The sequence below is a fragment of the Streptomyces natalensis ATCC 27448 genome (assembly GCF_000935125.1).
Classification (GTDB): Bacteria; Actinomycetota; Actinomycetes; order Streptomycetales; family Streptomycetaceae; genus Streptomyces; species Streptomyces natalensis.
Map to the genome: position 1 here is coordinate 230,686 of NZ_JRKI01000010.1, position 56,777 is coordinate 287,462.

A 56,777-nucleotide genomic window follows, 5' to 3' on the forward strand; every position below is an offset into this window, starting at 1 on the left:
GCCCTCGGCGACAAGGTCGGCATCTACCGCTTCGGCAACTGCACCGTCCCGCTGGACGAATCGCTCGCCCAGGTCACCGTCGACCTCTCCGGCCGGCCGTACCTGGTCCACACCGAGCCGGAGAACATGGCGCCGATGATCGGCACCTACGACACGACGATGACCCGGCACATCCTGGAGTCGTTCGTCGCGCAGGCGCAGATCGCCCTGCACGTCCACGTCCCCTACGGACGCAACGCCCACCACATCGTGGAATGCCAGTTCAAGGCGCTGGCCCGGGCGCTGCGCTACGCCAGCGAGCGCGACCCGCGGGCGGCCGGCATCCTCCCGTCCACCAAGGGAGCGCTGTGAACGGCCTGTCGACCGTCTTCATCCTGCTCGGGCTCTTCCTCCTCGGCGGCGTCTACTCCTTCTGGAAGCAGCAGCTGCCCAAGAGCATCATCACCGTGCTCGCCATCGGCTCCGCGCTGTGCCTGGCCGCCGGCGTGCTCCGGCTGGAGGTGTGGAATTGACCGCCGCACCCCGTAAGCGCGTCGTCGTCTTCGACTACGGCTTCGGCAACATCCGCTCCGCCGAACGCGCCCTCGCGCACGTCGGTGCGGACGTCGAGATCACCCGCGACTATGACACCGCCATGAACGCCGACGGCCTGCTCGTCCCCGGCGTCGGCGCCTTCGCCTCCTGCATGAAGGGCCTGCGCGAGGCCCGCGGCGACTGGATCGTGGGCCGCCGGCTGTCCGGCGGCCGCCCCGTGATGGGCATCTGCGTCGGTATGCAGATCCTCTTCGCCCGCGGCATCGAGCACGGCGTCGAGACCGAGGGCCTGGACGAATGGCCCGGTACGGTCGGCCCGCTCAAGGCCGAGGTCGTCCCGCACATGGGCTGGAACACCGTCGACGCTCCCGAGGGCTCGCGGCTTTTCGCCGGGCTGCCCGCCGACGCCCGCTACTACTTCGTGCATTCCTACGCGGTGCACGACTGGGAGCTGGAGACCGGCAACCCGCACATCGCCGCGCCGAAGGTCACCTGGGCCGCGCACGGCGAGCGGTTCGTGGCGGCCGTCGAGAACGGACCGCTGTGGGCCACCCAGTTCCACCCCGAGAAGTCCGGCGACGCCGGCGCCCAGCTCCTGACCAACTGGATCAACACCCTGTGAGCACCCTGATGCCGAAGCTCGAACTCCTCCCCGCCGTCGACGTCCGCGACGGCCAGGCCGTCCGCCTCGTCCACGGCGAGTCCGGCTCCGAGACCTCCTACGGCGACCCGCTCCAGGCGGCCCTCGCCTGGCAGCGGGCCGGCGCCGAATGGCTGCATCTCGTCGACCTGGACGCCGCCTTCGGCACCGGCGACAACCGCACCCAGATCGCCGAGGTCGCCCGCTCCATGGACATCAAGGTCGAGCTGTCCGGCGGCATCCGCGACGACGACTCGCTGGCCGCCGCCCTGGCCACCGGCTGCACCCGCGTCAACATCGGCACCGCCGCCCTGGAGAACCCCGACTGGGTCGCCAAGATCATCGCCGAGCACGGCGACAAGATCGCGGTCGGCCTGGACGTGCGCGGGACGACGCTGCGCGGACGCGGCTGGACCCGCGACGGCGGCGACCTCTACGAGACGCTGGCCCGCCTGGACGCCGAGGGCTGCGCCCGCTACGTCGTCACCGACATCAACAAGGACGGCACCCTCCAGGGCCCCAACCTCGACCTCCTCAAGAACGTCTGCGCGGCCACCGACCGCCCGGTGGTGGCCTCCGGCGGCGTTTCCTCCCTCGACGACCTGCGGGCGCTTGCGACCCTGGTGTCCGAAGGTGTCGAGGGCGCCATTGTCGGCAAGGCGCTCTACGCCAAGGCCTTCACCCTGGAAGAGGCCCTGGCGGCGGTGTCATAACCGTGACCTAGCGGCAGCGAAAGGCGGCGTGATGACCATCGAACGCGTACGGACCGGCAGTCACTGGGAAGAGACCTTCGGGTCCGTCCGCGCGGTGGCCGCCGGCGACCGGGTCCTGGTCGCCGGCACCATGCCGCTGGCCGACGGCGTCCTCCAGGGCGAGGGCGACCCGTACGAGCAGACCAGGGCCGCCTTCGGCCATGCGCTGGCGGCCCTTAAGCCCTTCGGCCTGGACGCCTCGGCCGTGCTGCGCACCCGTATGTACCTGACCCACCTGCGCGATGTGGACGCCGCCGGCCGGGCCCACAAGGAGCTCTTCGGCGCGGCCCCGCCCGCCACGACCGTGGTCGTGGTCTCCGGCTTCGCCGACTCCCGCGTCCTGGTGGAAGTCGAGCTGGAAGCTTTCCGACAGCCGTCCGAACCCGCGGACCGGACACTCTTCAGAGAGGCCTGAACAGCAATGACCCTGGCGGTCCGAGTCATCCCTTGCCTGGACGTCGATGGCGGCCGGGTCGTCAAGGGCGTCAATTTCCAGAACCTGCGCGATGCGGGCGACCCCGTCGAGATGGCCAAGATCTACGGCGACGAGGGCGCCGACGAGCTGACCTTCCTCGACATCACCGCCTCCTCCGGCAACCGTGAGACCACCTACGACGTGGTCCGCCGCACCGCCGAGCAGGTCTTCATCCCGCTCACCGTCGGCGGCGGCGTCCGCACCCCCGAGGACGTCGACAAACTGCTGCGGGCCGGCGCCGACAAGGTGGGCGTCAACACCGCCGCCATCGCCCGCCCCGAGCTGATCCGTGAGATCGCCGAACGCTTCGGCAGCCAGGTGCTGGTGCTGTCCGTGGACGCCCGCCGCACCGACGCCGGCACCCCGTCCGGCTATGAGGTCACCACCCACGGCGGCCGCCGCGGCACCGGTATCGACGCCGTCGAATGGGCCCACCGCGCCGCCGAGTTGGGCGCCGGCGAGATCCTGTTGAACTCCATGGACGCGGACGGCACCAAGGACGGCTACGACACCGCGATGATCGAGGCCGTCCGCAAGCACGTCACCGTCCCGGTCATCGCCAGCGGCGGCGCCGGCAAACTGGCGGACTTCGCCCCGGCCGTGGCCGCGGGCGCGGACGCCGTCCTGGCCGCCTCCGTCTTCCACTTCGGCGATCTGCGCATCGGCCAGGTCAAGGACGCGCTGCGGGGGGCCGGGCACCCGGTGCGGTGACCGCGGCCGGGCCCCCGCCCGCACCGTGTCCGCCGTTACCCCCGCTTGCGCGCCGCCCGGACGAACTCGCGGTTCATCCTGGTGATGCTGAACAGCGGTATGCCCTTGGGGCAGGCCGTGGCGCACTCGCCGGTCAGGGTGCAGCCGCCGAAGCCCTCGGCGTCCATCCGCTCCACCATGTCCAGCACCCGCGACTCACGCTCGGGCGCGCCCTGCGGCAGGACGCCCAGGTGGTTGACCTTCGCCGAGGTGAACAGCATCGCCGAGCCGTTCGGGCAGGCCGCGACGCAGGCGCCGCAGCCGATGCACTCGGCGTGCTCGAAGGCCGTATCGGCGGCCGGCTTGGGCACCGCCGTGGCATGCGCCTCGGGAGCGGCGCCGGTCGGGGCGGTGATGTAGCCGCCGGACTGGATGATCCGGTCGAAGGCGCCGCGGTCCACCACCAGGTCCTTGACGACCGGGAACGCCGAGGCCCGCCACGGCTCGATGTCGATGGTGTCGCCGTCGGAGAACGCCCGCATGTGCAGCTGACAGGTCGTGGTCCGCTCCGGGCCGTGCGCCTCGCCGTTGATGACGAGGCTGCACGCACCGCAGATGCCCTCGCGGCAGTCGTGGTCGAAGGCGACCGGGTCCTCGCCGGAGAGGATCAGCGACTCGTTGAGCGTGTCGAGCATCTCCAGGAAGGACATGTCCTTCGCGATGCCGTCCACCTCGTAGGTGGACATCGTGCCGTCGGCGTCGGCGTTCTTCTGGCGCCAGACGCGCAGGGTGAGCTTCATGCGTAGCTCCGCTGGGTGGGGTGGACGTACTCGAAGACCAGGTCTTCCTTGTGGAGGGTGGGGGCGGCGCCGGTGGCCGCGAACTCCCAGGCGGCCGCGTACGAGAACGCCTCGTCGCGGCGGGCGGCCTCGCCGTCCGGGGTCTGCGACTCCTCGCGGAAATGGCCGCCGCAGGACTCGGCCCGGTGCAGCGCATCGAGGCACATCAGCTCGGCGAGCTCCAGGTAGTCGACGATGCGGTTGGCCTTCTCCAGCGACTGGTTGAACTCTTCGCCGGTGCCCGGCACCTTGATCCGCCGCCAGAACTCCTCGCGGATCTCCGGGATGCGGGCCAGCGCCTTGCGCAGTCCGGCGTCCGTGCGGGCCATCCCGCAGTACTCCCACATCAGTTCGCCGATCTCGCGGTGGAAGGAGTCGGGCGTACGGTCCCCGTCCACGGCCAGCAGCCGGGCCAGCCGCTCCTCGGTCTCCCGTACGGCCGCCACCGCCGCCGGATGACCGCCGTCGACCTCGTCCTTGTGCGGGTGCCGGGCCAGATAGTCGTTGATGGTCGAGGGCAGCACGAAATAGCCGTCGGCCAGGCCCTGCATCAGCGCGGAGGCGCCCAGGCGGTTGGCGCCGTGGTCGGAGAAGTTGGCCTCCCCGATGGCGAACAGGCCCGGGACGGTGGTCTGGAGGTCGTAGTCGACCCACAGCCCGCCCATCGTGTAGTGCACCGCCGGATAGATCCGCATCGGCACCTCGTACGGATCCTCGTCCGTGATCCGCGCGTACATGTCGAAGAGGTTCCCGTACTTCGCCTCGACGGCGCTGCGGCCCATCCGCGCGATGGCATCGGCGAAGTCCAGGTACACGCCCTCCCGTCGCCCGCCACCACCCTCAACCGAGGAGCCTTCGGCTCCGCCCCTCTGTTCCTGCCCGCCGGGCCCGACCCCGCGCCCCTCGTCGCACACGTTCTTCGCCGCCCGGGAAGCGATGTCACGGGGCACCAGATTGCCGAACGACGGGTAGATACGCTCCAGGTAGTAGTCGCGCTCGTCCTCCGGAATGTCCTTCGGGGAGCGCCGGTCGCCCTTCGCCTTCGGCACCCAGATCCGGCCGTCGTTGCGCAGCGACTCGCTCATCAGCGTCAGCTTGGACTGGTGGTCGCCGGTGCGCGGGATGCACGTCGGATGGATCTGGGTGAAGCAGGGGTTGGCGAAGTACGCGCCGCGCCGGTGCGCCCGCCAGACGGCGGTCGCGTTGGAGTTCATGGCGTTGGTGGAGAGGTAGAAGACGTTGCCGTAGCCGCCGGACGCCAGGACGACCGCGTCCGCGAAGTGGGTGTCGATCCGGCCGGTGAGCAGATCGCGGGCGACGATGCCGCGGGCCCGCCCGTCGACGACGATCAGATCGAGCATCTCGGTGCGCTGGTGCATCTCCACGGCGCCCGCGGCGATCTGCCTGCTGAGGGCCTGGTACGCGCCGAGCAGCAGCTGCTGGCCCGTCTGGCCGCGGGCGTAGAACGTGCGGGAGACCTGGACGCCGCCGAACGAGCGGGTGTCGAGCAGCCCGCCGTACTCCCGGGCGAACGGCACGCCCTGCGCCACACACTGGTCGATGATCTCGACGGAGACCTGCGCCAGCCGGTGGACATTGGACTCGCGCGCCCGGAAGTCGCCGCCCTTGACGGTGTCGTAGAACAGCCGGTGGACCGAGTCGCCGTCGTTGCGGTAGTTCTTCGCGGCGTTGATCCCGCCCTGCGCGGCGATGGAGTGGGCCCGGCGCGGCGAGTCCTGGTAGCAGAACTGCACCACGCGGTAGCCCTGTTCGGCGAGCGTGGCGCCGGCCGCGCCGCCCGCCAGGCCGGTGCCCACGACGATCACGGTGTGCTTGCGCCGGTTGGCCGGGTTGACCAGCTTGGCCTCGAAGCGGCGGGTGTCCCAGCGCTCGGCGATCGGGCCCTTGGGGGCCTTGGTGTCGACGACCGGGTCGCCGGTCGGGTAGTCGGTGTACGCGGTGGAAGCAGTGGATGCGGTCACGTCAGCTCACCAATCCGGTCATGACGGCGACGGGTACCGAGATGAAGCCGGCCGTCAGCAGCAGCGCGAGGGCATGGGCGGTGGTCTTCAGAGCCCGGTCGCGGGCGGCGCTGCCCGCCCCGAGGGTCTGTGCGGCGCTCCAGAAGCCGTGCCGGACGTGCAGGCCCAGCGCGAGCATGGCGACGATGTAGATGACGTCGCCGTACCAGGTGGAGAAGGTGGCCACGACGTTCGCGTACGGGTGGCCGGGCGCGGCGTGCGGATTCACCGTCAGCGTCGTCAGGTCCAGGATGTGCCAGACGATGAACAGGCCGAGGATGATGCCGCCCCAGCGCATGGTGCGGGTGGCGTAACTCGCGCGGCGCCGCCGGGAGAGGGGTGGCGCGAAGCGCCTCCAACGGGGGTGGCGGCCGGGCGACGGGCGGGCGTATTTGACCGGGCGGGCGGCGATGTCCCGGCGGCTGAGCTGGTACGCGGCCACGGCATGGGTGACGACGGCCGCGACCAGCACCACCCGCGCGATCCACAGGAACCACTCGTGGTGCAGGAACGGCTCGCCGATGGTGCGCAGCCAGGCGGCGTAGCCGTCGAAGGTCCCGGCCCCGAAGAAGATCTTGAGGTTGCCCAGCATGTGGACGACCAGATACAGCAGCATCACGATGCCGCTGACGGCCATCGCCGTTTTCTTGCCGACGGTCGAGCCCCACAGGAGGCCGGCGAAGGACGGCCGTCGGTCCGTCCGCGTGTCCAGTGCTGCCATGAGGCCGACGGTAAGGACGCAGCCCTCCATCAGTCCAAGACATGCTCCGGCTCATCTCCATAGCCTGCGCCTATCGATGCCTTACATTCGCCTTATGCAGTTGCAGCAGCTCCGCTACTTCACGGCCGTCGCGGACACCCGTCACTTCACCCGGGCCGCCGAGCGCGAACACGTCGCGCAGCCCTCCCTCTCCCAGCAAATCCGGTCACTGGAGCGGGAGTTGGGCGCCGAGCTCTTCCATCGCGCCCGCGGCCACATCACCCTCACCGACGCCGGCGAGACCCTCCTCCCCCTGGCCCGCCGGATCCTCGCCGACACCGAGACCGCCCGCCGCGAGGTCCAGGAGGTCGCCCAGCTCCGCCGCGGCCGGCTCCGGCTCGGCGCCCCGCCCAGCCTCTGCGCCAGCCTCGTCCCCGACGTCCTGAGCGCCTTCCACGCCACCTATCCCGGCGTCGAACTGCTCGTGACCGAGGACGGCTCCCAGGACCTGGTACGCGCCCTGGCCGACGGCGAACTCGACCTCGCCCTGATCATCACCCCGCTGCCGGTCCAGGCCCCCGCCCTGGCCACCTCCGACCTCCTGCGCGAGGAACTCGTCGTGGTCTCCGCCCCGGACCGGCCCGCGCCCGTCACCGGCCGCCGTACCCGCATCCGCGTCGAGGATCTGCGCGGTCGCCCCCTGGCCATGTTCCGCCGCGGCTACGACCTGCGGGAATTCACCACCGCGGCGTGTCGCGCGGCGGGCTTCGAACCGGCCTTCACCGTCGAGGGCGGCGAGATGGACGCGGTCCTCGGCTTCGTCCGTGCGGGGCTCGGCATCGCCGTCGTTCCGAGCATGGTCGCCGACCGGTCCGGCCTGCGCGTGACCCGCTTCGCGACGGCCGGTATGCATCGGGTCGTCTCCGTCGCGCACCGCACCGACGTCTCGCCGTCGCGGGCGGCGCGGGAGCTGGAACGGATCCTCCGAGGGCGGCTTCTCCCCGCGTAGCGGGGGGTTTCTCCCCACGTTGTCGGCCGTCCCGCCGTCGCGGGTTTCTCCCCACGTTGTCGTCTTTCCCGCCGTGGGGTGTTCTCGCCGTTGCTCCCCCAGCTAACGCTGGGAGGTACCCCCAGCGGTGGGCGTGGGTTGTACGGGTGCGGTGCCACGCCTCCGGACTTCGTCCTGCGGCGCGGCCCCTCCCGTGGGTGGGGGGAAGGGGCCGGTGGGGGCGAGTGCCGTCCGTCCGTTTCCGTATGACTCGACGGACATGCGGCACCCGACCGCCCACGTGTACCCCCACTGTTTTTCTCCCACCCCCAACGGGGAGGGGCCGGGCCGCAGGACGAAGTTCGGAGGCCCGGTCCCGCTGCCGAACAGCCCCGCGCAAGCGGCACCGCCCGCCGCAGGCGCAACGGCGGCAAACCCCTACGGCGGGACGGCCGACAACGTGGGGTCAAATACCGAGCGCGGCCGCGACGAGGCGGTCCACGGCCTCCTTGTCGCCGTCGAACTGGACGTCGGCCGCACCCTGCCGGCCGAACGCAAACATCGTGAGTTCGCCCGGGGGGCCGGTGACCGTGACGACGGGGGTGCCGCGGTGGGCCACCGCGGTCTGGCCGTCCGGTCGGCGCAGGACAACGCCCACCGGCGCCTGGCGGCCCAGGACGCGGGCCATGCGTTCGATGCGGGACCACAGGGCGTCGGCGAAGACGGGGTCCAGTTCCCGTGGGCTCCAGTCCGGCTGGGCGCGGCGTACGTCCTCGGCATGGACGAAGAACTCCACCGTGTTGGACGCCTCGTCGATCTGCTTGAGGGAGAACGGGGACATGCGGGGCGGACCGGTGCGGATCAATCGGATCAGTTCGTCGTAGGGCTTGGCGGCGAATTCCGCCTGTACGCGTTCCAGGCGCGCCGCCAGCGACTTGATCAGGAGTCCGCCGGCCGCGTCCGCGCGCCGCTCGCGGACGACCACATGCGCGGCCAGGTCCCGCGTGGTCCAGTTCGCGCACAGGGTCGGCGCCTCGGGGCCCGCGCTTTCCAACAGATCGGCGAGCAGCAGCCGTTCACGCTTCGCATGGGTCGACATACGGTCACCCTACGACCGTGATCCGCCCGCTGCCACGGCGCCACACTCAGCGCGTCAGCACCACCAGCACGCCGCTCACCACCAGCGCGGCCAGGAACACCGCCGCCAGCACCCGCAGCGCGACCCGCGCCGCCCGGTCCGGATCCGGCGGCGGGGGCGGCAGGGGCGGCGCAGGCATACCGGCAGCATGCCGTACTGGGCGCGCCGCACGGCACAATGGGCCTCATGAACACCCGCGCCACCGCCTCCGCCCTGGACCCCGCCCTCGCCGCCCGCCTCAAGCGCGGCGCCGACGGTCTGTTCCCCGCCATCGCCCAGCAGTACGACACCGGCGAGGTGCTGATGATGGGGTGGATGGACGACGAGGCGCTGCACCGCACGCTGACCACCGGGCGGGCCACCTACTGGTCCCGCAGCCGCCAGGAGTACTGGGTCAAGGGCGACACCTCCGGCCATGTGCAGCATGTGAAGTCGGTGGCCCTGGACTGTGACGCCGACACCGTCCTGGTCAAGGTCGACCAGGTCGGCGCGGCCTGCCACACCGGCGCCCGCACCTGCTTCGACGCGGATGTCCTCCTCCGGCAGGACTGACCGCACGCCCCGGCCGGTCATCAGGCGGACGCGCGCCGCGGGCGGCGCTGATCGCTACTAGGATCCGACGCCATGACCACGGGAACCACCGGCACCGCCACTCCGGACCTCGACACCTTCCGCGCCCTCGCCAAGGACCGCCGGGTCATCCCCGTCACCCGGCGCCTGCTCGCCGACGGCGACACCCCGGTGGGGCTCTACCGCAAGCTCGCCGCGGAACGCCCCGGCACCTTCTTGCTCGAATCCGCCGAGAACGGCCGTACGTGGTCGCGGTACTCGTTCATCGGCGTCCGCAGCGCCGCCACCCTCACCACACGGGACGGCCGCGCCCACTGGCTGGGCACCCCGCCCGTCGGCGTGCCCGTCGACGGCGATCCGCTGGCCGTGCTGCGGGCCACCGTCGAGGCCCTGCACACCCCGCACGACCTGGTCGAGGGCGCGGGCCTGCCGCCGTTCACCGGCGGCATGGTCGGCTACCTCGGCTACGACATCGTGCGCCGCCTGGAGAAGATCGGCGACAGTACGCGCGACGATCTGCGGCTGCCCGAGCTGACCATGCTGCTCACCTCCGATCTCGCGGTCCTCGACCACTGGAACGGCACGGTGCTGCTGATCGCCAATGCGATCAACCACAATGATCTGGAGACGGGGGTCGACGAGGCGTATGCGGATGCCGTGGCGCGTTTGGACGCCATGGCCTACGACCTGGCGCGGCCCGCGCCCGCCAGTGCCGCCGCGCTGCCGCCGTCCGAGGTGCCGCCGTACAGCGCCGAGTGGGGCGGGCCCGCCTTCCAGGACGCCGTCGAGGACATCAAGGAGCGCATCCGGGCCGGTGAGGCGTTCCAGGTGGTGCCCTCGCAGCGGTTCGAAACGCCGGTCACGGCGAGTGCGTTGGATGTCTACCGGGTGCTGCGGGCCACCAATCCCAGCCCGTACATGTACCTCTTCCGGTTCGAGGGCGAGGACGGTGCGGCCTTCGATGTGGTGGGGTCCAGCCCCGAGGCGCTGGTGAAGGTCGAGGACGGCCGGGCGATGGTGCATCCGATCGCCGGCACCCGGCCGCGCGGCGCGACCGTCCAGGAGGACCAGGCCCTCGCCGACGAGCTGATGGCCGATCCCAAGGAGCGCGCGGAGCATCTGATGCTGGTCGACCTGGGACGCAACGACCTGGGCCGGGTCTGCGAGCCGGGCAGCGTCGAGGTCGTCGACTTCATGTCCGTCGAGCGCTACAGCCATGTCATGCACATCGTGTCGACGGTGACGGGCACGGTCGCCAAGGGCCGTACCGCCTTCGACGTGCTGACAGCCTGCTTCCCGGCGGGCACCCTCTCCGGCGCGCCCAAGCCGCGTGCCATGCAGATCATCGAGGAGCTGGAGCCGACCAAACGCGGGCTGTACGGCGGCTGCGTCGGCTATCTCGACTTCGCCGGGGACTCCGACACCGCCATCGCGATCCGTACCGCGCTGCTGCGGGACGGCACCGCCTACGTCCAGGCGGGCGCCGGGATCGTCGCCGACTCCGACCCGCTGGCCGAGGACACGGAGTGCCGCAACAAGGCGGCGGCCGTTCTGCGGGCGGTGCACACGGCCAATCACCTGGGGAAGTAGCCCGCTGCGGGTGGTCCACCGGGCGGGACCACCATCGGCTCCTGCCCCGGTCCACCCCGCCGCGGGTTGCCCGGAGTGCCCAACAAGGCGGCGGCCGTTCTGCGGGCCGTGCACACCGCCAACCACCTGGGCACCTGACGCGGCCCACCCCCGCGCGGCGGGTGCCCGGGGGTGGTGCGCGATAGTGGTACGCGTGGAAGCCGTACCCCAGCCCCGTATCGATGCCGCGCCCGCGGACGAGCCCGCGCCCGAGCCCGTGGCGGCCCCGCCCGCGTCCGGCGGCAGGCGCAGCCTGGCCGTGGCGCTGCTGTCCGGTGCGGCCGGAGCCGGGCTGACGCTGCTCGCCACCGGCCGGACCTGGGCCACCGGCTCCGCGGTCCTGGCCCAGGGATCGCTGCCGCGCAGCGTGACCGGCAGCGATGTCACCGGCGTACCCGGCGCGCTCGCCGTCGTCGGCCTCGCCGCCCTGGTGGCCGTCTTCGCGGTGCGCCGGGCCGGCCGGATCGCGGTCGCCGCCCTGCTGACCCTCAGCGGCCTGGGCACCGCCGTCGCCGCCGTGCTCGGCCTCTCCGACACCGCGGCGCTGCGCGAGAAGGCGTCCACGGCGGTCGGTGTGGCCGGCACCGATGTGCATCACGTCACGTACACCCTGTGGCCCTGGGTGACCGCGGCCGGCGGCGCGCTGCTCCTGATCGCCGGGCTGCTCGCCCTGCTCCGCGGCCGCCACTGGCCCGCGATGTCGGGGAAGTACGAGCGCACACCGGGCGGCGCCCGCGGTCCCCGGCGCGCCCAGCCGCCCGCGGACCCGGACCGTCCGGAGGAGATCTGGAAGTCCCTGGACCGCGGCGAGGACCCCACCCGGTAACGGTGCCCGCCCCGGCATCGGTGACAATGGACGACGGTCAACGCGCCCGGACCCCGGCGCGAGAGAGCAACGAGGAGCACTCATGTCGAGCAGTGGCCACGGACACACCCCCGCCGCCTGGACCGGCGTCATCATCTCGTTCATCGGCTTCTGCGTCGCCGGAGCCTTCATGGTCCTGGAGAACGTGCCCGGCATGGTCGCCGGCTTCGCCCTGATCGGCCTCGGCGCGGTGGCCGGCGGCATCATGCACATGGCCGGCCTGGGCTCGGTGCCCAAGGGCTCCGCCCGCCCCGTCGCCGCCAAGGCCCAGCCGCAGGAGAGCTGACCACCGCTCCCACCCCGGCAGCACCCCGAAGGCGCCGCTTCCCGGCCCGTACGCCCCCTGGGCGCGTACCCGCCGTCCGTGCCCACCCCGTACGGCGGCCGAGAAGCTGCGCCTTCGCGTATGAGGGCTCACCATGGGCACGTGACCGATCCTGTGGCCGCGGCCCCGAGGACACCTGCACTGCCGCGCCGGCTCGTGGCGCCGCTGGGCACCGTCACGGCCTTCGCCGCGGCCTTCGCCCTGGTCGGCGCCGTCGATCCGCACGAGCCCGGCCACTACCCCGTCTGCCCGCTGCGCCACCTCACCGGGCTGTTCTGCCCGGCCTGCGGCGGGCTCCGCAGCGCCTACGCCGTCGCCCACGGCGACCTCGCCGCCGCGCTGCACGCCAACGCCCTGGCGGTGGCCGGCTACGCCGTCCTCGCCGCCCACTGCGCCCGCTGGCTGTGCCGGGCCGCCCGCGGCCGCCCGACGGCCGGACCCCGGCCCAGGCCCGGCCACTGGTGGGCGCTGACCGTCCTGCTGCTGGCCTTCACGGCTGTCCGCAACCTCCCCTTCGGCACCGGGCTCGCACCATGACCGGGCGGGCGGTCCCAGGTCACCGGGCACGCGGCGGATGCCCGCCGGATGTCCAGGTGGTGGGACCGCGGTCAACCGGATGCAGGACCTCCGCCCCATGGCGGATACCATCGGAGTGCCTGATGGGACGGCACCTCGAAGCAGGGGCCACCGTCCGCCCCCACCGCTCTAGAAGGAGGCCGCTCGCGTGAGTGCGCTCGACGAGATCATCGACGGAGTCCGCGCCGACCTCGCAGAGCGGCAGGCACGCGTCAGCCTCGACGAGCTCAAGGAGCGGGCCCAGAAGGCGCGCCCCGCCAAGGACGGCGTGGCCGCCCTCAAGGGCGAAAGCGTCACGGTGATCTGCGAGGTCAAGCGCTCCAGCCCCTCCAAGGGCGCGCTCGCCGCGATCGCCGACCCGGCCGCGCTCGCTGCCGACTACGAAGCGGGTGGCGCCGCGGTCATCTCCGTGCTGACCGAACAGCGCCGCTTCGGCGGCTCGCTGGCCGACCTGGACGCCGTCCGCGCCAAGGTCGACATCCCCGTCCTGCGCAAGGACTTCATCGTCACCGCCTACCAGCTGTGGGAGGCCCGCGCCCACGGCGCCGACCTCGCGCTGCTGATCGTCTCCGCGCTGGAGCAGGAGGCCCTGGTCTCGCTGATCGAGCGGGCCGAGTCGATCGGGCTGACGCCGCTGGTCGAGGTGCACGACGAGGAGGAGGTCGCCCGCGCGGTGGACGCCGGCGCGAAGATCATCGGCGTCAACGCCCGCGATCTGAAGACCCTTGAGGTCGACCGCGGCAACTTCGCCCGGATCGCCCCCGAGATCCCCGACCACATCGTCAAGATCGCCGAGTCCGGTGTCCGCGGCCCGCACGATCTGATCGCCTACGCCAACGACGGCGCCGACGCGGTCCTGGTCGGCGAGTCCCTGGTCACCGGCAAGGACCCGCGGACCGCGGTCGCCGACCTGGTCGCCGCGGGCTCCCACCCGGCGATCCGCCACGGGCGTTCCTGAGGCCGGACGCCCCCCATGACCGACAGCGCCTCCCGCATCCGCCGCCCCGGTCCGAGCCTGTGCTCGGGCCCGTCGGTGGTGCTCGCCGCGGCCGCCGGGGACGGCCGGCATGCGGCGCTGGGGCGCGGCTGCCGGCCGCGCGGCTGCCGGGCACCCGCCAGGCGCGTCCACGGACGACGTGTGCGCTACCACATCGGCTCGGAGCCGGGACAGATCAACGGGCGCCGATGGCGTCCGGCCTGCGCGCACTGACCGGGGGCCCGACGGTCCCCGGCCGCCGCACGGCCGTGCCGTGCCCACCGGTCGCAGCGGGTCGCCCATGGGGCGTACCCGCCGCCACCGGTACCCGCGTGCGCCGCAGTCATCTCCCGTAGCGTGATATCCGAAATCCGATACGACGGGGCGAATTGTCCCGATCGAGGAGCGCGTCAGATGTCCTCCGAGTTCTTCATTCCCGACCCCGAGGGTCACGTCCCCAGCCCCGCGGGCTACTTCGGCGCCTTCGGCGGCAAGTTCATCCCCGAGGCGCTGGTCGCCGCCGTGGACGAGGTCGCCGCCGAGTACGAGAAGGCCAAGGCCGACCCCGCGTTCGCCGCCGAGCTGGACGATCTGCTGGTCAACTACACCGGGCGCCCCAGCGCGCTCACCGAGGTGCCGCGGTTCGCCGAACACGCGGGCGGGGCCCGGGTGTTCCTCAAGCGCGAGGACCTCAACCACACCGGCTCGCACAAGATCAACAACGTGCTGGGGCAGGCACTGCTCACCAAGCGGATGGGCAAGACCCGGGTCATCGCCGAGACCGGCGCCGGCCAGCACGGCGTCGCCACCGCCACCGCCTGCGCCCTCTTCGGTCTCGACTGCACCATCTACATGGGCGAGATCGACACCAAGCGCCAGGCCCTCAACGTCGCCCGGATGCGGATGCTCGGCGCCGAGGTCATCGCCGTGAAGTCCGGCAGCCGCACCCTCAAGGACGCCATCAACGAGGCGTTCCGCGACTGGGTCGCCAACGTCGACCGCACCCACTACCTCTTCGGCACGGTCGCCGGCCCGCACCCCTTCCCCGCCCTGGTCCGCGACTTCCACCGGGTCATCGGCGTCGAGGCCCGCCGCCAGATCCTCCAGCGCGCGGGCCGCCTGCCCGACGTGGCCCTGGCCTGCGTCGGCGGCGGCTCCAACGCCATCGGCCTCTTCCACGCCTTCCTGGCCGACGAGCAGGTGCGCCTGATCGGCTGCGAGCCCGGCGGCCACGGCGTCGAGACCGGTGAGCACGCCGCGACCCTCTCCGAGGGCACCCCCGGCATCCTGCACGGCTCGCGGTCCTACGTCCTCCAGGACGAGGACGGCCAGATCACCGAGCCGTACTCCATCTCGGCCGGTCTGGACTACCCGGGCATCGGCCCCGAGCACGCCTACCTCAAGGACAGCGGCCGCGCCGAGTACCGCGCGGTCACCGACGACGAGGCGATGCGCGCGCTGCGACTGCTGTCGCAGACCGAGGGCATCATCCCGGCCATCGAGAGTGCCCACGCCCTGGCCGGTGCCCTGGAGGTCGGCCGCGAGCTGGGCCCCGACGGCCTGCTGCTGATCAACCTCTCCGGCCGCGGCGACAAGGACATGGACACCGCAGCCCGTTACTTCGGGCTGTACGACGACAAAGGCGAGGCCGACGTGAACGGCGCGATCCGCCCCACCGGCGAGGGGGAGAAGTGATGGCAGGCAACGTTGAGCTCCTGAACTCGGTGCTGGCCCAGGCCCGCACCGAGAACCGCGCCGCCCTCGTGGGCTACCTCCCGGCCGGCTTCCCCACCGTCGACGACGGCATCCGTGCGATGACCGAGATCCTCGACGGCGGCTGCGACATCGTCGAGGTCGGCCTGCCGCACAGCGACCCCGTCCTGGACGGCCCGGTCATCCAGACCGCCGACGACATCGCGCTGCGCGGCGGCGTCAAGATCGTCGACGTGATCCGTACGGTCCGCGAGGTGCACGCCGCCACCGGGGCGCCGGTGCTGTGCATGACGTACTGGAACCCCGTCGACGCCTACGGCATCGAGCGCTTCGCCGCCGACCTGGCCGAGGCGGGCGGCGCGGGCTGCATCCTGCCCGACCTGCCGGTCGAGGAGTCCGAGGTGTGGCGCAAGGCCGCCGCGCAGCACGGCCTGGCCACCGTCTTCGTGGTCGCCCCGAGCAGCCGCGACGAGCGGCTCGCCAAGATCACCGCGGCCGGTTCGGGCTTTGTGTACGCCGCCTCCCTGATGGGCGTCACCGGCACCCGCGAGTCCGTCGGCCGCGAGGCCGAGGACCTGGTGGCGCGCACCCGTGCCACGACGGCGCTGCCGGTGTGCGTCGGGCTCGGCGTCTCCGACGCCGGACAGGCCGCCGAGGTCGCCCGGTTCGCGGACGGGGTGATCGTCGGCTCGGCGTTCGTCAAGCGGCTGCTGGCCGCCGACGGCGACCTCGACGCCGGTCTGGCCGGGGTCCGCGCCCTGGCGGGCGAGCTGGCCGAGGGCGTGCGCAAGCGGGCCTGAGCCCGTGGCCCGGGGACGTTCCCGGGCGTCCCCCGATAGGGCGAACATCGGTGCGGAGGGGTGCGACGGCGCCCCTCCGCTTCGTTGTCCAGGGGTGTGAACCAGAAAAATCATGACGCAAAGCGCAGCGCCCGCGAGCGGCTGCAAGCACAGCGGGCCAAGGAACAGGCGCGCGCCCGGCGCAGCCGGCAGACGATCGTGGCCGGTTCGCTGGTGGCGGCGCTGGCGGCGGCCGCCGGGATCGGCATCTGGGCCGCGACCGTCGGCGGCGGCCAGAGCAGCACCGACAACAAAAGCGCCCGCCCCCACCTGGCCAGCGGCGGCGACAAGCCCTCCGTCCCCGTCGGCGCCCCCAACGCCCCCGTCAAGATGACGGTGTGGGAGGACTTCCGCTGCCCCGCCTGCCGCCAGTTCGAGACCGGCTTCCGCCCCGTCATCCACGAACTGGAGGACTCCGGCCGGCTCAAGACCGAGTACCACCTCGCCACGATCATCGACGGCAACACCGGCGGCCGGGGCTCGCACACCGCCGCCAACGCCGCGCTGTGCGCCCAGGACGCCGGCCGGTTCCGCGCGTACCACGACATGCTCTACAGCCAGCAGCCGCCCGAGGAGCAGGATCGGTTCGCCGACAAGAAGTACCTGCTCCAGCTCGCCGTGAAGGTCAAGGGCCTGTCGTCCCCCGCCTTCACCAAATGCGTCAACGACGGCCGCTACGACGGCTTCGTGGAGAAGTCCAGCACCGCCTTCTCCAGCTCCGGATACCAGGGCACGCCCACCGTCCTGCTGGGCGGCAAGGACCTCTCGAAGGAGAAGGGCGGCAAGTTCAGCCCCGCCGACTTCAAGAAGATGGTGCTGGAGGAGAGCAAGGGGAAGCCGCTGGGGACACCGCAGACACCCCAGGCCCCCGAGCCCGGGCGCTCGCCGAAGCCCGCGCAGCCGCCGAAGGCCGAGCACGAACCGAAGACCTCACACGGCCACCCCGCCTCGCATGCGCCCGGGACCGCACAGGGGCACTCCGCCCAGGCGCCCACAGGCGCCCGGCAGCCGGGATCGGGCACCCGCTCGTAGCGCGCCTGTCCGGCAGGCCGTTACGGCCGGACACCCCGCGTCATGGCCCGATACCCAGGGTCGTTACGCAGCCGTTGCCGGGTGTGGTTGTCGCCGACCCCGCCCGGCGCGGTAGCGTCGGTCCTGCCATGGACCTCGCATTCATTCCCAGCCCGTCGACCGGTGTCGTGCATCTCGGCCCGATCCCGCTGCGCGGCTACGCATTCTGCATCATCATCGGCGTCTTCGTCGGCGTCTGGCTCGGCAACAAGCGCTGGGTGCAGCGCGGCGGCCGCTCCGGGACCGTCGCGGACATCGCGGTCTGGGCCGTGCCCTTCGGGCTGGTCGGCGGGCGCCTCTACCACGTCATCACGACGTACGAGCCGTACTTCGGCGCCAACGGCCACCCGCTGGACGCCTTCAAGGTGTGGCACGGCGGCCTCGGCATCTGGGGCGCGGTCGCACTCGGCGCCGTGGGCGCCTGGATCGGCTGCCGCCGCCGCGGCATCCCGCTGCCCGCCTACGCCGACGCACTGGCGCCGGGCCTGGCCATCGGGCAGGCGATCGGCCGCTGGGGCAACTGGTTCAACCAGGAGCTCTACGGCAAGCCCACCGACGTGCCCTGGGCGCTGAAGATCAGCTCCGACCCGGCCATCGGCCGCATCGGCGGCACCTACCACCCGACCTTCCTGTACGAGTCCCTGTGGTGCCTGGGCGTCGCCGCCCTGGTGATCTGGGCCGACAAGCGCTTCCGGCTCGGCCACGGACGGGCCTTCGCGCTGTACGTCGCCGCGTACTGCGCGGGCCGCTCCTGGATCGAGTACATGCGGGTCGACGAGGCGCACCACATCCTGGGCCTGCGGCTGAACGTCTGGACCGCGCTGATCGTCTTCGTCCTGGCCGTCGTCTACATGGTGGTCTCGGCCAAGAAGGCACCGGGCCGCGAGGCGGTCGTGGAGCCGGGGGCCCAGCTTGCCGAGGGCGAGAGCGCGGACGGCGCGGACGGCGAGGGCACGGACGCCGCCGCCCGCGCGGACACCGACGCCGAGGCCAAGACTGCGGACGGGGCCGAGGCCGACGCGGAGGCCGAGGCCGACGCCAAGGTCTCGGTCGAGAAGAAGCCCGGGGCCGAGGCGGCGGAGTCCGCGAAGGACGAGCCTGCGAAGGACGAGCCTGCGAAGGACGAGCCCGAGAAGGACGGGGCGGCCGACGAGAAGCCGAAGCCCGCCGGGCAGGCCGACGAAGCCGAGGACGCCGACGCCCCCGCCGGCAGCGGCGGCACCAAGAAGCCCTGAGGCATCCGCACACCATCCCGAGCGCCGGGCGGCCCGCCACCTCCACCAGGTGGCGGGCCGCCCGGCGTTTCGCCTTCCGGTGCGCCCACCGGGATGCCACCCCCTGTCGCCGGCGCCCCGCCGATGTCAGCACCCGCAGTACCCGGCGACCGCAACCGTCAACGGCTCCCGCCCCGGTCAGCCACGTCGGCGCTCGCACGTCGGCGCTTGCTTGCCAGCGCCAGTACCCGCCGCGCCCCCGCCACCACCGCCGCATCCACGAAGCGCCCGTCGGGCAGCGCCAGCGCGCCCTCCTCCGTGGCCGCGGCCCCCACGATCTGCTGTGCCGCCTCGACCTCCGCGGCCGACGGGAGATAGGCCGCCTCGATCACCGGAAGCTGCCGCGGATGGATCGCCGCCCGGCCCCAGAAGCCCAGGTCCCGGCCCTGTGCACAGGACCGCGCCAGGCCCTGGGTATCGCGGACGTCCGGATGGACCGACTGCGGCGGCGGCGCCAGACCGGCCGCCCGGGCCGCGACCACCGCCCGGCTGCGCGGCCAGGCCAGCCCCGCGTCGTCCCGTACCCCCAGCTCGGCGCGCAGATCCGCCTCGCCCAGCGCCAGCCCGCGCAGCGCCGGATGGGCGGTGGCGATGGCGTAGGCGTGCTCGATGCCGAGGGCGGATTCGAGCAGGGCGTACAGCGCGGGCCCCGCCGCACCGGCCCCGCCGTCGGCCCAGGCGGCCGCGCGGCGGACCTCGGCCGGGCCCTGCACCTTGGGCAGCCGCAGCCCCGCCAGTCCCGGCAGCCCCGCCAGGGTGCGGATCTCGCGCTCGGCGAGCGGGCCGTCCAGCGCATTGACGCGTACGTGGACCGGGGGCCCCGGCGCCGGGTCGGCCAGCAGCTCGGCGGTGGCGCGCAGCGCATACTCCTTGCGGTCCCCGGCGACCGCGTCCTCCAGGTCGATCACCAGCACATCCGCCCCGCAGTCCCGCGCCTTGGCAACCGTCCCCGGCCGGTCGCCGGGCACGTACAGCCAGGTCAGGGGAGGCAGGTCGGCGCACTGCGCGGGGGTCACAGCGCGCCCGCCTCCCGGAGCGCGGCGATCTCGTCGCCGGTCATCCCGAGCCCGGCCAGCACCTCGTCGGTGTCCGCGCCGTGCGCGCGGCCCGCCCAGCGGATGGCACCCGGCGTCTCGGAGAGCCGGAAGAGGACGTTCTGCATCCGTACGGTGCCCAGCTCGTCGTCCGGGACCTCGGTGATCGATTCCAGCGCCCGGTACTGCGGATCCGCCAGCACCTCGCGGATGTCCTGGACCGGTGCGATCGCCGCCTCCGCCCGCTCGAAGGCGGCGAGGACCTCCTCCTTGCCGTGCCGGGCGATCCAGTCGCCGACCGCCGCATCGAGCGTGTCGGCGTGCCGGGCCCGTCCCTCGCCGGTGGTGAACCAGGGCTCGTCGATCAGCTCCGGGCGGCCGACCAGCCGCATCACCCGTTCGGCGATGGACTGCGCCGAGGCGGAGACCGCTACCCAGGAGCCGTCGGCGGTGCGGTAGGTGTTGCGGGGCGCGTTGTTGGCGGAGCGGTTGCCGGTGCGCGGCTGGACGTAGCCGAGCTGGTCGTACCAGACGGGCTGCGGGCCGAGCACGGTCAGCATCGGCTCGATGATCGCCATGTCCACGACCTGGCCCCGGCCGGACGGGGGTCGCCCCGCGCATGGGGGTCCCCCGGGTCGAACGGAGTCGAGACCGGGGGAGGATCCGAGACCGGGGGAGGAGCCGAGAGTGGGGGAGTCCCGCCCGCGCAGGGCGGGAGCCAGCGGCCCGGCCCAGCCAGGCGGCCTCCAACCGGGCGGTGAGGGATGTCTGATGCTCCGTCACCTCGCCCTGAACGGTGGGCCATTGCGGGCAGGCCGCCCGGATCGCCGTCAGGTCCGTCGGCTCGTCCCCGTCCAATGGGCAGGGAATCAGGGCGAGTTCGTCCAGCAGGCGTTCGGCGAGCGGGCGCAGCGAAGGGTCCGGCGGGCGCGGCGAGGCCCCGGCGCGGTCGGGCGGCGGTGTGCCGCCCGCCGCGCGCCAGCGCCGGCCGAGCGCGCCCGCCTCGCGCCCGTCCTCGGCGGCCTGCCGCAGTTCATGCCCCACCAGGTCCTCGGGCTGCACCCACGTCACCCGCAGCCCGACCGCCGCCGCGGTCATGCGCCGCCGAGCGCCGCGAACGCCCGCTCATGGGCCCGGCGGCGGGCCAGATCGCGGGCGAAGACCTCGCGGGCGACGGCGGCCATCGCCGCCGCCGGGGCGTGCAGATCGAGGCGGCTGGCGCGGGCGACCTCGTCGGCCCACTCGGACGGTACGGCGGCGGCGCCGTGCATCGCGCCCGCGAGCGCACCGCTCATCGTGGCGATGGAGTCGCAGTCGCGCCCGTAGTTGACCGACCCCAGCACCGTGCTGCGGTAGTCGCCGCCGCAGGCGAGCAGCATGCCCAGGGCGACGGGGAGTTCCTCGATGGCGTGCAGCCGGGAGGGGCGGCGGGCGCCCAGCGACGGGTCGCGGTAATCGGGTCCGACGGTGTCGAAGGGGGCGACGGCCGAACGCAGCGGCGCCAGCGCGGCCTCGTAGCCGGTGTGGAGCGCGGCGGCCTCGCACACCGCCTCGATCGCCGCGCGGGTGCCGTCCTTGGCCAGCCGCAGCGCATGCCCGATCACGGAGGCCACGGTGGCGTCCGGGGCGAAGGCGGCGGCCACGGCGGCGGCGAAGACCCCGGCCGCCTCCCGCCCGTAGGAGGACTGGTGGGCGCCGGCGATGTCCAGCGCCTCGGCGTAGGCGCGGTCGGGATGACCGGCGTTGACGATGCCGACCGGCGCCATGTACATCGCCGCCCCGCAGTTGACGATATTGCCGACGCCGGCCTCGCGCGGGTCGATGTGCCCGTAGTGCAGCCGTGCCACGATCCACTTCTCGGCCAGGAAGATCCGCTGGAGCGGCAGCGCCTCGTCCTCCAGCTCGGGGATCCAACGCGGGGTGCCGATCAGATCCGGGACGAGATGGTCGGCGATGTCGAAGGCGTCGAGATGGTCGCGGACCTTCTCGTAGACCCGTACCAGCGCATGGGTCATCAGGGTGTCGTCGGTGACATGGCCGTTGCCCTTGTGGTACGGCGCGAGCGGGCGGGCGGTGCGCCAGTTCTCGTGGAACGGTCCGACGATGCCGGTGACCCGGCCGCCGTGCCGGGCGGTGATCTGCTCCGGTGTCCAGCCCTCGACCGGTCCGCCGAGCGCATCGCCGACGGCGGCCCCGACCAGGCAGCCGGCCGCCCGGTCCGCCAGCGGGGAGGGCCCGGTCAGGGGGCCCTTCGGGGAGGTCTGCATCGTGTCGGTCATGTGCGGGTCGGTCCTTCCACGGTGAGGGAGTGGGGCGGGCCGCCCGTGGGGCCCGTATCGCCGGGGGCAACGCCGCGGTGCCCGTCGGGGTGACGGCCTGTCGGTTCGCTGTCGGCCAGCCGCCCCGCCAGCTCGACCAGATCCGTTCCGGCCAGCCGTGGCAGCGCACAGCCCGACAGCACCCGGCAGGCGGCACGCCAGCTCGGCGGCAGTGCGGCGGCGCCGCCGAGCGCGCCGGTCAGAGCGCCGGCGAGGGCGGGTGCGGAGTCGGCGACGCGGGAGAGGCAGGCGGCGGCAGGGATCGCCTCGGCGACCCGGCCGCCGCCCGCGAGGGCCAGGGCCAGGGCGACGGGGACGGTCTCGGCGGCGGCGATGCCGTAGCTGTACACGTGGTCGACGATCTCGTGCTCCAGGACAGGGACCAGCGCGAAGGCGCCGCCGGGTGCACCGCGGGCGAGGGCGACCGCGTGCCAGGCGTTGCGGCGGATCTCGGTGCCCTCGGGGAGCTGGCCGAGGGCCGCGTCCACACAGGCGTCCACCGGCGCCCGGCCGAGGGCCGCCGCCACCGCCGCGGCCATGGCGCGGGCGCCGTGCACCCCGTCGCCGTCCTGGGTGTAGCGGGCGTCGTACTCGGCCAGGTCGGCGGCCGCGGCCGGGTCACCCGGACGGACCACCGCGAGGACGGCGGCCCGTACGCAGGCCGCGTCGTCGAAGTAGTGCGGGTTGTCGTGGCCGGTGGCGGGCGGGCGCAGCCCGGCGGCGAGGTTGCCCAGCCCGGCCCGTACCGAGATCCGGGCGCGCAGCGGCAGGACCGCGGATTCCACCTCGGGCGCCCGGTCGGCGGCCGCGGCGATCTCCCCGGCCAGCCCGGTCCAGGCCAGGTCCAGGGCGGCTCGCATCCGGTGGTCGCGGCCCGGGTCGCCGAGCCGTGTGCCGGCGGCCGTGAGCACCGATTCGGCGGTGAAGGCGGCCCACTCGGCGTCGTCGGAGGGGCCCAGCCGCAGCGGTTCGGGCGGCTGGTTCAGGGCGATGGGGACCGGCAGCGTGGTGGTGGCGTTCTGCTCGGCGAAGGTGTCCAGCTCGCGGGTCAGCCGCCGGGTCCACTCGGGCATCCGCGCCGCCCGGTGCCGGGCGGCGGGCCAGCCGGCGGCGTCCCCGGCGGCCAGCCCGAGCAGCAGGCCCTCGATCCGGCCGCGGAGCGGGGTCATACCGCGGCGCCGGCGCCGGCGGGCGTGAGCAGCTCCGCGATGTCCAGGACGTGGTGGCCCGCGATCGAGGGCAGACAGCTGCCGCGGGCCGGGCCGATGGCGGCGGCCCAGGCAGGGGGGATGGCCGCGGCGCCGCCCAGCGCCCCGGCCAGGGCGCCCGCGACCGCGGCCGTGGTGTCGGCGTCGCGGCCCATGTTGACGGCCGTCAGGACCGATCGTGCGAAGTCCCCGCGGGCGGCGGCGAACGCCCCGAAGGCCAGTCCGACGGCCTCGGGGGCCAGATCCGTCCAGGGGTAGCCGCCGACGACGACGGCCGAGCGCACCGCCCGCTCGGTGTCCAGCGGTGTGCTGCCGGGGTCGTGCCGGCAGCGCCGGGCGGCGCCGACCGCGCGGCCCAGCGAGCGGGCGGTCCAGGAGTCCTCGGGGATGACCAAGAGCGCGGCGGCGATCACCGCGTCCACCGCGACGGCGGGGGGATCCCCGGCGACCATGGCGGCGGCGACCCCGGCGGCCACCGCCCGGCCGCCGTGGATCCCCTCGCCGTCGTGGCTGACCGTGCCGTCGACGGCCACCAGCCGGGCGGCCTCGGCGGGCCGCCCCGCCGCGAACACCCCGAAGGGCGCGGCGCGCATCGCCAGCCCGTCGCTCCAGGCGTGCCGGTGCTGGGCCGAGATCGGGGCGGCGAGTCCCCGGCGCAGGTTCTCCAGGGTGCCGCGTTCGCTGAAGCCCGCACCGCGGAACGGGCCCTCGTCACGGTCCGCGATCCACTGGTGCCAGGCCGCCTCCACATCGGCGACGGTCAGCGCCGCACCGTGGGCGGCCAGCAGCAGTCCGGAGAAGATCGCGTACTCGGTGTCGTCCGTACCGGCCGGAACGTCCTCGACGAAGCCCTCGATACGGCCCCAGCGCCGGCGGATCTCCGAGGGCTTCATGTTCTCCGCGGGCGCGCCGAGCGCATCGCCGACCGCCAGCCCGAGCATCGCCCCGCGCCCCCGGTCACGCAGCGCATCCGGCGCAGGCGCCGGCGCGGACGGGGGAGCGGATGCGCTCATGGCGGGCCCTTTCCTCGTACGGGTCGGGGTCTATCCGTCCCCCGTAAGGGGCCGCCTCTGGCGCCCCGGGCGGCGAGGTCACCCGGTCGACGGCGCCATCTGATGATGCATCAGCAACGGGTTTTCGGTAAAGCCGCAGGTCAGAGCGGTAAGTTCGGCCTTCCTTGCTAGCGGCGCAGGGGTCTTGCCGCATAACTTCGAGGTGTTGCAGGGGGAAGCGCCGCCATCGGCCCACACCTCGCGGAAGGGAGAGGGTCCCTAGATGTCAGTCCTGGAGATCATGGACAGCGCGGCGCCGACGCATGTGGCGCACCGTGACAACCACACGCACCGTGACGTCAACGGCGGCTGGCTGCGCCCCGCCGTCTTCGGTGCGATGGACGGGCTGGTCTCGAACCTCGCCCTGATGACCGGTGTCGCCGGCGGCGCCGTGGCGCCGGGGACCATCGTGCTGACCGGACTGGCCGGTCTGGCCGCCGGTGCCTTCTCGATGGCCGCGGGGGAGTACACCTCGGTCGCCTCGCAGCGTGAGCTGGTGCAGGCCGAGCTGGACATCGAGCGGGCCGAGCTGCGCAAGCACCCCAAGGACGAGCTGGAGGAGCTGGCGGCGCTGTACGCCTCGCGGGGCGTCGAGCCGGAGCTGGCCCGGCAGGTGGCCGAGCAGCTCTCCCGCGACCCCGAGCAGGCGCTGGAAATTCACGCTCGCGAAGAATTGGGAATAGACCCGTCCGACCTTCCTTCGCCCGCCGTAGCCGCCATTTCTTCCTTCGGTTCATTTGCTCTGGGCGCGATTTTGCCTGTGCTTCCCTACCTTTTGGGGGCCACGGCATTGTGGCCGGCGGTGCTGCTGGCGCTGGTCGGACTGTTTGCTTGCGGGGCGGTCGTGGCGCGTGTGACGGCGCGCTCGTGGTGGTTCAGCGGGCTGCGCCAACTGGCCCTGGGTGGCGCGGCCGCGGGTGTGACGTACATCCTGGGAACGTTGTTCGGAACCGCCGTAGGGTGACGCGGCGTGCGGGGCCTCGCATAATGAATGTGTTACTCGGCGGTTTCGATTTGTTGACGGCGGGGCATAAGGCCCAGGCGCGTCGCGGGCAGAGTCGCTCGACGATCGCCGCATTACAGGATGGCGGAATGTCCGCTGTGTCCCTGATCCACCGCCCCGCGCGGTGTCCGTATGTTGGAAGGCGCTATCCGCTTCTTGAGAAGTGGGCCATCCTGTAACCTGCACGAAAATTTTCGCGGAGGGCCAACGTCGTCCCTCGGCAATACCTATGCCACGACGACGTTGGGAGAGCCGATGCGTTCCGCGTCCACGCACTCCGCGACCACCGGCAGCGCCAGCGCCGCCTGGTCGCCCATGGACGGGCGCCCCGCCCAGCAGGGGATGTACGACCCTCGCAATGAGCACGACGCCTGTGGCGTCGGCTTTGTGGCCACCCTCACCGGCGAGGCCAGCCACACGCTGGTCGAGCAGGCGCTCACCGTCCTGACGAACCTGGAGCACCGCGGTGCCACCGGCTCGGAGCCCGACTCCGGGGACGGCGCCGGCATTCTGCTCCAGGTTCCGGACGCTTTCCTGCGGGACGAGGTCACCTTCGCGCTCCCCGAGGCCGGCGGCTACGCCGTAGGCATCGCCTTCCTGCCGTCCGCAGCCCAGGATGCGGCCGACGCCGTCTCGCGCATCGAGACGATCGCTGCCGAAGAGGGCTTGGACGTCATCGGCTGGCGGGTCGTCCCCGTCGCCCCCGAACTGCTGGGCAACGGCGCCCGCGCCACCATGCCGGCCTTCTCCCAGCTGTTCGTCGGCGACGGCGAGAACACCGGCCTGGCGCTGGACCGCAAGGCGTTCGCGCTGCGCAAGCGCGCCGAGCGCGAGGCCGGGGTCTACTTCCCCTCGCTCTCCTCGCGCACGATCGTCTACAAGGGCATGCTGACCACCGGCCAGCTGGAGCCCTTCTTCCCGGACCTCTCGGACCGCCGCTTCGCCACCGCCATCGCGCTGGTCCACTCGCGGTTCTCCACCAACACCTTCCCGAGCTGGCCGCTGGCCCACCCGTACCGCTTCGTCGCGCACAACGGCGAGATCAACACGGTCAAGGGCAACCGCAACTGGATGCGCGCCCGCGAGTCCCAGCTCGCCTCCGAGCTGTTCGGCAGCGAGAAGCTGGAGCGGATCTTCCCGGTCTGCACGCCGGACGCCTCCGACTCCGCCTCCTTCGACGAGGTCCTGGAGCTGCTCCACCTCGGCGGCCGCTCGCTGCCGCACTCGGTGCTGATGATGGTCCCCGAGGCGTGGGAGAACGCCCCCGCCATGGACCCGGCCCGGCGCGCCTTCTACCAGTACCACTCCACGATGATGGAGCCCTGGGACGGCCCGGCCTGCGTCACCTTCACCGACGGCACCCAGGTCGGCGCGGTCCTCGACCGCAACGGTCTGCGCCCCGGCCGCTACTGGGTCACCGACGACGGCCTGGTCGTGCTCTCCTCCGAGGTCGGCGTCCTGGACATCGACCCGGCCAGGGTCGTCCGCAAGGGCCGCCTCCAGCCCGGCAAGATGTTCCTCGTCGACACCGCCGAGCGCCGCATCATCGAGGACGACGAGATCAAGGCGCAGCTCGCCGCCGAGCAGCCCTACCAGGAGTGGCTGGAGGCCGGCCTGCTCGACCTGGCCGACCTGCCCGAGCGCGAGCACATCGTGCACACCCACGCCTCGGTCACCCGCCGCCAGCAGACCTTCGGCTACACCGAGGAAGAGCTGCGCGTCATCCTCGCCCCGATGGCCAAGGCCGGCGCCGAGCCGATCGGCTCGATGGGCACCGACTCGCCGATCGCCGCGCTCTCCGAGCGCCCCCGGCTGCTGTTCGACTACTTCACCCAGCTCTTCGCGCAGGTCACCAACCCGCCGCTGGACGCCATCCGCGAGGAACTGGTCACCTCGCTGATCTCCTCGCTCGGCCCCCAGGGCAACCTTCTGGAGCCCACCGCGGCCTCCTGCCGCAGCGTCACGCTGCCGTTCCCGGTCATCGACAACGACGAGCTGGCCAAGCTCGTCCACATCAACGCCGACGGCGACATGCCCGGTATGAAGGCCGTGACCCTCTCCGGCCTCTACCGGGTCTCCGGCGGCGGCGAGGCGCTGGCCGCCCGGATCCAGGAGATCTGCGCCGAGGCCGACGCGGCCATCGACGACGGCGCCCGGCTGATCGTCCTGTCCGACCGGCACTCCGACGCCGAGCACGCCCCGATCCCGTCGCTGCTGCTGACCTCCGCGGTCCACCACCACCTCATCGCCACCAAGGAGCGCACCCAGGTCGGCCTGCTGGTCGAGGCCGGTGACGTCCGCGAGGTCCACCACGTCGCGCTGCTCATCGGCTACGGCGCCGCCGCGGTCAACCCGTACCTGGCGATGGAGTCCGTCGAGGACCTGGTCCGGGCCGGAACGTTCCTGCCCGGCGTCGAGACCGAAACCGCCATCAAGAACCTGATCAAGGCGCTCGGCAAGGGCGTCCTGAAGGTCATGTCCAAGATGGGCATCTCCACCGTCGCCTCCTACCGCGGCGCGCAGGTCTTCGAAGCCGTCGGCCTGGACGAGGAGTTCGTCGCCCAGTACTTCCACGGCACCGCCACCAAGATCGGCGGCGCGGGCCTGGACGTCATCGCCAAGGAGGTCGCCGCCCGCCACGCCAAGGCGTACCCGGCCTCCGGCATCGCCGCCACGCACCGCGCGCTGGAGATCGGCGGCGAGTACCAGTGGCGCCGCGAGGGCGAACCGCACCTCTTCGACCCGGACACCGTCTTCCGGCTCCAGCACTCCACCCGCGAGCGCCGCTACGACATCTTCAAGCAGTACACCGAGCGGGTGAACGAGCAGTCCGAGCGGCTGATGACGCTGCGCGGCCTGTTCGGCTTCAAGTCCGACCGCCCCTCGATCCCGATCGACGAGGTCGAGTCGGCGTCCGAGATCGTCAAGCGCTTCTCCACCGGCGCCATGTCGTACGGCTCCATCTCCCGCGAGGCGCACGAGACGCTCGCCATCGCCATGAACCAGCTGGGCGGCAAGTCCAACACCGGTGAGGGCGGCGAGGACCCGGAGCGCCTGTACGACCCGGCGCGCCGGTCCAGCATCAAGCAGGTCGCCTCCGGCCGCTTCGGCGTCACGTCCGAATACCTCGTCAACTCCGACGACATCCAGATCAAGATGGCCCAGGGCGCCAAGCCCGGCGAGGGCGGCCAGCTGCCCGGCCACAAGGTCTACCCGTGGGTCGCCAAGACCCGGCACTCGACGCCGGGCGTGGGCCTGATCTCCCCGCCGCCGCACCACGACATCTACTCCATCGAGGACCTGGCGCAGCTGATCCACGACCTCAAGAACGCCAACCCGGCGGCCCGCATCCACGTGAAGCTGGTCTCCGAGGTCGGCGTCGGCACGGTCGCCGCCGGTGTCTCCAAGGCGCATGCGGACGTCGTCCTGATCTCCGGCCACGACGGCGGTACGGGCGCCTCCCCGCTGACCTCCCTCAAGCACGCGGGCGGCCCCTGGGAGCTGGGACTCGCCGAGACCCAGCAGACGCTGCTGCTCAACGGCCTGCGCGACCGCATCGTCGTGCAGACCGACGGTCAGCTCAAGACCGGCCGCGACGTCGTCATCGCCGCGCTGCTGGGCGCCGAGGAGTTCGGTTTCGCGACCGCGCCGCTCGTCGTCTCCGGCTGCGTCATGATGCGCGTCTGCCACCTGGACACCTGCCCGGTCGGCATCGCCACCCAGAACCCGACGCTGCGCGAACGGTTCAGCGGCAAGGCCGAATACGTCGTCAACTTCTTCCGGTTCATCGCCGAAGAGGTCCGCGAGCTCCTGGCCGAGCTGGGCTTCCGGAGCCTGGACGAGGCCGTCGGCCACGCCGAACTGCTCGACACCGCCAAGGCCATAGACCACTGGAAGGCGCAGGGCCTGGACCTGGCCCCGCTGCTGTACGTCCCCGAGCTGGCCGAGGGCGCCGTCCGCCACCAGGTCACCGTCCAGGACCACGGCCTGGAGAAGGCGCTGGACAACGAGCTGATCGAGCTCGCCGCCGACGCCCTGGCCGCGGAGAGCGCCGAGGCCGCGCAGCCCGTCCGGGCCCAGATCGCGATCCGCAACATCAACCGGACCGTCGGCACCATGCTCGGCCACCAGGTCACCAAGAAGTTCGGCGGTGCGGGCCTGCCCGACGACACCATCGACATCACCTTCACCGGCTCGGCCGGCCAGTCCTTCGGCGCGTTCCTGCCGCGCGGCGTCACGCTGCGCCTGGAGGGCGACGCCAACGACTACGTCGGCAAGGGCCTCTCCGGCGGCCGCGTCGTCGTCCGCCCGGACCGCGGCGCCGACCACCTCGCCGAGTACTCCACCATCGCCGGCAACACCCTCGCCTACGGCGCCACCGGCGGCGAGCTGTTCCTGCGCGGCCGGGTCGGCGAGCGCTTCTGCGTCCGTAACTCCGGTGCGCTGGTGGTCTCCGAGGGCGTCGGCGACCACGGCTGCGAGTACATGACCGGCGGCCACGCCGTCATCCTGGGCGAGACCGGCCGCAACTTCGCGGCGGGCATGTCCGGCGGCATCGCCTACGTCATCGACCTCGACCCGGACATGGTCAACCGCGAACTGGCCGACACCGTGACGGAGTTGGCCGACGCCGACAAGCAGTGGCTGCACGATGTGGTGCGCCGCCACCAGGAGGAGACCGGCTCCACCGTCGCCGCCAAGCTCCTCGCCGACTGGGACGCGGCCGCCGCGCGCTTCCGCAAGGTCGTCCCGGCCACCTACCAGGCAGTGCTCGCCGCCAAGGACGCCGCCGAGCGAGCCGGACTGTCCGAGTCCGAGACCCACGAGAAGATGATGGAGGCGGCGACCAATGGCTGACCCCAAGGGCTTCCTGAACCACCAGCGCGAGATCGCCACGACCCGCCCCGTCGAGGAGCGCGTCAAGGACTGGAACGAGGTCTACCGGCCCGGCTCCCTGCTGCCGATCATCACCAAGCAGGCGTCGCGCTGCATGGACTGCGGCATCCCCTTCTGCCACAACGGCTGCCCCCTCGGAAACCTCATCCCCGAGTGGAACGACTACGCCTACCGCGAGGACTGGACCGAGGCCAGCGAGCGGCTGCACGCGACCAACAACTTCCCGGAGTTCACCGGCCGCCTGTGCCCCGCCCCCTGTGAGGCCGCCTGTGTGCTGGGCATCAACCAGCAGCCGGTGACCATCAAGAACGTCGAGGTCTCCATCATCGACAAGGCGTGGGACAACGGGGACGTCACCCCGCAGCCGCCCGAGCGCCTCTCCGGCAAGACCGTCGCCGTCATCGGCTCCGGCCCCGCCGGTCTGGCCGCCGCCCAGCAGCTGACCCGGGCCGGCCACACCGTCGCCGTCTACGAGCGCGCGGACCGTATCGGCGGACTCCTGCGCTACGGCATCCCCGAGTTCAAGATGGAAAAGCGCCACATCAACCGCCGTATCGAGCAGATGCGCGCGGAGGGCACCAAGTTCCGTACGGAGGTGGAGATCGGCCGCGACATCGACGCGAAGAAGCTGCGCAAGCGCTACGACGCCGTCGTCATCGCCGCCGGTGCCACCACCTCCCGCGACCTGCCGGTGCCCGGCCGTGAGCTGAACGGTATCCACTTCGCGATGGAGTACCTGCCGCTCGCCAACAAGGTGCAGGAGGGCGACCTGACGGTCACCCCGATCACCGCCGAGGGCAAGCACGTCGTGGTCATCGGCGGCGGCGACACCGGCGCGGACTGCGTCGGCACCGCCCACCGCCAGGGCGCGGCCTCCGTCACCCAGCTGGAGATCATGCCCAAGCCGGGCGAGGAGCGCAGCGCCGGCCAGCCCTGGCCGACCTTCCCCATGCTCTACAAGGTCACCTCCGCGCACGAGGAGGGCGGCGAGCGGGTCTACTCCGTCTCCACCACCCACTTCGAGGGCGACGAGGACGGCAACGTCCAGTTCCTGCACCTGATCGAGGTGGAGTTCAAGGACGGCAAGCTGGAGCAGAAGCCGGGCACCGAGCGCAAGATCCCCGCCCAGCTGGTCACCCTCGCCATGGGCTTCACCGGCACCGACCAGGACAACGGCCTGGTCGAGCAGTTCGGCCTGGAGCTGGACGCCCGCGGCAACATCGCCCGCGACGCGGACTTCGCCACCAACGTCCCCGGCGTGTACGTCGCCGGTGACGCCGGCCGCGGCCAGTCGCTGATCGTCTGGGCCATCGCCGAGGGCCGCTCCGCCGCCCGCGGCGTGGACCGCTTCCTGACCGGCGTCAGCGCCCTGCCCGCCCCCATCAAGCCGACGGATCGCGCACTGACCGTGTAACGGCCCTGCCCGACCGTCCCCCGATGTCCCCGTACAACGTCGTGCGGCGGCACTGCGCGGCGCCTGTCCCCTCCCCCCGACCGGAGGGCAGGCGCCGCGCGTCGTTCGCGGACCCCGTCAGGCCCCGGGGAAGCGCCGCCCCAGCTCCTGCGCCATCTCCCGCGCGGGCGCCGGTACCGCCCGCTGCGGCGGCCCGGCCGAGGGACGGAAGTCGTGCACCGGCGGGCACCACGCCGACAGATCGATACGGCCGTCGCCCAGCGGCAGCACCCACCGGGGATCGGCGTGCACCCGCAGCACCTGCGCCTCCAGCTGCACCGAGGCCCCGTCGCACTCCCGCAGCTCACCGACCCGGCGCGCCTCCAGCTGCACCGGGCAGTTCAGCAGCCGCGGCGGCCGTACCAGCTCCGACGGCTCCGTCCAGGGCGCATCCGGCGCCGCGCTCTCCCCGGCCGCGCCCGGCGCCTGCGGCAGGTTGACGACGACATCCGGACGTACCGCGAGATTGCGCGCGGTCCGCCCGCGCGCCGGCAGCACGGCACACACCACCGGTCCCAGCTCCCACCGGATCCGCAGCGACACCAGCGCAAACGTCCCGTCGTCGTTCTCCGTGGACAGCAGCGCCGGCGCGGCTGAACTGCTCTTCTCCAGCACGCCTTTCATGCCCCCGAGGATAGAAGCAGGACGATTCGGCCCTCACCGAAGTGTGATGAGAGCTTACTCTCTGCACATGAACCACCCGTACAAGAAACATCTGCACACGAATCATCAGCACATCACCCGACCGGGCGGCGAACGGGCCGGCCAACAGGACGGGGAACGGGGCGCGGAACGGGGCGGCGCGGCCGGGAGCGCCGCGGAAACCCCCGATGTGGCCGCCCTCGCGCAGCTGCTCGCGGACCGCACCCGCGCCGCCATCTGCATGGCCCTCCTGGACGGCGGCACCTGGACCGCAGGCGAGCTGGCCGACTACGCGGCGGTGGCCCCCTCCACCACCACCGAACACCTCAACCTGCTGGTCTCCGGAGGGCTGTTGACCGAACAGCGCCGCGGGCGGCGGCGCTATGTCCGCCTGGCCGGACCCGACACCGCCGAAGCGCTGGAGAATCTCGCCGGTCTGGCCCCCTACCGCCAGGTCCCCGTCCGTTCCCTGGCCGAGGCCAACCACCGCCGGGCGCTGCACCACGCCCGTACCTGCTACGACCACATCGCGGGCGCCCTGGGCGTGGCGATCGCCGACGCCATGACCGCACGCGGCCTGCTGGCCCGGGACTACGGCCTGGTCCTGACCAAAGACGGCGCCCGCTGGCTGACCGCCCTCGGCATCCCCGACACCGCCCCCTCCGTCGCCCACCGCGCCCATGTGCGCACCTGCCTGGACTGGACGATGCGCCGCCAGCACCTCTCCGGCGCGGTCGGCGCCGCCCTGTGCCGGCACGCCATGGACCAGGCGTGGATCGTCAAGGCCCCCGGCACCCGCATCCTCACCGTCACCGACGCCGGCCGCACCGCCTTCCGCGAGCGCCTCGCCCTGCCCGACGAGGCGCTCGCCCCCTCCCTGACGCTCCCCGTATCGCGCCCTTGACCGGTGGCGGTCACGCCGGGGTGGATCCGGGGGGAGCGGACGCCGCCCGGCTCACCCGAGCTTCAGCCGCTTGCCGGTGGCCGCATCGACCACCGTGCGGCCGCCCAGCGGCTTGTCCAGCTTCACCTTCACCTTGTCGGTGGCGAGCAGCTCGGTGCACATGCCCTTCGCGCTCTTCTTCTTGCCCCAGCCGGAGACCACCACCAGGCTGCCGGTCTCGTAACCGCGCGCACCGTAGTGGACGTCGCAGGCGCTGTGATGGACGGTCACCGTGATCTCCCGTACCGTCTTCGACTTCGGGCGGTCCGCACCGGCCAGCGGCAGCACCGCCTCGTGGCGCCCGGACTGGGGGGTGGCCTTCGGCCACTGCCGCGCCACCTCGTGGGCCCGCTGCTGGAACGCATCGAGCTTGACCGGCGGGCTCGCGGGCTCCACCGCCTGGGTCTTCGTTCCGCAGCCGGTCAGTGCGACGGCGGCGGCCGCCGTCAGCGCGAGCGCAGCGGCGCGCATACGGCGGGGGGTGAGCATTTCTCGCATGTCATGCCTCCTTTGATCACGCATGGGACGTGCCGGACCGGAATCGGGTTCCGCCCACCGTCCGCCGTGGGCGCAATCTGCTCCCGGCATATATCCGGGCCGCACACCCGGCCGCCGCCTTAGCGTCGACGACATGACCACCACTCCCGTCGCAATCGCCCCCGGTGTCTGGCAACTCCCCTTCCCCGTCGGGCATGTGTACCTCGTCGCGCTGCCCGGTGACGGCTATGCCGCCGTCGACACCGGCATCCCCGGATCCGCCCCCGCGGTCCTCGGCGCCCTGGCCGGGCTCGGCGGCCGCCCCCATGACCTGCGGCAGATCGTGCTCACCCACTCCCACATCGACCACATCGGCTCCGCCGCCGACCTGGTCGCCGCCACCGGCGCCCGCGTCCTGGCCGGCGCGCTGGACGCCCCGGTCATCCGCGGCACCGCCCCCGAACCGCCGCCCGTGTGCACCGCGGCCGAACGCACCCTGTTCGACGGCATCATGGCCGACTTCGCCGCCGCCGAGATCCCGCCGCCGCGCCCCGTCGAGGTCGATACCGAACTCCACGACGGCGACACGCTGCCCGGCTGGCCGGAGCCGGTCCATGTCCTCCATGTCCCCGGCCACACGCCCGGCTCCGTGGCCCTCCACCTTCCCGAAAGCCGCCTGCTGTTCCCCGGCGACATCATCGGCGCCGACCCCGACGGCCGGCGCGCGGTCCTCGGACCGGGCAACACCGACCGGGCTGCGGCCGTCGCCTCCTTCCGCCGGCTGGCCGCCCTGGAGGACGTGGACACGGTGTGCGTCCCGCACGGCGGGCCGATCCGGGGCGACGCGCGGGCGGTGCTGGCGGCGGCGACACCGGAGGAGGACTGGATGTAGGCCCGTCCGACGGGGCCTCGACGAAGGGCCGCCCGACGAGCCCGTGCCCCAAGGGCCGCCCGTTCACCCCGAGTCGCGGGCCACCACGGCGAACGTGCCCAGCCGGTGCGCGGCGGGCGCGGTGTCCGGGGTGCGGATCAGCCGGTCGACCAGTGCGGCGATCCGCTCCGGCGGGATGATCTCGGCTCGTACGGTCGTCAGCCGGGGCCGCAGCAGCCGCCCCAGCAGCAGATCGTCGGCGCCGACCACCCCGATCCCGTCCGGGGCGGTGCCGAGGGCGTGCCCTGCGTCCTGGAGGGCGCGCATCAGCAGCATCGCGTACTCGTCGTTGTAGGCGAATACGGCATCCAGCCCCAAGTCCGGCCAGGCCGCGGCCAGTTGGGCCGCAGAGTGCTCGGTGAGGGCGAGGTCGAGGGGGCGTACGACGGCGTCGGGATGGGCCGCGGCGGCGGAGCGTACTCCGGCCAGGCGGGGGTCGGCGAAGCGGGCCAGGCCCGGTTCGGCGGGCCGGATCACGCCGATGCGGCGGCGGCCGCGGGCGAGCAGATGGGCGCCCGCGGCCCGGCCCGCCTCGTGCTGGTCCAGGAGGAGGGTGTGGGCGCCGGGGGCGGCGGGCGGGCCGTGGGTGAGCACCGCGGCCGTGCCGGAGCGGCGGAGCAGGGCGACGGCGGCGGCGTCCGGCGGCGGGGCGTCGAGGGTCAGGACGGCTGCGGGGCGCAGTTCGGCCCAGGCGCGGGCGGCGGCCAGGGGAGCGGCGGCGGGCGCGCCGTGCAGGACGACGGTGTACCCCAGGCCGTGCAGCGCGGTCTGGAAGCCGGCCAGGAAGGACGTGAAGAGCGAACCGAAGGCGGGGGCCGTATCGGCGGGAGCGGCCAGCAGAACGATGCTGCCGCGGCCCGCCCGCAGACTCCGCGCCGCGGCATGCGGGACGTATCCCAGCTCCTCGGCGGCGGCCCGCACCTTCGCCTGTGTGCGCTCCCCGACCCGCCCGGCGGCCTGCCCGTTCAGGACGTAGGACACGGTCGCACGGGACACCCCGGCGCGGCGGGCAACGGCCGCACTGGTCGGGGGTGTTGGGGTGGCCCGGGGGCCGGCGGGGTCAGTCATGCTGCTGGGCATCCTCGCACAGGGGTTTGTGCCCGCGGTGTGGCCGCCCGGGACGTACAAAAACTTCCCTTACACGTGTAACCTCCGGCCGTATGAAGCTGCACACCCATGAATGGGGCACCGGCGAACGGACCGCCGTGCTGATCCACGGGATGATGTCGGACCACCGCACCTGGCACCGGGTGGCACCGGCCCTCGCGGAGCGCGGCTATCGCGTCATCGGCGTCGATCTGCGCGGCCACGGCCGCAGCCCCCGCGGCGACTACGGGCCCGAACTGTTCGCCGACGACCTGGTGGAGACCCTCCCGGCCGGCGCGGACCTGGCCCTGGGGCACTCGCTGGGCGGACTGGCCCTGTCGCTCGCGGCCGGCCGGCTGCGGCCGCGGCGCGCGGTCTACTGCGATCCGGCCTGGTCACTGGGCGGCACCGGCCAAGTGGTGGACCCGGCCGTCTTCCTGACGTTCAAGGACGCCACCCGCGAGACGGTCCGCACCTTCAACCCCCGCTGGGACGACGCCGACATCGACCTGGAACTGGCCACCCTCGCCGCCTGGGACACCGGCACCACCCTCGCCCTCTCCGGCGACCACCGCACCGACCGCACCCCCCGGCGCCCGGTCGTCCCCTCCCTCGTCCAGATCGCCGGCGAGGGCTTCCTCTTCACCGACGAGGCCGCAAAGGAACTGCGCACCCGCGGCTTCGAGGTCCGCACCGTCACGGGCGCCGGGCACACCATCCACCGCGATGACTTCGAGGGGTTCATGACGGGGCTGGACGGCTGGCTCTGAGCCACCGGACCACTTCCTGGTCCCCGGGTCCGCCTCCACTCCCCGGTCCGCAACGGCCCCGGCCGCGCCTCACGTCTCGCACTCCAGCACCGTCCCGCACAGCCCGCACCGCGCCCGCAGCCGTCCCCGTACCGGCACCCGGATGCGCTGGTGGCAGACCGGGCAGGGGAAGGACACCCGCAGCGGGGCCGTGCCCTCGAAGGCGTAGCCGTCGGCGGACCGCGGGCCGGGGCGGCCGGAGCGGGCCAGGTGGCGGTCCTTGGCGTAGCGCAGGCGGGCGAGGCGGCCGGCCGCGGCCAGGGGCGGGCGGCGGGCGTCCTGGCGGGCCCGCGCCGCACCCGCGGTGTAGGCGTCGTACGCCTGGGGGCTGGTGAACCACGGCGCCGGGTCCTCGCCGAAGAACTCCGCCCGTTTGGCCAGGACATAGCCGAACTCCTCCGGCGTCAGATAGCCGAGCTTCTGGGAGAACGGGCCGTGCTCGCGGTAGGCGTCCAGCAGCAGCCAGCCCGCGCCGAGGTAGGTGGTGGCGGTGTCGGTGAGGATCTCGTTGTCGCGGGTGCCGGGGAACGACAGGTCCAGGCGGTGCAGACACAGATGCATGACCTCGTGGGCCAGCGCCGCGCCGATGTCCTTGCGGTGGGCGCGGAAGCGCTCGTTGAACTCGATGAAGTACTCGGGTCCCGCGGTCAGTTCGACCGTGGCGGCGTGCTCCATCTCCCGGAAGGAGATGACGATCCGGGCGTCGGGCAGATGGAGCTGACGCACCATCGCACGGGCCACCCGCTGGGCGCCGAGGTGGATGTCCTCGGTGTCGTCGAAGGCGACCTCGACCGGCAGCACGCTGGTGTCGAAGGTGCTGACGGTGTCGTACGACAGGCGCCGGAACAGTGCCGTGACGGCCGCCCGCACCGTCTCCAGATGCGGAAATCCGTGCGCGATCTCGCCGCCGCCCGTTGCCATCCGGCCACTGTACGGGCGGCCGGAAGCCGTCCGGTACAGGCCGTATGAGGCATACGGGGCGTACGAGGTGCACGGGGCGGCCGCAGCGGGGGAGTTGGCCCGGAAACTGGCCGGAAGCGCGCCCTTGTCGGCCGTTCGTACTGTCCACATAATCGCAGGACGCTGTGACGGACTCATCCCCCACTGGGTCCGGACGCCTCACGGTGTGCTGCCTTCCACGCGCTTTCCGTGGCGGCCACGTCCGGGCTCCGGTATTGGCATGGGCCTGTCATCGACGTGCAACCCCCCACGAAAGGAAGCCCGTTGCGCAGCTACCGGAAGCTCCTCACCAGATCCACCGCCGTCGGCGCCGTCGCCCTCGCCGCCGTCAGCCTCCAGCCCGGCTCCGCCTTCGCCGGCGGCGCCCCCACCCCCCGGCCCGGCGGCGTCCACACCAAGGTCGTCGGCGGCACCAAGGCCGACCAGGGCGAATTCCCCTTCATGGTCCGCCTGTCCATGGGCTGCGGCGGTGCCCTCTACACCAAGGACATCGTGCTCACCGCCGCCCACTGCGTCGACGGCAGCGGCCCCAACACCTCCATCACCGCCACCGCCGGCGTGGCCGACCTCCAGGACTCCAAGGCGATCAACGTCAAGTCCAAGGAAGTCCTCCAGGCCCCCGGCTACAACGGCAAGGGCAAGGACTGGGCGCTGATCAAGCTCGACAAGGCGATAGACAACCTGCCCACCCTGAAGATCGCCCAGGACGACAAGCTCAACAACGGCGACTTCACCATCGCCGGCTGGGGCGCCGACAAGGAAGGCGGCGACCAGCAGCGCTACCTCCTCAAGGCCACCGTCCCGTTCGTCGACGACGCCACCTGCCAGAAGGCATACGGCGACCAGCTCACCCCCGGCGACGAGATCTGCGCCGGCAAGCTGGACACCGGCGGCGTCGACACCTGCCAGGGCGACTCCGGCGGCCCGATGTTCCGCAAGGACGACTCGGGGGCCTTTCTCCAGGTCGGCATCGTCTCCTGGGGCGAGGGCTGCGCACGGCCCGGCAAGCCCGGTGTCTACAGCGAGGTGAGCACCTTCGCCAAGGACATCAAGGCGGCCGCCGACAAGCTCGGCGGCTGAGGCACCCCGCGGCGAGGCCGGCCGGGACAGGAGCCGTTGCCGGTACCGCTCAGACGTAGGGCCCGGAGCGCATGCCCCGGGCCCTACGCCATGGAGGGAGCCCCCGCGCCCGTTAGTCCAACAGCTGCCCCACCTTTGTCCATGGGCGCCCGGCCCGTCCGCACCGCACGCTGTCCCGCGACAGCCGGTGCCGGTGCCGGTGCGAAGGAGGAAGCGCGCGTGACGCAGCAGCCAGGGCCCAGCCGCAGAAAGGTCGTCGCCGCCTCGGTCGCCACGGCCGCGCTCGCCGGCGTCCCGCTCGGCGGACACCCCGCCCTCGCCGCGCCCCACGCCACCGAGGCGGTCCTGCGCTCCGACGCGCTGGAGGTCCGCGTCGACACCGCCTTCCCCCGCATCGTCTCCTACACCGACCGCTCCACCGGCCACGTCCTGTACGGCCAGGACACCCCCGTCACCGACGTCCTCATCGACGGCACCGCCCGCACCCCCCAGGTCACCCACCGGACCCGCGACGGCCGCGCCGTCTACACCCTCGCCTTCGACGGCAACGCCCGTATCACCGTCGAGATAGCCGTCGACGGATGGCGGACCACCTGGCGGGTCACCTCCCTCACCGACACCCCCGCCCTGCGCATCGGCACCCTCCAGATCCCCGGCCTCGCCCTGCTCAGCGTCCGCAGCGACCAGCCCGGCGCCACCCTGCTCGCCGCCCGGATCGACCTCGACAAGGCCAAGAGCGGCGACACCCTCGTCCAAGTCACCGCCGACACCCCCGTCGAAACCGCACCCACCGGATGCGCCTACGCCGTCGTCGCAACCGACCAACTCGCCGCCGCCGTCGACGCCAACACCGTCCACGACACCCCCTCCGGTGCCACCACCTGGGAGAACGGCCGGCTGTGGCACCAGACCGTGCGCGGCGACGGCTTCGTGGCGGCCCACCTGACGCCCGGTCAGTGGACCCACCGGGCCGCCGGCCAGCCTCTCGACGCCACCGACCCGCTGCCGTACGCCACCGTCATCGTCACCCGCGACCGCAACGGCGACGGCCGCACCGACTGGCAGGACGCCGCCATCGCGCTGCGCGACATCCTGCCCGTGACCCTGGGCGCCGACGACCAGCATCTGCGGGTCGTACCGCACATCCCGTTCAACTTCGCCAGCCAGGCCACCAACCCGTTCCTCGCCACCCTCGACCACGTCAAACGGATCTGCCTGGCGACCGACGGGCTGCGGCAGTTCACCCTGCTCAAGGGCTACCAGTCCGAGGGCCACGACTCCGCCCACCCCGACTACGGCGGCAACTACAACCGGCGCGCCGGCGGCCTGGCCGACCTCAACACCCTGCTCCGCGCCGGCACGACGTGGCACAGCGACTTCGCCGTCCACGTCAACGCCACCGAGTCCTACCCCGTCGCGCACGCCTTCTCCGAAACCCTCGTCGACAAGAACGACAAGCAGTGGGACTGGCTCGACCAGTCCTACCGCATCGACGCCCGCCGCGATCTGGTCTCCGGCGACATCGCCCGCCGCTTCGCCCGGCTGCGCGCCGAGACCGACCCGGCGCTCACCACCGTCTACCTCGACGTCTTCCGCGAATCCGGCTGGAACTCCGACCGCCTCCAGCGCCATCTGCGCGACCAGGGCTGGCGGATCGCCAGCGAATGGGGCCACGGCCTGGAGCGCTCCTCGCTGTGGTCGCACTGGGCGAACGAGACCGACTACGGCCCCGACACCTCCCGCGGTATCAACTCCCGGCTCATCCGCTTCCTCCACCACCACCACAAGGACGTCTTCGCCGACAAATGGCCCACCCTCCTGGGCGCGCCCCGGATGGGCAACTTCGAGGGCTGGACCGGCAAAACCGACTGGGCCGCCTTCTACGCCGTCATCTGGCGCGACGCCCTGCCCGCCAAATACCTCCAGGCGTACCCGATCCGGACCTGGACCGCCCACGAGATCACCTTCGAGGGCCCCACCCACACCTCCGTCAGCGACGCCGCAGGCACCCGCACCATCACCACCGACGGCCGCCGCGTCTACGACAACGGCACCTACCTGCTGCCCTGGGAGCCCCGCCACGCCACCGACCCCGACCGGCTCTACCACTACAACCCCCAAGGCGGCACGACCAGTTGGGAACTGCCCCGCGGCTGGACCGCCACCGAGGTGTATGCGTACCGGCTCACCGACCAGGGCCGCACCCAGGAGACCCGGATCCCGGTCAGCGGCGGCCGGATCACCCTCACCGCCGAACCCCGCACCCCCTACGTCATCCACCGCACCAAGGCCCCGCGGCAGCCCGACCCCGACTGGGGTGAGGGCACCGCGCTGAAGGACCCCGGCTTCCACTCCGGCACCCTCGACGCCTGGCAGGTCACCGGCCCCGCCGCCGTCCACCGCTCCGCACCCGGCAACCACGAACTGGTCATCGGCGCGGGCCCGGCCGCCACCGTCGCCCAGAAACTCCGCCGCCTCGCCCCCGGCAGCTATGCCGCCTCCGTCCAGGTCGAGGTCGGCGCCACGGCGGGGGAGCGGCGCCGGGCCGCCCTCAAGGTCCGTACCGCCGACGGCCGCACCGCCGCCAACTGGACCGACACCTCCACCGCCGTCAACTACGTCGCCGCCGACCGCAAATCCGGCACCCGCTTCCAGCGCCTGTTCACCCGCTTCACCGTCCCCGAGGGCGGCGGCCCCCTCACCCTCGCCCTGACCGCCGCGGCGGGCCGGGCACGCATCCGCTTCGACAACGTCCGCATCGTCCCCGCCGCACCCACCGCCCCGCACGGCGCCCTGGTCCACGAGGACTTCGAGGACGTCCCCCAGGGCTGGGGCCCCTTCGTCAAGGGCGACGCGGGCGGCAGCACCGACCCGCGCACCCATATCGCCCAGCGGCACGCCCCGTTCACCCAGCGCGGCTGGAACGGCAAGGCCATCGACGACGTCATCGACGGCACCCAGTCCCTCAAATCCCGCGGCGAGAACACCGGCCTGGTCTACCGCACCGTCCCGCACACCGTCCGCTTCACCCCCGGCCGCCGCTACCGGGTCACCTTCCGCTACGAGAACGAAAAGGCCGGCCAGTACGCCTGGATCACCGCCGTCGACACCCCCGGCCCCCGCGAACTGACCCGCACCCCCCTCCCCGTCGCCACCCAACCGGCCACCCACACCTACGAGTTCACCGCCCCCGCCACCGGCGAGGTCTGGGTGGGCCTGCGCAAGACCGGCGACGACGGCACCGCGGAATACGTCCTGGACTCCTTCGAGGTACACGCACTCTGATCACCCGCGAGCCCACCCCGACCGGCGCCCCGCTCCTGCCCCCACCAGGAGCGGGGCGCCCTCTGGCTCCCGCGCACCCGACGGCACCCGTTCCGGCCCCGCCCTCTGGCGACACACCGCCCCATGGACAAGGATTCGAGGACGGGGACGGAGCGACGCCCGCACGCCCACGGGGCACGGCACGACGGGAGCCACGCCATGTACCACACCTGGATGCGGTACTTCACGCCCAGCCCGGTCCACCACCGGCTCGGCCTCGTCTGCCTGGGCGTCGGCCTCCAGCACGGCACCCTGCCCGCCGTCGGGCCGCGCACCCTCGACCACCACGTCGCCGTCATCGTCGGCGCCGGCCGCGGCTGGTTCGCCGCCCCCGACGGACGGCGCCGCCCGGTAACCGCCCCCGCCCTCCTCTGGCTGACCCCGGGCGTACCGCACCACTACGGCGCCGACCCCGCCACCGGCTGGGACGAAAGCTTCGTCGACTTCACCGGCCCGGCCACCGCCACCTACACCGAACTGGGCTACATCGAACCCGACCGCCCCCTCGTCCCGCTCGCCGACACCGCCCGCCCCCGCGCCGCCGTCGGCACCATCGCCCGCGCCGCCCGCCGCGGCAACCCCCTGCTGGAGGTCGAGACCTCCGCCGCCGTCCACGAACTCCTCGTCGCCCTGCGCCGCGCCCGCGCCGACGACGGCACCGGCCAGGACCCCGTCCTCGCGGCCCTGGCCCGCGACGCCTTCCTCCCCCTCTCCGTCGCCGCACACGCCGCCCGCCACGGCATGACGCCCGCCGAACTGCGCGCCGCCGTACGCCGCGGCGCCGGATGCAGCCCCAAGGACTACCTCCTGGGCATCCGCCTCGGCCGCGCCAAGGAACTCCTGGCCGCCACCGACCTCCCCGTCGCCGCCGTCGCCCGCCGCGTCGGCTACGACGACCCCGCCTACTTCTCCCGCCTCTTCACCCGCCGCGTCGGCACCGCCCCCGTACGCTTCCGCGACCGCCAGACCCACACCGTCCCCGGCGGCTGGTCCACCCAGATCCCGGCCCCGGACAACCCGCCACTGGTGAGCGGCCCGGGCCCCTGAGTGCCGGGAACGGCCGCCCGGCCGCCGCCCCAAACACCCGTGCGCCCCCAGGACCCGGGTGGCAGCATGAGGCCCATGCCCGCACTCCACCGCACCGAGGCGCAGGCCCGGGCCCGCCTCCTCGACGTCCACCGCTACGACATCCACCTCGACCTCACCCAGGGCGAGGGCACCTTCGGATCCCGTACGGTCATCCACTTCCGCTCGCACGAGGCCGGCGACACCTTCGTCGAGATCACACCCGCCACGCTGCACACCGTCACCCTCGACGGCCGCCCCCTCGACCCGGCCGCCCTCGACGGCAACCGCCTCCCCCTCGCCCTGACCGCCGGCGACCACGAACTGTGCCTCGACGCCACCATGCGCTACTCCCGCACCGGCGAAGGCATGCACCGCTTCACCGACCCCGAAGACGGCCGCGTGTACGTCTACACACAGTGCGGCCCCTCCGACGCCCCCCGCGTCTTCGCCGCCTTCGACCAGCCCGACCTCAAAGCCGTCTTCGACCTGTCCGTCACCGCCCCCGAAGACTGGACCGTCCTCGCCAACGGCATCACCGAACACCTCGGAAACGGCCACTGGAAGGCGGCCCCCACCCCGCCCCTCCCCACCTACCTCGTCGCCCTCGCCGCCGGCCCCTGGCACTCCGTACGCACCGAACACGCCGGACTGCCCTTCGGCATCCACTGCCGCCGCTCCCTCGCCCCCCACCTCGACCCCGACGCCGACGAAATCCTCGACCTCACCCGCCGCTGCTACGACCGCTACCACCAGATCTTCGACGAGCCCTACCCCTTCGACTCCTACGACCAGGCATTTGTCCCCGAGTTCAACTGGGGCGCCATGGAGAACCCCGGCCTCGTCACCTTCCGCGACGAATTCATCTACCGCTCCGCCGTCACCGCCACCGAACGCCAGACCCGCGGCATGGTCATCGCCCACGAAATGGCCCATATGTGGTTCGGCGACCTGGTCACCTTCCGCTGGTGGGACGACATCTGGCTCAACGAGTCCTTCGCCGAGTACATGGGCTACCAAGTCCTCGCCGAAGCCACCTCCTTCGACGGCACCTGGACCGACTTCGCCCTCACCCGCAAAGGCTGGGGCTACGACGCCGACCAGCGCCCCTCCACCCACCCCGTCGCCCCCGCCCCCGACGACGTCCCCGACACCGCCGCCGCGATGCTCAACTTCGACGGCATCTCCTACGCCAAGGGCGCCTCCGCACTGCGCCAACTCGTCCACTGGATGGGCGAAAAGGACTTCCTCGCCGGCATCAACGACCACTTCGCCCGGCACCGCTTCGCCAACGCCACCCTCGCCGACTTCATCGACTCCCTCGCCCGCGCCACCGACCGCGACGTCCACACCTGGGCCGAACGCTGGCTGCGCACCACCGGCGTCGACACCCTCACCCCCGTCATCGGCGACACCGAGGACGGCGGCTGGACCCTGCACATCGACCACACCGGAAGCCCGGACGGCACCCGCCCCCACCGCCTGACCGTCGGCCTCTACGACCAGCACCCTGCCGACCCCGGCCGCCTCGTCCCCCGCAAGCCGCTGACCTGGGACCTCCCGTCCCCCAAGCTCTCGACTCCTCCGCCACTCTCCACTGCCGTCGAGCGGGGGGACCCCCATGCGCAGGGAGGCGCCCCCACCGGCCACCCCGCCACCCCCGGCCGCCGCCCCGCCCTGCTCCTCCTCAACGACCAGGACCTCACCTACGCCAAGGTCCGCCTCGACGCCGCCTCCTGGGACACCGCGCTCGCCGCCCTGTCCGGCCTGCCCGACGCCCTGACCCGCGCCGTCGTCTGGAACGCCGCCCGCGACATGGTCCGCGACGGGGAACTCGCCCCCACCGCCTACCTGGACGCCGCCCGCGCCCACCTCCCGCACGAAACCGACCTCGCCCTCGTCCAGGGCGTCCTCACCTTCGCCCGCACCCAGATCGCCGACCGCTACCTCCCCCCGTCCGAGCGCGGCACCGCCCTGGCCACCCTCACCGCCCTCACCCGCGACATACTGCGCCGCACCGAAGGCCCCGCCCACGGCACCTCCACCGGCCTGCGCCTGACCGCCGTACGCGCCTTCATCGACAGCGCCACCACCCCCGAGGCCCTGCGCGACTGGCTCGACGGCGGCAGCGTCCCCGGCGGCCCCGACCTCGACCCCGAACTGCGCTGGCGCATCCTGGCCCGGCTCGCCACCCTCGGCGCCCTCACCCCCGACACCATCGACGCCGAACTCGCCCGCGACCCCAGCGCCACCGGAGAACAAGGCGCCGCCCGCTGCCGCGCCGCCCTCCCCGACCCCGCCGCCAAACAGGCCGCCTGGCACGCCCTGTTCACCACCGACAACGACGCCGCCCTGTCCAACCACCTCTTCACCGCCACCGCCCAGGGCTTCTGGCAGCCCGAACAGGACGACCTCCTACGCGACTACGTCCCCCGCTACTTCGCCGAAGCCCCCGCCCTCGCCACCCACCGCGGCCCCGCCCTCGCCGACGCCGCCGGCCGCTACGCCTTCCCCACCACCCACATCACGACCACAACCCTCCGCCTCGGCGAAACCTGCCTGGCCGACGGCAACCCGCCCCCCGCCCTGCGCCGCAAACTCATCGACCAACTCGACGACCTGCGAAGGGCGTTGACGGTCCGGGGCGCCTGACACCACCGGGGCCGCCGGACCGGCACCCGGCGGCCCCGAACACCTGCTTGCCGGCCCGTAACACAAAAGGGTGGTACCACCGCCCGTACGAGTGGTGGTGCGGCAACCCGTGCCTGCGCACCGTGCGGGGAAAGTAGCTTAGGGCGGCCTTGGTCCCCAGCGGACCGCCGCCCGAACTCCCCCCGAAGAAGACCGCATTGATGCCCGAGCCCCCTGCCGGGACCGCCCTCGCAGGCGGCGCCGACGGCCCCCGCGCCCTCCGCCCCCTGCTCGACATCGTCCTCGACGCCCTCGCCACCGGCGCCGAGCACCGCGCCGGCCCCCTCCCGCCCGGCGGCCCCGACGCCGTCGCGCACACCGTCCGCACCGCCTGCGCACCCCTGATCCCCGAACACGGCACCGGCCCCCACGACGCGCTGCGCACCCTCGTCCACACCCTCGCCGCCGGCGCCGCCGACCCCGCCGACCCGCGCTGCGCCGCCCATCTGCACTGCCCCCCGCTGGCCCTGGCCACCGCGGCCGACCTCGCCGCCGGCGCCCTCAACCCCTCCATGGACTCCTGGGACCAGGCCCCCGCCGCCTCCGAACTAGAGGCCCTCACCTGCCGCGAACTGGCCGCCCTCGTCCACCCCGCGGCCGCCCGCCCCGACGCCCTGGTCACCACCGGCGGTACGGAATCCAACCTGCTCGCCGCCCTCCTGGCCCGCGAGAGCGCCCCCCGGGACGCCGGCCCCCTCCAGATCGTCTGCGGCGCCAACGCCCACCACTCCATCCCCCGCGCCGCCTGGCTCCTCGGCCTCCCCGAACCCCTCACCCTCCCCACCCCCGACGGCATCCTCACCCCCGACACCGTCCACACCTGCCTCGCCAACCTCGCCGGCCACACCGGCCCCGTACTCCTGACCGCCACCGCCGGCACCACCGACTCCGGCGCCATCGACCCCCTCCCCGCCCTCGCCGACCTCGCCGCACACCACCGGGCCCGCCTCCACATCGACGCCTCCTACGCCGGCCCCCTCCTGTTCAGCGACACCCACCGCCCCGCCCTGACCGGCCTCGACCGCGCCCACACCGTCACCCTCGACCTGCACAAACTCGGCTGGCAACCGGTCGCCGCCGGCCTCCTGGCCGTCCCCGACCCCGCCACCCTCGCCCCCCTCGCCCACCAGGCCGACTACCTCAACGCCAACGACGACACCGAAGCCGGCCTGCCCGACCTCCTGGGCCGCTCACTGCGCACCACCCGCCGCCCCGACATCCTCAAAATCGCCGTCACCCTCAAAGCCCTCGGCCGCACCGGCCTCGGCGACCTCGTCGACCGCACCCTCGCCGCCGCCCAGACCCTCGCCGACCTCATCGACGCCCACCCCCGCTACGAACTCCACTCCCGCCCCACCCTCTCCACCGTCCTCTTCCGCCCCACCGGCGCCGACCCCGCCACCCTCGCCACCATCCGCCGCACCCTCCTCACCGACGGACACGCCGTCCTCGGCCGCGCCACCACCCCCACCGGCCTCTGGCTCAAGGCCACCCTCCTCAACCCCCACACCCAGCCCGGAGACCTCACCACCCTCCTCACCCTCGTGGAAGGCCACACCCCTCGATGACCCCTCCCGACACCGACGGCACCGACACCCCCGGCCCAGACGCCACCGGCCCAGACGTCACTGGTCCCGACGTCACCGGTCCCGACGTCACCGGTCCCGACACCACCGGTCCCGACACCCCCCTCGACCTCGCCGGCATCGGCATCGGCCCCTTCAACCTCTCCCTCGCCGCCCTCGCCCACCCCCTCACCCACCTGCGCACCGCCTTCTACGACCAACGCCCCGCCTTCCACTGGCACCCCGGCCTCCTCATCGACGGCGCCACCCTCCAAGTCCCTTTCCTCGCCGACCTCGTCACCCTCGCCGACCCCACCAGCCCCTGGACCTTCCTCAACTACCTCCGCAGCCGCGAACGCCTCTACCCCTTCTACTTCGCCGAAAAATTCCACATCCACCGCGCCGAATACGACGCCTACTGCCGCTGGGTCAGCGAAAACCTCACCGGACTCCACTTCGGCCACCAGATCGACGCCCTGCGCTGGAACCCCGAACGCGCCCTCTTCGAAATCGACTTCACCCAGCTCGACACCGACGGCGAAGCCCAGGCCCTCGGCCGCACCTACGCCCGCAACATCGCCCTCGGCATCGGCACCGCCCCCCACATCCCCGAACCCCTGCGCCCCCTCGCCGACGCCCCCGCCGTCCCCGTCCTCCACTCCGCGGACTACCTCGCCCACCGCGAACGCCTGCTCGCCGCCGACCACATCACCGTCATCGGCGCCGGCCAGTCAGGCGCCGAAATCTTCCTCGACCTGCTCCGCGCCCGCCCCACCGGCCACGAAGGTCTCCACTGGCTCGCCCGCACCCCGGCCTTCGCCCCCATGGAATACAGCAAACTCGGCCTCGAACACTTCACCCCCGACTACACCCGCTACTTCCACGGCCTGACCGAACCCGTACGCGACGCCCTCATCCCCGGCCAATGGCAGCTCCACAAGGGCATCGACCACGACACCCTCGCCGCCATCCACGACGAGCTCTACCGCCGCACCCTCCACGGCGGCTGGCCCGACGCCACCCTCACCCCCGGCGTCGCCGTACGCACCGCAGGCCGCGTCGGCACCACCATGATCGAACTCCACCTCGACCACACCCAGCAAGGCACCCGCTCCCGCCTCACCACCAACGCCGTCGTCCTCGCCACCGGCTACCGCGAACGCCGCCTCGACACCCTCCTCGCCGCCCTCGACCCCTTCGTACGACGCGACCGCGCCGGCCGCCCCCGCATCGACGAACACCACCGCCTCGCCCTCGACCCCTCCCTCACCGGCGCGATCTACGTCCAGAACGCCGAAACCCACACCCACGGCGTCGGCGCCCCCGACCTCGGCCTCGCCGCCTGGCGCAGCGCCACCATCCTCAACTCCCTCACCGACACCCCCGCCTACCCCCTCCCCACCCGCACCGCCTTCACCACCTTCGGCCTCCAGCAGCCCGCCCCCACCCGCACCGGCACCGTCCCCCGCCAGGGCTCCCCCCTCGCCCCCCGCCACTGACACACCGCGGGGCGGCGCCCCCACCCACGCCGCCGCCCCGCCCTCTCGTGCTGCGCCCTCCCTTTTACGGCCCCGCCGCCGGCCCTCCGACAGCGCCCCGCGAGCGCCGCCCCCGGACCGCCACCCCTCAACCCGCTCCCGGTATGCGACCCTTCACCCCCACACCCACCACACCCCCGGGAGCAGACCCACCCATGACCGACCACCCCAGCCCCGCACACACCCCCGAAGACGCCCCCCAAGACATACCCGCCAACCCCCACACCCCCCTCCCCTACGGCACCCCCGACACCCCCCGCGTCGCCGTCCGCGGCGAAGCCCGGCTCGAAGTCGAGCCCGAAATCGCCCGGATCTTCGTCACCGTCACCGCCCGCGGCACCGACCGCACCACCACCCTCACCGACCTCACCCACCGCAACGACCAGGCCCTCACCCTCATCAAGAGCTACGGCGACGCCGTCGAAAAACTCGAAACCGGCGCCTTCAGCATCACCCCCCAGCTCACCGACAAAGGCCGCAGCGAACGCATCCGCGCCTACCACGGCAGCGTCACCCTCACCGCCACCCTGAGCGACTTCACCGCCCTCGGCGAACTCACCACCCGCCTCGGCGACCTCGACCTCACCCGCCTCGCCGGCCCCTGGTGGTCCCTGCGCCCCGACTCACCCGCCCACCGCACCGCCCGCACCCAAGCCGTCCGCGAAGCCGTCCAGCGCGCCCGCGAATACGCCGAAGCCCTCGGCGCCCGCCTCGACGCCCTCGTCGAACTCGCCGACCTCGGCGCCGACGCCCCCACCACCCCCACCGCACCCGGCGCCCCGCGCGGCTACGGCGCCCCGCCACCCCCCGCAGCGCTCGGCGGCGCACCCGCCACCCCCGCCCTCGACCTCCAGCCCCAGCGCCAGACCGTCCACGCCCACGTCAACGCGCGCTTCACCATGACCCGTCCCGCACTCTGAGACCACACCCCGCACCCCCGGAAATCCGCTCATCAGAGCGCCCCCACGCCCATTCCAATACTTGTCAACACCCTTTCATCCGGCGGACGTTGGGCTGTCACTTCTTTCCCGTTCCCTACCGTCGGGTAGGTCATAGGGTCGAAACATGCGCCGAGCAAAAATCGTCTGCACACTTGGACCCGCCACCGACTCGTACGAGCAGATCAAAGCCCTCGTCGACGCCGGAATGGACATCGCCCGCTTCAACCTCAGCCACGGCACCTACGCCGACCACGAAGCCCGCTACGAACGCGTACGCAAGGCGTCCGACGAAACCAGCCGCAGCGTCGGCATCCTCGCCGACCTTCAAGGTCCGAAGATCCGCCTCGGCCGATTCCGCGAAGGGCCCGTACTTCTCGAACGCGACGACGAGTTCACCATCACCGTCGAACCGTCCGTCGAAGGCGACCGCCACCTCTGCGGCACCACCTACGCCGGCCTCGCCGACGACGTCACCCCCGGCGAACACATCCTCGTCGACGACGGCAAGGTCACCCTCGAAGTCACCGGCGTCGACGGACCCCGCGTCCGCACCAAGGTCATCGAAGGCGGCATGGTCTCCGACCACAAGGGCCTCAACCTCCCCGGCGTCGCCGTCTCCGTCCCCGCCCTCTCCGACAAGGACGAACGCGACCTCCGCTGGGCCCTGCGCACCGGCGCCGACATCATCGCCCTCTCCTTCGTCCGCAGCGGCCGCGACATCGAGGACGTCCACCGGATCATGCGCGAGGAAGACCGCTTCCTCCCCGTCATCGCCAAGGTGGAAAAGCCCCAGGCCGTCGACAACATCGACGACATCGTCGCCGCCTTCGACGGCATCATGGTCGCCCGCGGCGACCTCGGCGTCGAAATGCCGCTGGAAACCGTCCCGATCGTCCAAAAGCGCGCCATCAAACTCGCCAAGCGCAACGCCAAACCGGTCATCGTCGCGACCCAGATGCTCGACTCGATGATCGACAACTCCCGGCCCACCCGCGCCGAAGCCTCCGACGTCGCCAACGCCGTCATCGACGGCACCGACGCCGTCATGCTCTCCGGCGAGACCAGCGTCGGCAAATACCCCACCGAAACGGTCAAGACGATGAGCCGCATCGTCGAAGCCGCCGAGGAGGACATCCTCGCCAAGGGCCTGCCGCCCCTGACCGTCACCAGCAAACCCCGCACCCAGGGCGGCGCCGTCGCCCGCGCGGCCGCCGACATGGGCGACTTCCTCGGCGCCAAGTTCCTCGTCGCCTTCACCCAGTCCGGCGACACCGTCCGCCGCCTCTCCCGCTACCGCTCCCCGATCCCCCTGCTCGCCTTCACCCCCGACACCGCCACCCGCTCCCAGCTCAACCTCACCTGGGGCGTGGAAACCTTCCTCGGCCCGACCGTCGACTCCACCGACGAGATGGTCGCCCAGGTCGACGAGCAGCTCCTGAAGATCGGCCGCTGCCAGAAGGGCGACGTCGTCATCATCACCGCCGGCTCCCCGCCCGGCGTCCCCGGCTCCACCAACCTCGTCCGCGTCCACCACATCGGCGAGGACGACTCCCCGAAGTAACCCCACCTGCACCGCTCTTGAACCCGCTGGGCCGAGGAACTGACTGCCGTCCCTGTCAGTACTTCGGCCCGATGTGTTGGTCCATGAGAGCCACGGAGGCTCTGCGGGCGACGGAGATGTTCTCCGCTTTACGGGACTGCCGCGCGGGCTTCCACTCGACGCCGACCTGGTCGAGGGTGTTGGTGAAGAGCCGAATGATGTCAGTGGACGTGTTGGTGAAGAAGTACCGCGGGTATTCGTAGCGCTTGCGCTCCCCGCCGATCATGCGTGTGGTCCAGTTGGTGATCCGGCAGCCGTCGGAGTGGATGAGCCCGCGGAGGAATTCCCAGGGGTGGGCGTCCACGATGGCCTGCTGCCAGGGCTCCAGGGCGATCAGCCGGTCGTGCTTCTTGCCTGGGCCGTGCTGCGGGAAGAGGCATTTCCAGTGCTGGCTGAAGGACTTCACCTCGACGCAGCCGCTCCTATGGCGTCTTCTCACGCTCGGCAGCGTCATCACCTTGCGCATCGCGCTTTCGGCAGCTTCGATCAGGCCGGGCCGGGCTTCGTCGCAGAAGACGGACAGGTGGTGCTGCTTCGGCTTGGAGATGATGTGGCCGTCGCCGAGGTACAGGCCGAGTAAGTAGGCGTAGGCCCCGTGGTCGAACGGGTGCTCCGCACACCGAGGGCAGTCGTGGGGGCGCTCGAACTTCTCGCCTCGACGTTTTCGATCTTCGTGGCGCCACCAGCCGACCGTGCCGCGCGGAACATTCAGCTGTTCTGCCACCACACGATTGGTGACACCTTGCCGAAGCAGCACGAGAGCTCGCTCGCGGATTTCGTAGTCGTACATACTCGCGAGCTTGGCGCGACCTTTACGGCAAGAGCATGAATCGAAGAGATGTTCACCGAGTCGAGTGAAGATCGCAAACCCCGCGTGAAACCTTCGATTTGAAGGTCAAGTGCCCCGGGTGGGATTCGAACCCACGCTATATGGTGTTTGAGACCATCGCCTCTGCCGCTGGGCTACCGGGGCTTCCTTCGAAGTGAAGGTCAACGGAGACCCGCCGTGCATCAAACATACAGGAGATAGGTAGGCTCATGGGGCACCACCTGCCAGCAAGAGGAGACCCGTGAGCGCCGCCGAGCCCGAGCCGCCCGTCGCCGAAGACGATCAGTCGCATGTCCCGCCGCTGACCACGCGCGTCGTGATCGCCGAGGACGAGGCCCTCATCCGTCTCGACCTCAAAGAGATGCTGGAAGAAGAGGGCTACAGCGTCGTGGGCGAGGCCGGGGACGGCCAGACCGCCGTCGAGCTGGCCCGGGAGCACCGGCCCGACCTGGTGATCCTGGACGTGAAGATGCCGGTCCTGGACGGCATCTCGGCGGCGGAGAAGATCGCCGAGGAGAGCATCGCCCCCGTGCTGATGCTCACCGCCTTCTCGCAGCGCGAGCTCGTGGAGCGGGCCCGGGACGCCGGTGCGATGGCGTATCTCGTCAAGCCGTTCTCCAAGAGCGATGTCGTCCCGGCGATCGAGATGGCCGTGAGCCGGTTCACGGAGCTGAAGACGCTGGAGAAGGAGGTCGCCGACCTCACCCAGCGGCTGGAGACGCGCAAGCTGGTGGACCGGGCGAAGAGCATTCTCCAGACGCAGTACGGCCTGACGGAGCCGGCCGCCTTCCGGTGGATCCAGAAGACGTCGATGGACCGGCGGCTGTCGATGCAGCAGGTCGCCGAGGCGGTCATCGAGGACGCGGAAGAGAAGAAGCAGCAGCAGAAGAAGGACTGATGGGCCCGCGCGCGCAGCGCGGGTGGGCGGCCCCGTACCGGTGGTGACCGGTGCGGGGCCGCTTCGTGTGGGGCGGGGCGGGTGGCCGGGGTTCAGTCCTCGCCGAGGTACGCCTTGCGGACGGATTCGTCGTGCAGCAATCGGTAGCCGCTGCCCGAGAGGACGATGCGGCCGATTTCCATGACGTGGCCCTGGTCGGCGAGGGAGAGCGCGGCTTGGGCGTTCTGTTCCACGAGGAGGATGGTGGTGCCTTGGGAGCGGAGTTCGCGGATGGTCTCCATGATCTTTTGCATCATGATGGGGGAGAGGCCCATGGAGGGTTCGTCGAGCATCAGGAGTTTGGGGCGGGACATCAAGGCCCGTCCCATGGCGAGCATTTGCTGTTCGCCGCCGGAGAGGGTGCCGGAGGCTTGTTTGCGGCGTTCGCCGAGGATGGGGAACAGGTCGTAGACGCGGTGGATGTCGGCGTCGATTCCGGCGGTGTCCTTGCGGAGGAAGGCTCCCAGCTGGAGGTTTTCGGCGATGGTGAGGCGGGGGAAGAGGCGGCGGCCTTCGGGGGAGTGGGCCAGGCCGCGTTCGACGATTTTGTGGGCGGGGACGCCGCCCAGGGGTTCTCCGTCGAAGGTGATTTTTCCGGCGAGGGGTTTGAGCAGGCCGGAGAGGGTGCGCAGGGTGGTGGTTTTGCCGGCGCCGTTGGTGCCGATGAGGGTGACGGCCTGGCCTGCTTCGACGGTGAAGGAGATGCCCTTGACGGCTTCGATCTTTCCGTAGGCGACGCGGAGGTCCTCGACTTCGAGCAGTGCGGTCATGGGGTGTCTCCGGTCTGTGCGGTGTCCGGGGTCTCCTCGGTGGTCTCTCCGGTCCCGGCGGTCTCGGTGTCGGCGGTCTCCGATTCGGCGGTCCTATCCGCGGCGTCCGTGGCGTCCTCGGTGTCCGCAGCGTCCGCGGTGTCTGCGGGGCCCTCGGCATCCGCGGTGGCCCCGGCCGTCCCGGCGTCTCCCGTCTTCGCCTCGGCGGCCCGGTCCCCGGAACCGGCTTCCTCCCCGACCGGTGTGCCCAGATAGGCCGCCACCACCCGCTCGTCGGCCTGGACGACCTCCGCCGTGCCTTCGGTGAGTTTTTGGCCCTGGACGAGGACGGCGACGCGGTCGCAGAGGTTGAAGATGAAGCGCATGTCGTGCTCGATGACGAGGACGGCGGTGCCCTGGTCGCGGATGGCGAGGACGAGGTCCTGGGTGGCGCGGGTTTCCTGGGGGTTCATGCCGGCGGTGGGTTCGTCCAGGAGGAGGAGGCCGGGGTCGCTGGCGAGGGCGCGGGCGATTTCGAGCTTGCGTTGTTCGCCGTAGGGGAGGTTGCGGGCGAGGTGGTCGCGTTTGTGGGCGAGGCCGGTGAACTCCAGGAGTTCCATGGCGCGTTGCTCTGAGGTGCGTTCGGCTTTTTTGAATCCGGGGCCGCGGAGGAGGGCGGACCAGAGTCCTTCTTTGGTGCGGGTGTGGCGTCCTACGAGGACGTTTTCGAGGACGGTCATGTTGGCGAAGAGGCGGATGTTCTGGAAGGTGCGGGCGACGCCGGCCTGGGTGACGAGGTGGGGTTTGCGGGACAGGCGGGTGCCTTGGTAGCTGACGCTGCCTTCGGTGGGGACGTAGAGGCCGGTGAGGCAGTTGAAGAAGGTGGTCTTGCCGGCGCCGTTGGGGCCGATGAGGCCGACGATTTCGCCGGGGCCGACGGTGAGGTCGACGTCGCGTACGGCGGTCAGTCCGCCGAAGCGCATGGTGACGCCGCGGGCTTCGAGGACGGCGGCGCCGGCGGTGGGCATGGTGGGTGTGGTCATGGTGGTCACGCCTTTGCCTGGGTGGCGCCGAGGGTGGCGTCGGTGTCGGGGAGGCGTTGGTCGGGGACGTCGAGCTGGCCCGTTTCGTGGAATTCGAGCTGTTTGCGGCGGTCGGGGATGAGGCCCTCGGGGCGGAAGCGCATCAGCAGGACGAGGGCGATGCCGAACAGGAGCAGTTGGTAGTCCTGGAGGAAGTCGAGTTTGGCGGGGATGAGGAAGAGCAGGGCCGCGCCGACGAGGGGTCCGCTGAGGGTGCCCATGCCGCCGAGGATGACGGCGGCGAGGAGGAAGGCGGAGTTGGGGGGTTGGGGTCCGGCGAACTGGAATTGTTCGGGGGTGGCGGTCGTTACTACGTGTGCATGGACGGTTCCGGCGAGTCCGGCCAGGGAGGCGCCGAGGGCGAAGGCGAGGAGGCGGAGGCGGAAGGAGTTGATGCCCATGGCGACGGCGGCGGTTTCGTCCTCGCGGATGGCGATCCAGGCGCGGCCGATGCGGGAGGCGGCGGCGCGGCGGAAGACCAGGACGACGAAGGCGGTGACCAGGATCATCAGCAGGTAGTAGTTGCCGTAGGTGGCGACGGGGATGCCGAGGATGTGGTGGGGTTCGCCGAAGTTGAAGCCGAAGATTTCGAGGTTGGGGATGTTGGGGATGCCCATGGCGCCGTTGGTGATGTCGGGGCCGGTGGTGCCGTTGAGGTTGAGCATGGCGATGCGGAAGATCTCGCCGAAGCCGAGGGTGACGATGGCCAGGTAGTCGCCGCGTAGCCGGAGGGTGGGGGCGCCGATGAGGACGCCGAAGACGAGGGAGGCGGCGGCGCCGGTGAGCAGGGCGGCCCAGAAGGGGAAGTGGAGGCCGAGGGCGGATTCGGGGGAGCCGGAGACCAGGGCGGCGGCGTAGGCGCCGACGCCGAGGAAGGCGACGTATCCGAGGTCGAGGAGGCCGGCGAGGCCGACGACGACGTTCAGTCCCAGGGCGACGGTCGCGAAGATCAGGATGTTGGCGCCGATGATCGTGTACTGGTCGGTGTCCTGGGTGAACGGGAAGAGCGCGGCGGCGAGGAAGGCCGCGGTGAGGGCGATGCCGCGGTGGGTGTGGGTGAGCTGGGTCAGGCGGGCGATCAGGCCGGCGCGGTGCAGGGCGGGGACGGCGAGGACCATGAAGAGGAGGTAGCCGACGAAGGGGGCGCCGTCGTCGGTGTCGATGCCGTAGGTGAAGACGATCAGTCCGGCGGCGAAGGCGGCGGCGATGATCAGGATCTCGGCCCAGGAGGGGAGTTCGCGGGTGCGGCGGCGTACGGGGGTGGCGGCCAGGGTGGCGGTGAAGCGCTGCCAGGGGCCGGCGGGGGGTGGGCCGTCGGTGCGGTCGGGGGGCAGGCCGAGGGCGCCGAGGAGGGTGAGCAGGGCGGCGAGGCCCGCGACGGCGCCGCCGGGTTCGAGGTTGACCAGGCCGCCGAGCTGGACGGCGATGGCGCCGAGGGTGAACCAGGTGGCGGCGAAGGTGGCGAGCGCGGCGAGGAGGACGGCGGCGTTGCGGCCGCCGGGGGTGAGCCATCGCAGTCCGCGCAGGCCGAGTCCGGAGGCGGCGAGGAGGAGGGCGAGCAGGCCGCCGGCGAGGGTGACGAGCTGGAGGCCGGCGGGGGAGAAGTAGTAGGTGAGGTCGCCGGGGAAGTCGCTGCTCCAGGTCCAGGCGAGGGCGGTGCTGAGTGTGGTGGCGAGGGCGCCGGCGGCGGTGGTGAGGCGGGCGGCGCGTTCGGGCAGGGGGAGCGGTGCGCGGGGGGTGGCTGTGGTGGTGTGGGTGGTCATCGCTATCACGCCCGATCCGCGACGCGTTCGCCCAGCAGGCCCTGGGGCCGCAGGAGGAGTACGAGGATGAGGAGGACGAAGGCCCAGACGTCCTTCCAGGCTCCGCCGCCGAACTGCTGCATTCCGGGGATGTTTTCGACGTAGGCGGTGGCGAGGGCTTCGGCGACGCCGAGGACGAGGCCGCCG

Annotated in this window: 51 protein-coding genes, 1 tRNA gene and 1 pseudogene (2 of these 53 only partly in view); 33 read left to right on the plus strand and 20 right to left on the minus strand. The window is 72.3% G+C overall.

Annotated elements, in window-relative coordinates; all coding sequences use genetic code 11:
• The 6 genes in view from hisB to hisF are tightly spaced (at most 31 nt apart) and all read left to right on the plus strand, a layout consistent with a single transcriptional unit that may run on beyond the window.
• Window positions 1-351, plus strand: partial view of an imidazoleglycerol-phosphate dehydratase HisB gene (gene hisB / locus SNA_RS09400; protein WP_030068236.1) — the 3' portion only. The gene continues 243 nt to the left of window position 1, outside the view; only the last 351 of its 594 coding nucleotides appear in the window; its start codon lies off the left edge, out of view; the stop codon is at window positions 349-351.
• Entirely contained in the window at window positions 348-512 is a 165-nt protein-coding gene (locus tag SNA_RS43130) for a hypothetical protein (RefSeq protein ID WP_030068237.1), read from the plus strand. The genes hisB and SNA_RS43130 overlap by 4 nt, the downstream gene beginning before the upstream one ends.
• Complete coding sequence (gene hisH / locus SNA_RS09410) at window positions 509-1,156, plus strand: imidazole glycerol phosphate synthase subunit HisH (RefSeq protein ID WP_030068238.1); 648 nt, start codon at window positions 509-511, stop codon at window positions 1,154-1,156. The genes SNA_RS43130 and hisH overlap by 4 nt, the downstream gene beginning before the upstream one ends.
• A gap of 8 nt (window positions 1,157-1,164) precedes the next feature.
• The gene (gene priA / locus SNA_RS09415) at window positions 1,165-1,887 is read left to right on the plus strand and encodes a bifunctional 1-(5-phosphoribosyl)-5-((5-phosphoribosylamino)methylideneamino)imidazole-4-carboxamide isomerase/phosphoribosylanthranilate isomerase PriA (protein WP_030068239.1); all 723 of its coding nucleotides are present in this window, start codon (window positions 1,165-1,167) and stop codon (window positions 1,885-1,887) included.
• A gap of 31 nt (window positions 1,888-1,918) precedes the next feature.
• Window positions 1,919-2,341: a Rid family hydrolase gene (locus SNA_RS09420; protein ID WP_030068240.1), complete on the plus strand. Its 423-nt coding sequence runs from the start codon at window positions 1,919-1,921 to the stop codon at window positions 2,339-2,341.
• A 6-nt stretch (window positions 2,342-2,347) separates the two neighbouring features.
• Window positions 2,348-3,112 (plus strand): imidazole glycerol phosphate synthase subunit HisF, encoded by a 765-nt coding sequence (gene hisF / locus SNA_RS09425; RefSeq protein ID WP_030068241.1) that lies wholly within the window; start codon window positions 2,348-2,350, stop codon window positions 3,110-3,112.
• 35 nt (window positions 3,113-3,147) lie between these two features.
• On the opposite strand, the gene SNA_RS09430 is transcribed toward hisF, so the two are convergent.
• The 3 genes from SNA_RS09430 to SNA_RS09440 are packed head-to-tail and all read right to left on the minus strand — an operon-like array spanning window position 3,148 to window position 6,672.
• Window positions 3,148-3,891, minus strand: coding sequence for a succinate dehydrogenase/fumarate reductase iron-sulfur subunit (locus SNA_RS09430; RefSeq protein ID WP_030068242.1), 744 nt, complete (start codon window positions 3,889-3,891; stop codon window positions 3,148-3,150).
• Window positions 3,888-5,912, minus strand: coding sequence for a fumarate reductase/succinate dehydrogenase flavoprotein subunit (locus tag SNA_RS09435; protein WP_030068243.1), 2,025 nt, complete (start codon window positions 5,910-5,912; stop codon window positions 3,888-3,890). Before SNA_RS09435 ends, SNA_RS09430 begins: the two co-directional genes overlap by 4 nt.
• A gap of 1 nt (window position 5,913) precedes the next feature.
• Entirely contained in the window at window positions 5,914-6,672 is a 759-nt protein-coding gene (locus SNA_RS09440) for a succinate dehydrogenase cytochrome b subunit (protein WP_030068244.1), read from the minus strand.
• A 94-nt stretch (window positions 6,673-6,766) separates the two neighbouring features.
• Here SNA_RS09440 and SNA_RS09445 point away from each other — a divergent pair, with 94 nt between their 5' ends.
• Complete coding sequence (locus SNA_RS09445; protein WP_030068245.1) at window positions 6,767-7,660, plus strand: LysR family transcriptional regulator; 894 nt, start codon at window positions 6,767-6,769, stop codon at window positions 7,658-7,660.
• 445 nt (window positions 7,661-8,105) lie between these two features.
• On the opposite strand, the gene SNA_RS09450 is transcribed toward SNA_RS09445, so the two are convergent.
• Together SNA_RS09450 and SNA_RS44665 are read right to left on the minus strand one after the other, a co-directional pair.
• The gene (locus SNA_RS09450; RefSeq protein WP_030064537.1) at window positions 8,106-8,738 is read right to left on the minus strand and encodes a TIGR03085 family metal-binding protein; all 633 of its coding nucleotides are present in this window, start codon (window positions 8,736-8,738) and stop codon (window positions 8,106-8,108) included.
• 46 nt (window positions 8,739-8,784) lie between these two features.
• Window positions 8,785-8,916 carry a hypothetical protein gene (locus tag SNA_RS44665; RefSeq protein ID WP_275041991.1) on the minus strand — a complete coding sequence of 44 codons (132 nt, stop codon included), beginning with the start codon at window positions 8,914-8,916 and terminating at the stop codon, window positions 8,785-8,787.
• Between the two features lie 38 nt (window positions 8,917-8,954).
• Here SNA_RS44665 and hisI point away from each other — a divergent pair, with 38 nt between their 5' ends.
• The 11 genes from hisI (at window position 8,955) to lgt (ending at window position 18,576) form a co-directional block, all read left to right on the plus strand.
• A complete protein-coding gene (gene hisI, locus SNA_RS09455) occupies window positions 8,955-9,329 on the plus strand; it encodes a phosphoribosyl-AMP cyclohydrolase (RefSeq protein ID WP_198535008.1) in 375 nt (124 codons plus the stop codon).
• Window positions 9,330-9,401: 72 nt separating this feature from the next.
• A complete protein-coding gene (locus tag SNA_RS09460) occupies window positions 9,402-10,937 on the plus strand; it encodes an anthranilate synthase component I (protein ID WP_030064539.1) in 1,536 nt (511 codons plus the stop codon).
• Between the two features lie 193 nt (window positions 10,938-11,130).
• Window positions 11,131-11,802, plus strand: coding sequence for a TIGR02234 family membrane protein (locus SNA_RS09465; protein WP_030064540.1), 672 nt, complete (start codon window positions 11,131-11,133; stop codon window positions 11,800-11,802).
• An 82-nt stretch (window positions 11,803-11,884) separates the two neighbouring features.
• The gene (locus SNA_RS09470) at window positions 11,885-12,127 is read left to right on the plus strand and encodes an HGxxPAAW family protein (RefSeq protein WP_030064541.1); all 243 of its coding nucleotides are present in this window, start codon (window positions 11,885-11,887) and stop codon (window positions 12,125-12,127) included.
• A 120-nt stretch (window positions 12,128-12,247) separates the two neighbouring features.
• Window positions 12,248-12,703, plus strand: a complete 456-nt coding sequence (locus SNA_RS09475; RefSeq protein ID WP_044364278.1) for a DUF2752 domain-containing protein — start codon at window positions 12,248-12,250, stop codon at window positions 12,701-12,703.
• Window positions 12,704-12,890: 187 nt separating this feature from the next.
• Window positions 12,891-13,700, plus strand: a complete 810-nt coding sequence (gene trpC / locus SNA_RS09480) for an indole-3-glycerol phosphate synthase TrpC (protein ID WP_030064543.1) — start codon at window positions 12,891-12,893, stop codon at window positions 13,698-13,700.
• 15 nt (window positions 13,701-13,715) lie between these two features.
• On the plus strand, window positions 13,716-13,952 hold the full coding sequence (gene trpM / locus SNA_RS09485; protein WP_198535013.1) for a tryptophan biosynthesis modulator TrpM: 237 nt from the start codon (window positions 13,716-13,718) through the stop codon (window positions 13,950-13,952).
• Between the two features lie 180 nt (window positions 13,953-14,132).
• Window positions 14,133-15,413: a tryptophan synthase subunit beta gene (gene trpB, locus SNA_RS09490; protein WP_037788930.1), complete on the plus strand. Its 1,281-nt coding sequence runs from the start codon at window positions 14,133-14,135 to the stop codon at window positions 15,411-15,413.
• A complete protein-coding gene (gene trpA, locus SNA_RS09495; RefSeq protein WP_030064545.1) occupies window positions 15,413-16,231 on the plus strand; it encodes a tryptophan synthase subunit alpha in 819 nt (272 codons plus the stop codon). The genes trpB and trpA overlap by 1 nt, the downstream gene beginning before the upstream one ends.
• 96 nt (window positions 16,232-16,327) lie before the next feature.
• Window positions 16,328-17,302, plus strand: coding sequence for a DsbA family protein (locus SNA_RS09500; protein ID WP_078969786.1), 975 nt, complete (start codon window positions 16,328-16,330; stop codon window positions 17,300-17,302).
• A 128-nt stretch (window positions 17,303-17,430) separates the two neighbouring features.
• Window positions 17,431-18,576, plus strand: a complete 1,146-nt coding sequence (lgt, locus tag SNA_RS09505) for a prolipoprotein diacylglyceryl transferase (RefSeq protein WP_044364280.1) — start codon at window positions 17,431-17,433, stop codon at window positions 18,574-18,576.
• A 158-nt stretch (window positions 18,577-18,734) separates the two neighbouring features.
• Here the strand turns inward: lgt and SNA_RS09510 are convergent, their stop codons facing one another.
• The 5 genes and pseudogenes from SNA_RS09510 to SNA_RS09530 all read right to left on the minus strand — a co-directional run bounded on the left by SNA_RS09510 (window position 18,735) and on the right by SNA_RS09530 (window position 24,188).
• Window positions 18,735-19,631: an HpcH/HpaI aldolase/citrate lyase family protein gene (locus SNA_RS09510; protein ID WP_030064549.1), complete on the minus strand. Its 897-nt coding sequence runs from the start codon at window positions 19,629-19,631 to the stop codon at window positions 18,735-18,737.
• Window positions 19,628-20,263 (minus strand): annotated as a pseudogene (locus tag SNA_RS09515) (CoA transferase); the annotation flags it as partial. The pseudogene SNA_RS09515 and the gene SNA_RS09510, both read right to left, overlap by 4 nt.
• 480 nt (window positions 20,264-20,743) lie before the next feature.
• Window positions 20,744-21,928 (minus strand): ADP-ribosylglycohydrolase family protein, encoded by a 1,185-nt coding sequence (locus SNA_RS09520; protein WP_030064551.1) that lies wholly within the window; start codon window positions 21,926-21,928, stop codon window positions 20,744-20,746.
• Complete coding sequence (locus tag SNA_RS09525; protein WP_078969787.1) at window positions 21,925-23,136, minus strand: ADP-ribosylglycohydrolase family protein; 1,212 nt, start codon at window positions 23,134-23,136, stop codon at window positions 21,925-21,927. Before SNA_RS09525 ends, SNA_RS09520 begins: the two co-directional genes overlap by 4 nt.
• Window positions 23,133-24,188 (minus strand): ADP-ribosylglycohydrolase family protein, encoded by a 1,056-nt coding sequence (locus SNA_RS09530; RefSeq protein ID WP_044364282.1) that lies wholly within the window; start codon window positions 24,186-24,188, stop codon window positions 23,133-23,135. Before SNA_RS09530 ends, SNA_RS09525 begins: the two co-directional genes overlap by 4 nt.
• A gap of 262 nt (window positions 24,189-24,450) precedes the next feature.
• Here SNA_RS09530 and SNA_RS09535 point away from each other — a divergent pair, with 262 nt between their 5' ends.
• From SNA_RS09535 to SNA_RS09545, 3 genes are all read left to right on the plus strand, one after another.
• Complete coding sequence (locus SNA_RS09535) at window positions 24,451-25,191, plus strand: VIT1/CCC1 transporter family protein (RefSeq protein ID WP_420823463.1); 741 nt, start codon at window positions 24,451-24,453, stop codon at window positions 25,189-25,191.
• A gap of 294 nt (window positions 25,192-25,485) precedes the next feature.
• Window positions 25,486-30,087: a glutamate synthase large subunit gene (gene gltB, locus SNA_RS09540; protein ID WP_044364284.1), complete on the plus strand. Its 4,602-nt coding sequence runs from the start codon at window positions 25,486-25,488 to the stop codon at window positions 30,085-30,087.
• Window positions 30,080-31,540, plus strand: a complete 1,461-nt coding sequence (locus SNA_RS09545) for a glutamate synthase subunit beta (RefSeq protein ID WP_044364286.1) — start codon at window positions 30,080-30,082, stop codon at window positions 31,538-31,540. The genes gltB and SNA_RS09545 overlap by 8 nt, the downstream gene beginning before the upstream one ends.
• 117 nt (window positions 31,541-31,657) lie before the next feature.
• On the opposite strand, the gene SNA_RS09550 is transcribed toward SNA_RS09545, so the two are convergent.
• Window positions 31,658-32,203: a hypothetical protein gene (locus SNA_RS09550; protein ID WP_044364288.1), complete on the minus strand. Its 546-nt coding sequence runs from the start codon at window positions 32,201-32,203 to the stop codon at window positions 31,658-31,660.
• A 208-nt stretch (window positions 32,204-32,411) separates the two neighbouring features.
• On the opposite strand from SNA_RS09550, the gene SNA_RS09555 reads away from it, so the two are divergent.
• Window positions 32,412-33,125, plus strand: a complete 714-nt coding sequence (locus SNA_RS09555) for an ArsR/SmtB family transcription factor (RefSeq protein ID WP_037788950.1) — start codon at window positions 32,412-32,414, stop codon at window positions 33,123-33,125.
• A 51-nt stretch (window positions 33,126-33,176) separates the two neighbouring features.
• Here the strand turns inward: SNA_RS09555 and SNA_RS09560 are convergent, their stop codons facing one another.
• Complete coding sequence (locus tag SNA_RS09560; RefSeq protein WP_044364290.1) at window positions 33,177-33,662, minus strand: hypothetical protein; 486 nt, start codon at window positions 33,660-33,662, stop codon at window positions 33,177-33,179.
• 133 nt (window positions 33,663-33,795) lie between these two features.
• On the opposite strand from SNA_RS09560, the gene SNA_RS09565 reads away from it, so the two are divergent.
• Window positions 33,796-34,533: an MBL fold metallo-hydrolase gene (locus SNA_RS09565; protein WP_030064563.1), complete on the plus strand. Its 738-nt coding sequence runs from the start codon at window positions 33,796-33,798 to the stop codon at window positions 34,531-34,533.
• 63 nt (window positions 34,534-34,596) lie between these two features.
• On the opposite strand, the gene SNA_RS09570 is transcribed toward SNA_RS09565, so the two are convergent.
• A complete protein-coding gene (locus SNA_RS09570; RefSeq protein ID WP_044364292.1) occupies window positions 34,597-35,640 on the minus strand; it encodes a LacI family DNA-binding transcriptional regulator in 1,044 nt (347 codons plus the stop codon).
• A gap of 92 nt (window positions 35,641-35,732) precedes the next feature.
• Here SNA_RS09570 and SNA_RS09575 point away from each other — a divergent pair, with 92 nt between their 5' ends.
• On the plus strand, window positions 35,733-36,428 hold the full coding sequence (locus SNA_RS09575) for an alpha/beta fold hydrolase (protein ID WP_030064565.1): 696 nt from the start codon (window positions 35,733-35,735) through the stop codon (window positions 36,426-36,428).
• A 69-nt stretch (window positions 36,429-36,497) separates the two neighbouring features.
• Here the strand turns inward: SNA_RS09575 and SNA_RS09580 are convergent, their stop codons facing one another.
• On the minus strand, window positions 36,498-37,388 hold the full coding sequence (locus SNA_RS09580; protein ID WP_030064566.1) for a hypothetical protein: 891 nt from the start codon (window positions 37,386-37,388) through the stop codon (window positions 36,498-36,500).
• A gap of 303 nt (window positions 37,389-37,691) precedes the next feature.
• Between SNA_RS09580 and SNA_RS09585 the strand changes: the two genes are divergently transcribed.
• The 8 genes from SNA_RS09585 (at window position 37,692) to pyk (ending at window position 51,192) form a co-directional block, all read left to right on the plus strand.
• Window positions 37,692-38,507: a S1 family peptidase gene (locus tag SNA_RS09585; RefSeq protein WP_030064567.1), complete on the plus strand. Its 816-nt coding sequence runs from the start codon at window positions 37,692-37,694 to the stop codon at window positions 38,505-38,507.
• Window positions 38,508-38,648: 141 nt separating this feature from the next.
• Window positions 38,649-41,792, plus strand: coding sequence for an endo-alpha-N-acetylgalactosaminidase family protein (locus tag SNA_RS09590; RefSeq protein WP_078969789.1), 3,144 nt, complete (start codon window positions 38,649-38,651; stop codon window positions 41,790-41,792).
• Between the two features lie 198 nt (window positions 41,793-41,990).
• Complete coding sequence (locus tag SNA_RS09595) at window positions 41,991-42,878, plus strand: helix-turn-helix domain-containing protein (protein WP_044364296.1); 888 nt, start codon at window positions 41,991-41,993, stop codon at window positions 42,876-42,878.
• Between the two features lie 75 nt (window positions 42,879-42,953).
• On the plus strand, window positions 42,954-45,548 hold the full coding sequence (gene pepN / locus SNA_RS09600; protein WP_044364298.1) for an aminopeptidase N: 2,595 nt from the start codon (window positions 42,954-42,956) through the stop codon (window positions 45,546-45,548).
• A gap of 200 nt (window positions 45,549-45,748) precedes the next feature.
• Window positions 45,749-47,155, plus strand: coding sequence for a pyridoxal phosphate-dependent decarboxylase family protein (locus SNA_RS09605; RefSeq protein WP_044364300.1), 1,407 nt, complete (start codon window positions 45,749-45,751; stop codon window positions 47,153-47,155).
• Complete coding sequence (locus SNA_RS09610) at window positions 47,152-48,651, plus strand: lysine N(6)-hydroxylase/L-ornithine N(5)-oxygenase family protein (protein WP_078969790.1); 1,500 nt, start codon at window positions 47,152-47,154, stop codon at window positions 48,649-48,651. Before SNA_RS09605 ends, SNA_RS09610 begins: the two co-directional genes overlap by 4 nt.
• Before the next feature lie 194 nt (window positions 48,652-48,845).
• Complete coding sequence (locus tag SNA_RS09615; RefSeq protein ID WP_051877186.1) at window positions 48,846-49,610, plus strand: SIMPL domain-containing protein; 765 nt, start codon at window positions 48,846-48,848, stop codon at window positions 49,608-49,610.
• A 145-nt stretch (window positions 49,611-49,755) separates the two neighbouring features.
• Window positions 49,756-51,192 carry a pyruvate kinase gene (gene pyk / locus SNA_RS09620; RefSeq protein WP_030064576.1) on the plus strand — a complete coding sequence of 479 codons (1,437 nt, stop codon included), beginning with the start codon at window positions 49,756-49,758 and terminating at the stop codon, window positions 51,190-51,192.
• Window positions 51,193-51,247: 55 nt separating this feature from the next.
• Here the strand turns inward: pyk and SNA_RS09625 are convergent, their stop codons facing one another.
• Window positions 51,248-52,021, minus strand: coding sequence for a hypothetical protein (locus SNA_RS09625; protein WP_030064577.1), 774 nt, complete (start codon window positions 52,019-52,021; stop codon window positions 51,248-51,250).
• Between the two features lie 110 nt (window positions 52,022-52,131).
• Window positions 52,132-52,204, minus strand: a tRNA-Leu gene (locus tag SNA_RS09630).
• Between the two features lie 97 nt (window positions 52,205-52,301).
• On the opposite strand from SNA_RS09630, the gene SNA_RS09635 reads away from it, so the two are divergent.
• Complete coding sequence (locus SNA_RS09635) at window positions 52,302-52,958, plus strand: ANTAR domain-containing response regulator (protein ID WP_030064578.1); 657 nt, start codon at window positions 52,302-52,304, stop codon at window positions 52,956-52,958.
• 92 nt (window positions 52,959-53,050) lie between these two features.
• Here SNA_RS09635 and SNA_RS09640 read toward each other — a convergent pair whose 3' ends face one another.
• The 4 genes in view from SNA_RS09640 to SNA_RS09655 are tightly spaced (at most 5 nt apart) and all read right to left on the minus strand, a layout consistent with a single transcriptional unit that may run on beyond the window.
• Window positions 53,051-53,767, minus strand: a complete 717-nt coding sequence (locus SNA_RS09640; RefSeq protein WP_030064579.1) for an ABC transporter ATP-binding protein — start codon at window positions 53,765-53,767, stop codon at window positions 53,051-53,053.
• On the minus strand, window positions 53,764-54,789 hold the full coding sequence (locus tag SNA_RS09645; RefSeq protein WP_030064580.1) for an ABC transporter ATP-binding protein: 1,026 nt from the start codon (window positions 54,787-54,789) through the stop codon (window positions 53,764-53,766). The genes SNA_RS09640 and SNA_RS09645 overlap by 4 nt, the downstream gene beginning before the upstream one ends.
• Window positions 54,790-54,794: 5 nt before the next feature.
• The gene (locus tag SNA_RS09650; RefSeq protein ID WP_030064581.1) at window positions 54,795-56,591 is read right to left on the minus strand and encodes a branched-chain amino acid ABC transporter permease; all 1,797 of its coding nucleotides are present in this window, start codon (window positions 56,589-56,591) and stop codon (window positions 54,795-54,797) included.
• A gap of 5 nt (window positions 56,592-56,596) precedes the next feature.
• A protein-coding gene (locus SNA_RS09655) for a branched-chain amino acid ABC transporter permease (RefSeq protein ID WP_030064582.1) crosses the window boundary here: on the minus strand, window positions 56,597-56,777 show its final stretch. It continues 749 nt past the right edge of the window; 181 of the gene's 930 nt are visible here — the last part of the coding sequence; the start codon falls outside the window, past its right edge; its stop codon occupies window positions 56,597-56,599.

Coding starts and splice junctions, on each gene's coding strand:
- SNA_RS09525 (WP_078969787.1), bottom strand. CDS start 23,136: ATGACCCCGCTCCGCGGCCGGATCGAGGGCCTGCTGCTCGGGCTGGCC.
- SNA_RS09650 (WP_030064581.1), bottom strand. CDS start 56,591: ATGACCACCCACACCACCACAGCCACCCCCCGCGCACCGCTCCCCCTG.
- SNA_RS09615 (WP_051877186.1), top strand. CDS start 48,846: ATGACCGACCACCCCAGCCCCGCACACACCCCCGAAGACGCCCCCCAA.
- SNA_RS09520 (WP_030064551.1), bottom strand. CDS start 21,928: ATGACCGACACGATGCAGACCTCCCCGAAGGGCCCCCTGACCGGGCCC.
- SNA_RS09590 (WP_078969789.1), top strand. CDS start 38,649: ATGGGCGCCCGGCCCGTCCGCACCGCACGCTGTCCCGCGACAGCCGGT.
- SNA_RS09645 (WP_030064580.1), bottom strand. CDS start 54,789: ATGACCACACCCACCATGCCCACCGCCGGCGCCGCCGTCCTCGAAGCC.
- SNA_RS09565 (WP_030064563.1), top strand. CDS start 33,796: ATGACCACCACTCCCGTCGCAATCGCCCCCGGTGTCTGGCAACTCCCC.
- trpA (WP_030064545.1), top strand. CDS start 15,413: ATGGCAGGCAACGTTGAGCTCCTGAACTCGGTGCTGGCCCAGGCCCGC.
- SNA_RS09625 (WP_030064577.1), bottom strand. CDS start 52,021: ATGTACGACTACGAAATCCGCGAGCGAGCTCTCGTGCTGCTTCGGCAA.
- SNA_RS09460 (WP_030064539.1), top strand. CDS start 9,402: ATGACCACGGGAACCACCGGCACCGCCACTCCGGACCTCGACACCTTC.
- SNA_RS09470 (WP_030064541.1), top strand. CDS start 11,885: ATGTCGAGCAGTGGCCACGGACACACCCCCGCCGCCTGGACCGGCGTC.
- SNA_RS09530 (WP_044364282.1), bottom strand. CDS start 24,188: ATGAGCGCATCCGCTCCCCCGTCCGCGCCGGCGCCTGCGCCGGATGCG.
- SNA_RS09430 (WP_030068242.1), bottom strand. CDS start 3,891: ATGAAGCTCACCCTGCGCGTCTGGCGCCAGAAGAACGCCGACGCCGAC.
- lgt (WP_044364280.1), top strand. CDS start 17,431: ATGGACCTCGCATTCATTCCCAGCCCGTCGACCGGTGTCGTGCATCTC.
- SNA_RS09545 (WP_044364286.1), top strand. CDS start 30,080: ATGGCTGACCCCAAGGGCTTCCTGAACCACCAGCGCGAGATCGCCACG.
- SNA_RS09595 (WP_044364296.1), top strand. CDS start 41,991: ATGTACCACACCTGGATGCGGTACTTCACGCCCAGCCCGGTCCACCAC.
- SNA_RS09535 (WP_420823463.1), top strand. CDS start 24,451: ATGTCAGTCCTGGAGATCATGGACAGCGCGGCGCCGACGCATGTGGCG.
- SNA_RS09640 (WP_030064579.1), bottom strand. CDS start 53,767: ATGACCGCACTGCTCGAAGTCGAGGACCTCCGCGTCGCCTACGGAAAG.
- SNA_RS09570 (WP_044364292.1), bottom strand. CDS start 35,640: ATGACTGACCCCGCCGGCCCCCGGGCCACCCCAACACCCCCGACCAGT.
- hisF (WP_030068241.1), top strand. CDS start 2,348: ATGACCCTGGCGGTCCGAGTCATCCCTTGCCTGGACGTCGATGGCGGC.
- SNA_RS09580 (WP_030064566.1), bottom strand. CDS start 37,388: ATGGCAACGGGCGGCGGCGAGATCGCGCACGGATTTCCGCATCTGGAG.
- SNA_RS09605 (WP_044364300.1), top strand. CDS start 45,749: ATGCCCGAGCCCCCTGCCGGGACCGCCCTCGCAGGCGGCGCCGACGGC.
- SNA_RS09450 (WP_030064537.1), bottom strand. CDS start 8,738: ATGTCGACCCATGCGAAGCGTGAACGGCTGCTGCTCGCCGATCTGTTG.
- gltB (WP_044364284.1), top strand. CDS start 25,486: ATGCGTTCCGCGTCCACGCACTCCGCGACCACCGGCAGCGCCAGCGCC.
- SNA_RS09610 (WP_078969790.1), top strand. CDS start 47,152: ATGACCCCTCCCGACACCGACGGCACCGACACCCCCGGCCCAGACGCC.
- SNA_RS44665 (WP_275041991.1), bottom strand. CDS start 8,916: ATGCCTGCGCCGCCCCTGCCGCCCCCGCCGCCGGATCCGGACCGGGCG.
- pepN (WP_044364298.1), top strand. CDS start 42,954: ATGCCCGCACTCCACCGCACCGAGGCGCAGGCCCGGGCCCGCCTCCTC.
- SNA_RS09420 (WP_030068240.1), top strand. CDS start 1,919: ATGACCATCGAACGCGTACGGACCGGCAGTCACTGGGAAGAGACCTTC.
- SNA_RS09550 (WP_044364288.1), bottom strand. CDS start 32,203: ATGAAAGGCGTGCTGGAGAAGAGCAGTTCAGCCGCGCCGGCGCTGCTG.
- SNA_RS09575 (WP_030064565.1), top strand. CDS start 35,733: ATGAAGCTGCACACCCATGAATGGGGCACCGGCGAACGGACCGCCGTG.
- trpB (WP_037788930.1), top strand. CDS start 14,133: ATGTCCTCCGAGTTCTTCATTCCCGACCCCGAGGGTCACGTCCCCAGC.
- pyk (WP_030064576.1), top strand. CDS start 49,756: ATGCGCCGAGCAAAAATCGTCTGCACACTTGGACCCGCCACCGACTCG.
- hisI (WP_198535008.1), top strand. CDS start 8,955: ATGGGCCTCATGAACACCCGCGCCACCGCCTCCGCCCTGGACCCCGCC.
- priA (WP_030068239.1), top strand. CDS start 1,165: ATGCCGAAGCTCGAACTCCTCCCCGCCGTCGACGTCCGCGACGGCCAG.
- trpM (WP_198535013.1), top strand. CDS start 13,716: ATGACCGACAGCGCCTCCCGCATCCGCCGCCCCGGTCCGAGCCTGTGC.
- SNA_RS09440 (WP_030068244.1), bottom strand. CDS start 6,672: ATGGCAGCACTGGACACGCGGACGGACCGACGGCCGTCCTTCGCCGGC.
- SNA_RS09475 (WP_044364278.1), top strand. CDS start 12,248: ATGAGGGCTCACCATGGGCACGTGACCGATCCTGTGGCCGCGGCCCCG.
- SNA_RS09560 (WP_044364290.1), bottom strand. CDS start 33,662: ATGCGAGAAATGCTCACCCCCCGCCGTATGCGCGCCGCTGCGCTCGCG.
- SNA_RS09445 (WP_030068245.1), top strand. CDS start 6,767: ATGCAGTTGCAGCAGCTCCGCTACTTCACGGCCGTCGCGGACACCCGT.